At 65.1% G+C, this 54,333-nt stretch carries 59 protein-coding genes, 1 tRNA gene and 1 other RNA gene (1 of these 61 cut by a window edge); 30 read left to right on the forward strand and 31 right to left on the reverse strand.

Annotated elements, in window-relative coordinates; all coding sequences use genetic code 11:
- Positions 1–174 precede the first annotated feature (174 nt).
- The gene (locus AC0L3C_RS29675) at positions 175–1,539 is read left to right on the forward strand and encodes an AmpG family muropeptide MFS transporter (RefSeq protein ID WP_473264464.1); all 1,365 of its coding nucleotides are present in this window, start codon (positions 175–177) and stop codon (positions 1,537–1,539) included.
- A gap of 8 nt (positions 1,540–1,547) precedes the next feature.
- On the opposite strand, the gene AC0L3C_RS29680 is transcribed toward AC0L3C_RS29675, so the two are convergent.
- The 5 genes from AC0L3C_RS29680 to ffs form a co-directional block, all read right to left on the reverse strand.
- The gene (locus AC0L3C_RS29680; RefSeq protein ID WP_473264465.1) at positions 1,548–1,985 is read right to left on the reverse strand and encodes a hypothetical protein; all 438 of its coding nucleotides are present in this window, start codon (positions 1,983–1,985) and stop codon (positions 1,548–1,550) included.
- 26 nt (positions 1,986–2,011) lie between these two features.
- Positions 2,012–2,614 carry a recombination mediator RecR gene (recR, locus tag AC0L3C_RS29685; RefSeq protein ID WP_007604678.1) on the reverse strand — a complete coding sequence of 201 codons (603 nt, stop codon included), beginning with the start codon at positions 2,612–2,614 and terminating at the stop codon, positions 2,012–2,014.
- 1 nt (position 2,615) lies between these two features.
- On the reverse strand, positions 2,616–2,945 hold the full coding sequence (locus tag AC0L3C_RS29690) for a YbaB/EbfC family nucleoid-associated protein (protein WP_007597704.1): 330 nt from the start codon (positions 2,943–2,945) through the stop codon (positions 2,616–2,618).
- A gap of 26 nt (positions 2,946–2,971) precedes the next feature.
- Positions 2,972–4,789: a DNA polymerase III subunit gamma/tau gene (locus AC0L3C_RS29695; protein WP_473409709.1), complete on the reverse strand. Its 1,818-nt coding sequence runs from the start codon at positions 4,787–4,789 to the stop codon at positions 2,972–2,974.
- A gap of 94 nt (positions 4,790–4,883) precedes the next feature.
- An RNA gene (ffs, locus tag AC0L3C_RS29700) (signal recognition particle sRNA small type) lies at positions 4,884–4,980 on the reverse strand.
- A gap of 193 nt (positions 4,981–5,173) precedes the next feature.
- Between ffs and AC0L3C_RS29705 the strand changes: the two genes are divergently transcribed.
- The 9 genes from AC0L3C_RS29705 (at position 5,174) to AC0L3C_RS29745 (ending at position 12,665) form a co-directional block, all read left to right on the forward strand.
- Complete coding sequence (locus AC0L3C_RS29705) at positions 5,174–6,019, forward strand: transporter substrate-binding domain-containing protein (protein ID WP_473278865.1); 846 nt, start codon at positions 5,174–5,176, stop codon at positions 6,017–6,019.
- A 126-nt stretch (positions 6,020–6,145) separates the two neighbouring features.
- A complete protein-coding gene (locus tag AC0L3C_RS29710; protein WP_473409711.1) occupies positions 6,146–6,808 on the forward strand; it encodes an amino acid ABC transporter permease in 663 nt (220 codons plus the stop codon).
- Entirely contained in the window at positions 6,805–7,599 is a 795-nt protein-coding gene (locus tag AC0L3C_RS29715) for an amino acid ABC transporter ATP-binding protein (protein ID WP_473409712.1), read from the forward strand. The genes AC0L3C_RS29710 and AC0L3C_RS29715 overlap by 4 nt, the downstream gene beginning before the upstream one ends.
- Entirely contained in the window at positions 7,599–8,354 is a 756-nt protein-coding gene (locus AC0L3C_RS29720; protein WP_473264472.1) for an SDR family NAD(P)-dependent oxidoreductase, read from the forward strand. The genes AC0L3C_RS29715 and AC0L3C_RS29720 overlap by 1 nt, the downstream gene beginning before the upstream one ends.
- On the forward strand, positions 8,351–9,478 hold the full coding sequence (locus tag AC0L3C_RS29725; protein ID WP_473264473.1) for a muconate cycloisomerase family protein: 1,128 nt from the start codon (positions 8,351–8,353) through the stop codon (positions 9,476–9,478). Before AC0L3C_RS29720 ends, AC0L3C_RS29725 begins: the two co-directional genes overlap by 4 nt.
- A gap of 278 nt (positions 9,479–9,756) precedes the next feature.
- A complete protein-coding gene (locus AC0L3C_RS29730; protein ID WP_473264474.1) occupies positions 9,757–10,176 on the forward strand; it encodes an HIT domain-containing protein in 420 nt (139 codons plus the stop codon).
- Between the two features lie 11 nt (positions 10,177–10,187).
- Positions 10,188–11,126: an NAD(+) diphosphatase gene (nudC, locus tag AC0L3C_RS29735; RefSeq protein ID WP_473278870.1), complete on the forward strand. Its 939-nt coding sequence runs from the start codon at positions 10,188–10,190 to the stop codon at positions 11,124–11,126.
- A gap of 8 nt (positions 11,127–11,134) precedes the next feature.
- Entirely contained in the window at positions 11,135–12,088 is a 954-nt protein-coding gene (locus AC0L3C_RS29740; protein WP_473409713.1) for a sugar kinase, read from the forward strand.
- Positions 12,089–12,155: 67 nt separating this feature from the next.
- Positions 12,156–12,665 (forward strand): Lrp/AsnC family transcriptional regulator, encoded by a 510-nt coding sequence (locus tag AC0L3C_RS29745; RefSeq protein ID WP_473264477.1) that lies wholly within the window; start codon positions 12,156–12,158, stop codon positions 12,663–12,665.
- A 168-nt stretch (positions 12,666–12,833) separates the two neighbouring features.
- On the opposite strand, the gene AC0L3C_RS29750 is transcribed toward AC0L3C_RS29745, so the two are convergent.
- From AC0L3C_RS29750 to AC0L3C_RS29775, 6 genes are all read right to left on the reverse strand, one after another.
- Positions 12,834–14,333 (reverse strand): phosphomannomutase/phosphoglucomutase, encoded by a 1,500-nt coding sequence (locus AC0L3C_RS29750; RefSeq protein ID WP_473407953.1) that lies wholly within the window; start codon positions 14,331–14,333, stop codon positions 12,834–12,836.
- Between the two features lie 191 nt (positions 14,334–14,524).
- Complete coding sequence (locus AC0L3C_RS29755; protein WP_473264478.1) at positions 14,525–15,034, reverse strand: TIGR02281 family clan AA aspartic protease; 510 nt, start codon at positions 15,032–15,034, stop codon at positions 14,525–14,527.
- A gap of 261 nt (positions 15,035–15,295) precedes the next feature.
- Positions 15,296–16,231 carry a transporter substrate-binding domain-containing protein gene (locus AC0L3C_RS29760; RefSeq protein ID WP_473264479.1) on the reverse strand — a complete coding sequence of 312 codons (936 nt, stop codon included), beginning with the start codon at positions 16,229–16,231 and terminating at the stop codon, positions 15,296–15,298.
- A 241-nt stretch (positions 16,232–16,472) separates the two neighbouring features.
- The gene (locus AC0L3C_RS29765) at positions 16,473–17,060 is read right to left on the reverse strand and encodes an SCO family protein (protein ID WP_473264480.1); all 588 of its coding nucleotides are present in this window, start codon (positions 17,058–17,060) and stop codon (positions 16,473–16,475) included.
- 24 nt (positions 17,061–17,084) lie between these two features.
- Positions 17,085–17,279 (reverse strand): hypothetical protein, encoded by a 195-nt coding sequence (locus AC0L3C_RS29770; protein ID WP_473264481.1) that lies wholly within the window; start codon positions 17,277–17,279, stop codon positions 17,085–17,087.
- A gap of 262 nt (positions 17,280–17,541) precedes the next feature.
- Positions 17,542–18,012, reverse strand: coding sequence for a Clp protease/crotonase-like domain-containing protein (locus AC0L3C_RS29775; protein WP_018453000.1), 471 nt, complete (start codon positions 18,010–18,012; stop codon positions 17,542–17,544).
- 292 nt (positions 18,013–18,304) lie between these two features.
- Here AC0L3C_RS29775 and AC0L3C_RS29780 point away from each other — a divergent pair, with 292 nt between their 5' ends.
- The 4 genes from AC0L3C_RS29780 (at position 18,305) to AC0L3C_RS29795 (ending at position 21,860) form a co-directional block, all read left to right on the forward strand.
- Positions 18,305–19,963 (forward strand): FAD-binding dehydrogenase, encoded by a 1,659-nt coding sequence (locus AC0L3C_RS29780; RefSeq protein ID WP_473409748.1) that lies wholly within the window; start codon positions 18,305–18,307, stop codon positions 19,961–19,963.
- A complete protein-coding gene (locus AC0L3C_RS29785; RefSeq protein ID WP_473409714.1) occupies positions 19,964–20,884 on the forward strand; it encodes an extracellular catalytic domain type 1 short-chain-length polyhydroxyalkanoate depolymerase in 921 nt (306 codons plus the stop codon).
- Positions 20,885–21,034: 150 nt separating this feature from the next.
- Positions 21,035–21,385: a RidA family protein gene (locus AC0L3C_RS29790; RefSeq protein ID WP_247338655.1), complete on the forward strand. Its 351-nt coding sequence runs from the start codon at positions 21,035–21,037 to the stop codon at positions 21,383–21,385.
- Between the two features lie 109 nt (positions 21,386–21,494).
- On the forward strand, positions 21,495–21,860 hold the full coding sequence (locus tag AC0L3C_RS29795) for a nuclear transport factor 2 family protein (RefSeq protein WP_473409715.1): 366 nt from the start codon (positions 21,495–21,497) through the stop codon (positions 21,858–21,860).
- A gap of 67 nt (positions 21,861–21,927) precedes the next feature.
- On the opposite strand, the gene AC0L3C_RS29800 is transcribed toward AC0L3C_RS29795, so the two are convergent.
- Both AC0L3C_RS29800 and AC0L3C_RS29805 read right to left on the reverse strand, forming a co-directional pair.
- Positions 21,928–22,851, reverse strand: a complete 924-nt coding sequence (locus AC0L3C_RS29800) for an amino acid ABC transporter substrate-binding protein (protein ID WP_473409716.1) — start codon at positions 22,849–22,851, stop codon at positions 21,928–21,930.
- A gap of 12 nt (positions 22,852–22,863) precedes the next feature.
- On the reverse strand, positions 22,864–24,159 hold the full coding sequence (locus AC0L3C_RS29805) for a dicarboxylate/amino acid:cation symporter (protein WP_473264485.1): 1,296 nt from the start codon (positions 24,157–24,159) through the stop codon (positions 22,864–22,866).
- A 207-nt stretch (positions 24,160–24,366) separates the two neighbouring features.
- On the opposite strand from AC0L3C_RS29805, the gene AC0L3C_RS29810 reads away from it, so the two are divergent.
- The 4 genes from AC0L3C_RS29810 to AC0L3C_RS29825 all read left to right on the forward strand — a co-directional run bounded on the left by AC0L3C_RS29810 (position 24,367) and on the right by AC0L3C_RS29825 (position 29,365).
- On the forward strand, positions 24,367–25,368 hold the full coding sequence (locus tag AC0L3C_RS29810; protein WP_473409717.1) for an NADP-dependent oxidoreductase: 1,002 nt from the start codon (positions 24,367–24,369) through the stop codon (positions 25,366–25,368).
- Between the two features lie 153 nt (positions 25,369–25,521).
- Positions 25,522–26,358 carry a cysteine rich repeat-containing protein gene (locus AC0L3C_RS29815; RefSeq protein WP_473409718.1) on the forward strand — a complete coding sequence of 279 codons (837 nt, stop codon included), beginning with the start codon at positions 25,522–25,524 and terminating at the stop codon, positions 26,356–26,358.
- A gap of 257 nt (positions 26,359–26,615) precedes the next feature.
- Positions 26,616–27,755: an FAD-dependent monooxygenase gene (locus AC0L3C_RS29820; protein ID WP_007599353.1), complete on the forward strand. Its 1,140-nt coding sequence runs from the start codon at positions 26,616–26,618 to the stop codon at positions 27,753–27,755.
- Positions 27,752–29,365, forward strand: coding sequence for a benzoate-CoA ligase family protein (locus AC0L3C_RS29825; protein WP_473409719.1), 1,614 nt, complete (start codon positions 27,752–27,754; stop codon positions 29,363–29,365). The genes AC0L3C_RS29820 and AC0L3C_RS29825 overlap by 4 nt, the downstream gene beginning before the upstream one ends.
- 165 nt (positions 29,366–29,530) lie before the next feature.
- On the opposite strand, the gene AC0L3C_RS29830 is transcribed toward AC0L3C_RS29825, so the two are convergent.
- A complete protein-coding gene (locus AC0L3C_RS29830) occupies positions 29,531–30,040 on the reverse strand; it encodes a MarR family winged helix-turn-helix transcriptional regulator (RefSeq protein ID WP_247817983.1) in 510 nt (169 codons plus the stop codon).
- Positions 30,030–30,662, reverse strand: coding sequence for a maleylacetoacetate isomerase (gene maiA / locus AC0L3C_RS29835; RefSeq protein WP_473409720.1), 633 nt, complete (start codon positions 30,660–30,662; stop codon positions 30,030–30,032). The genes AC0L3C_RS29830 and maiA overlap by 11 nt, the downstream gene beginning before the upstream one ends.
- 90 nt (positions 30,663–30,752) lie before the next feature.
- Here maiA and gtdA point away from each other — a divergent pair, with 90 nt between their 5' ends.
- Positions 30,753–31,793: a gentisate 1,2-dioxygenase gene (gtdA, locus tag AC0L3C_RS29840; RefSeq protein ID WP_473267003.1), complete on the forward strand. Its 1,041-nt coding sequence runs from the start codon at positions 30,753–30,755 to the stop codon at positions 31,791–31,793.
- A 45-nt stretch (positions 31,794–31,838) separates the two neighbouring features.
- On the opposite strand, the gene AC0L3C_RS29845 is transcribed toward gtdA, so the two are convergent.
- From AC0L3C_RS29845 to AC0L3C_RS29860, 4 genes are read right to left on the reverse strand one after another with little or no spacing between them, the layout of a single operon-like run.
- Entirely contained in the window at positions 31,839–32,663 is an 825-nt protein-coding gene (locus tag AC0L3C_RS29845) for an ABC transporter permease (RefSeq protein ID WP_473409721.1), read from the reverse strand.
- The gene (locus AC0L3C_RS29850; protein ID WP_473409722.1) at positions 32,656–33,429 is read right to left on the reverse strand and encodes an ABC transporter ATP-binding protein; all 774 of its coding nucleotides are present in this window, start codon (positions 33,427–33,429) and stop codon (positions 32,656–32,658) included. Before AC0L3C_RS29850 ends, AC0L3C_RS29845 begins: the two co-directional genes overlap by 8 nt.
- Before the next feature lie 16 nt (positions 33,430–33,445).
- Positions 33,446–34,450, reverse strand: coding sequence for an ABC transporter substrate-binding protein (locus AC0L3C_RS29855; protein WP_247405897.1), 1,005 nt, complete (start codon positions 34,448–34,450; stop codon positions 33,446–33,448).
- A 34-nt stretch (positions 34,451–34,484) separates the two neighbouring features.
- Positions 34,485–35,849 (reverse strand): FAD-dependent oxidoreductase, encoded by a 1,365-nt coding sequence (locus AC0L3C_RS29860; RefSeq protein WP_473409723.1) that lies wholly within the window; start codon positions 35,847–35,849, stop codon positions 34,485–34,487.
- A gap of 114 nt (positions 35,850–35,963) precedes the next feature.
- Here AC0L3C_RS29860 and AC0L3C_RS29865 point away from each other — a divergent pair, with 114 nt between their 5' ends.
- Positions 35,964–36,848, forward strand: coding sequence for a LysR family transcriptional regulator (locus AC0L3C_RS29865; protein WP_473409724.1), 885 nt, complete (start codon positions 35,964–35,966; stop codon positions 36,846–36,848).
- Between the two features lie 116 nt (positions 36,849–36,964).
- On the opposite strand, the gene AC0L3C_RS29870 is transcribed toward AC0L3C_RS29865, so the two are convergent.
- The gene (locus AC0L3C_RS29870) at positions 36,965–37,768 is read right to left on the reverse strand and encodes an enoyl-CoA hydratase-related protein (RefSeq protein ID WP_473409725.1); all 804 of its coding nucleotides are present in this window, start codon (positions 37,766–37,768) and stop codon (positions 36,965–36,967) included.
- 154 nt (positions 37,769–37,922) lie between these two features.
- On the opposite strand from AC0L3C_RS29870, the gene AC0L3C_RS29875 reads away from it, so the two are divergent.
- On the forward strand, positions 37,923–38,897 hold the full coding sequence (locus AC0L3C_RS29875; protein ID WP_473266055.1) for a ketopantoate reductase family protein: 975 nt from the start codon (positions 37,923–37,925) through the stop codon (positions 38,895–38,897).
- 3 nt (positions 38,898–38,900) lie between these two features.
- Here AC0L3C_RS29875 and AC0L3C_RS29880 read toward each other — a convergent pair whose 3' ends face one another.
- A complete protein-coding gene (locus AC0L3C_RS29880) occupies positions 38,901–39,578 on the reverse strand; it encodes an alpha/beta hydrolase family protein (RefSeq protein WP_473266053.1) in 678 nt (225 codons plus the stop codon).
- A gap of 126 nt (positions 39,579–39,704) precedes the next feature.
- Here AC0L3C_RS29880 and AC0L3C_RS29885 point away from each other — a divergent pair, with 126 nt between their 5' ends.
- Positions 39,705–40,850 carry an acyl-CoA dehydrogenase family protein gene (locus AC0L3C_RS29885; RefSeq protein ID WP_473266050.1) on the forward strand — a complete coding sequence of 382 codons (1,146 nt, stop codon included), beginning with the start codon at positions 39,705–39,707 and terminating at the stop codon, positions 40,848–40,850.
- 18 nt (positions 40,851–40,868) lie between these two features.
- On the opposite strand, the gene AC0L3C_RS29890 is transcribed toward AC0L3C_RS29885, so the two are convergent.
- Positions 40,869–41,753, reverse strand: a complete 885-nt coding sequence (locus tag AC0L3C_RS29890; RefSeq protein ID WP_473409726.1) for a LysR family transcriptional regulator — start codon at positions 41,751–41,753, stop codon at positions 40,869–40,871.
- A gap of 70 nt (positions 41,754–41,823) precedes the next feature.
- On the opposite strand from AC0L3C_RS29890, the gene AC0L3C_RS29895 reads away from it, so the two are divergent.
- From AC0L3C_RS29895 to AC0L3C_RS29905, 3 genes are read left to right on the forward strand one after another with little or no spacing between them, the layout of a single operon-like run.
- The gene (locus tag AC0L3C_RS29895; protein ID WP_473266044.1) at positions 41,824–42,285 is read left to right on the forward strand and encodes a DoxX family protein; all 462 of its coding nucleotides are present in this window, start codon (positions 41,824–41,826) and stop codon (positions 42,283–42,285) included.
- Positions 42,286–42,304: 19 nt separating this feature from the next.
- Positions 42,305–42,763 carry a DsrE family protein gene (locus tag AC0L3C_RS29900; RefSeq protein ID WP_473409727.1) on the forward strand — a complete coding sequence of 153 codons (459 nt, stop codon included), beginning with the start codon at positions 42,305–42,307 and terminating at the stop codon, positions 42,761–42,763.
- 43 nt (positions 42,764–42,806) lie between these two features.
- Positions 42,807–43,352, forward strand: a complete 546-nt coding sequence (locus tag AC0L3C_RS29905; RefSeq protein ID WP_473266041.1) for a TlpA family protein disulfide reductase — start codon at positions 42,807–42,809, stop codon at positions 43,350–43,352.
- Positions 43,353–43,359: 7 nt separating this feature from the next.
- Here the strand turns inward: AC0L3C_RS29905 and AC0L3C_RS29910 are convergent, their stop codons facing one another.
- The 6 genes from AC0L3C_RS29910 to AC0L3C_RS29935 form a co-directional block, all read right to left on the reverse strand.
- Positions 43,360–44,499, reverse strand: coding sequence for an amidohydrolase/deacetylase family metallohydrolase (locus AC0L3C_RS29910; RefSeq protein WP_473409728.1), 1,140 nt, complete (start codon positions 44,497–44,499; stop codon positions 43,360–43,362).
- Between the two features lie 125 nt (positions 44,500–44,624).
- Positions 44,625–44,701 (reverse strand) — tRNA-Arg (locus AC0L3C_RS29915).
- Between the two features lie 98 nt (positions 44,702–44,799).
- Entirely contained in the window at positions 44,800–45,756 is a 957-nt protein-coding gene (locus AC0L3C_RS29920) for a tripartite tricarboxylate transporter substrate-binding protein (protein WP_106941608.1), read from the reverse strand.
- Positions 45,757–45,804: 48 nt separating this feature from the next.
- Positions 45,805–46,176 (reverse strand): cupin domain-containing protein, encoded by a 372-nt coding sequence (locus AC0L3C_RS29925; protein WP_473266035.1) that lies wholly within the window; start codon positions 46,174–46,176, stop codon positions 45,805–45,807.
- Positions 46,177–46,205: 29 nt separating this feature from the next.
- Positions 46,206–46,844, reverse strand: a complete 639-nt coding sequence (locus AC0L3C_RS29930) for an RraA family protein (RefSeq protein ID WP_007604635.1) — start codon at positions 46,842–46,844, stop codon at positions 46,206–46,208.
- Between the two features lie 26 nt (positions 46,845–46,870).
- Positions 46,871–48,388, reverse strand: coding sequence for an AMP-binding protein (locus tag AC0L3C_RS29935; RefSeq protein ID WP_473266033.1), 1,518 nt, complete (start codon positions 48,386–48,388; stop codon positions 46,871–46,873).
- A 208-nt stretch (positions 48,389–48,596) separates the two neighbouring features.
- On the opposite strand from AC0L3C_RS29935, the gene AC0L3C_RS29940 reads away from it, so the two are divergent.
- The gene (locus AC0L3C_RS29940; RefSeq protein ID WP_473266030.1) at positions 48,597–49,229 is read left to right on the forward strand and encodes a hypothetical protein; all 633 of its coding nucleotides are present in this window, start codon (positions 48,597–48,599) and stop codon (positions 49,227–49,229) included.
- A gap of 165 nt (positions 49,230–49,394) precedes the next feature.
- Here AC0L3C_RS29940 and AC0L3C_RS29945 read toward each other — a convergent pair whose 3' ends face one another.
- Together AC0L3C_RS29945 and AC0L3C_RS29950 are read right to left on the reverse strand one after the other, a co-directional pair.
- Positions 49,395–49,610 carry a hypothetical protein gene (locus tag AC0L3C_RS29945; RefSeq protein ID WP_473266062.1) on the reverse strand — a complete coding sequence of 72 codons (216 nt, stop codon included), beginning with the start codon at positions 49,608–49,610 and terminating at the stop codon, positions 49,395–49,397.
- A 36-nt stretch (positions 49,611–49,646) separates the two neighbouring features.
- A complete protein-coding gene (locus tag AC0L3C_RS29950) occupies positions 49,647–50,648 on the reverse strand; it encodes a 2-dehydropantoate 2-reductase (RefSeq protein WP_473409729.1) in 1,002 nt (333 codons plus the stop codon).
- A gap of 157 nt (positions 50,649–50,805) precedes the next feature.
- Here AC0L3C_RS29950 and AC0L3C_RS29955 point away from each other — a divergent pair, with 157 nt between their 5' ends.
- Both AC0L3C_RS29955 and AC0L3C_RS29960 read left to right on the forward strand, forming a co-directional pair.
- Positions 50,806–51,387, forward strand: coding sequence for a YidB family protein (locus tag AC0L3C_RS29955; protein WP_473266025.1), 582 nt, complete (start codon positions 50,806–50,808; stop codon positions 51,385–51,387).
- A gap of 32 nt (positions 51,388–51,419) precedes the next feature.
- The gene (locus tag AC0L3C_RS29960; RefSeq protein WP_196236584.1) at positions 51,420–51,692 is read left to right on the forward strand and encodes a GlsB/YeaQ/YmgE family stress response membrane protein; all 273 of its coding nucleotides are present in this window, start codon (positions 51,420–51,422) and stop codon (positions 51,690–51,692) included.
- Between the two features lie 269 nt (positions 51,693–51,961).
- Here AC0L3C_RS29960 and AC0L3C_RS29965 read toward each other — a convergent pair whose 3' ends face one another.
- A complete protein-coding gene (locus AC0L3C_RS29965) occupies positions 51,962–52,747 on the reverse strand; it encodes an SDR family NAD(P)-dependent oxidoreductase (RefSeq protein ID WP_473266021.1) in 786 nt (261 codons plus the stop codon).
- A gap of 249 nt (positions 52,748–52,996) precedes the next feature.
- On the opposite strand from AC0L3C_RS29965, the gene AC0L3C_RS29970 reads away from it, so the two are divergent.
- Together AC0L3C_RS29970 and AC0L3C_RS29975 are read left to right on the forward strand one after the other, a co-directional pair.
- Positions 52,997–54,061: an acyl-CoA dehydrogenase family protein gene (locus tag AC0L3C_RS29970; protein ID WP_473266019.1), complete on the forward strand. Its 1,065-nt coding sequence runs from the start codon at positions 52,997–52,999 to the stop codon at positions 54,059–54,061.
- Positions 54,062–54,078: 17 nt separating this feature from the next.
- Positions 54,079–54,333, forward strand: partial view of an acyl-CoA dehydrogenase family protein gene (locus AC0L3C_RS29975; protein WP_473409730.1) — the 5' end (the start) only. The gene runs 906 nt beyond the window's last position; 255 of the gene's 1,161 nt are visible here — the first part of the coding sequence; it begins with the start codon at positions 54,079–54,081; its stop codon lies off the right edge, out of view.

Consider the following 54,333-nt stretch of genomic DNA (forward strand, 5'->3'; position numbering starts at 1 on the left):
GTTGGGGGGCCCCCGGGTTTGGGGGGCCACATGGACCCCCTCGTCGCCGCGCCCCCCCCGCGCCCGCCGCGGTAAGCGGGGGCCCCCGGCCCCCGCCGGGCCACGACAACCTCCCTTCTGGCCGGCAGTAACGACACCTCCCTTGTGACCACCAGAATCTGCTAACACCCTGCCATGACCGCACCCGACGCGACCTCCCCTGCCGGCCCCGGCACGGCCCCCACCTCCTGGCGTGACAGCCTTGCCGTTTACCTGCAACCGCGGGTGCTGATCGTGCTGTTCCTCGGCTTCTCGTCCGGGCTGCCGCTGGCCTTGTCGGGCTCGACGCTGCTGGTGTGGATGCGGGAATCGGGCGTCGATCTCAAGACCATCGGGCTGTTTGCGCTGGTCGGCACGCCCTACACGCTGAAATTCCTGTGGGCGCCGCTGGTGGATGCGATGCATGTGCCGCTGTTCACGCGCGCGTTCGGGCGGCGGCGCGGCTGGCTGCTGTTCTCGCAATTGCTGCTGATCGCAGCGATCCTGCTGCTGGCGCTGACCGATCCCGCGCGCTCGCCGTTCTACGTCGCGCTCGGCGCATTGCTGGTGGCGACGGCCTCGTCGACGCAGGACATCGTGGTCGACGCCTTCCGCGTCGAGAGCCTGCCGGAAAGCGAGCAGGCCGCCGGCATGGCGTCCTATGTCGCGGCCTATCGCATCGGCATGCTGGTCTCGACCGCCGGCGCGCTGTTCATCGTGTCGGGCTTCGAGAGCACCGGCATCACCCGCACGTCCGCCTGGATGTGGGGTTATGTGGTGATGGCGGCGATGGTGCTGATCGGGACGATCACGGCGCTGGTCGCGACCGAGCCCGAGCAGTCGGTGCGGGCGGAAGCCGCGACGCAGACGCAGACCGCGTTGGCGCGCGTGCTGCACGCGGCGGTCGGCGCCTTCTCCGAATTCCTGACGCGCAAGGACGCGCTTGCGGCACTCGCCTTCGTCGTGCTGTTCAAGTTCACCGACGCCTTCTCCGGCACGATGACCGCGCCGTTCGTGATCGACCTCGGCTTCTCCCGCAACGACTATGCGGCGATCGTGAAAGGCGTCGGTCTCGCCGCGACGCTGATCGGCGGCTTTGCCGGCGGCTTCGTCGCGCGGCGCTATTCGCTTGCGACCAGCCTTTGGATCGGCGGCGTGGTGCAGGCGCTCGCGAACCTCTCCTTCTCCTGGCTGGCCTTCGTCGGCACCAGCCAATGGGCGCTCGCCTTCGCCATCACCTGTGAGAACTTCACCAGCGCCATCGGCACGGTGATCTTCGTCGCCTATCTTTCGGCGCTCTGCCAGAACCCGCTGCACACGGCAACGCAATATGCGCTGCTCACAGCGCTTGCCGCGGTGGGGCGGACCTATCTCTCGTCAGGCGCCGGCTTCGTGGCTGATACCACCGGCTGGCCGCTGTTCTTCGTGATTTGCATGCTGGTGGCGATCCCGAGCCTGGTGCTGCTGGCCTGGCTGCAGAAGCGCGGGCATTTTGATGCGCTGGGGCCGGTAAGGGTTTAGCGCCGCCCCTACTGCTTCTTGATCAAACTCCACTTCGTGATCACGGCCTCGCTCATCTGGCCGGGATCGTTGGCGCAGGCGATCTCGTCGACCTTGACCGAGATCTCCTTGCCGGCGAACGTTTTCAACTGTGCGGCCTGGGCGTCGCCGCTGGGAACGAGCTGGAAGGTTTCGGGGCCGGTCTCGAGATTGCACAGTCCGTTCGGCGGCGGCAGCCGGCGCGGCTCGGAGGTGATCTGGTACATCGCAATCCGCTTACCGACGTTCTTGACGTCGCGCACTTTCATCGTGTTCAGCTCGCCCGAGAGCACCTCGCCGGCATTGATCGGCTTGCCGGGCTTCGACGGCGGCGGAGCGCCGTCGTCCTGCTGCGCGGAGATGGCCGGCGTCGCCAGCATCGTCAGCGTCGCGAGCAAAGCCCATCGTGTGGCGAAAAGTTTCGTCATGTCGTCCGTTCCGTGAGTCTGGATGGCTAGAACAGGGTACGCTGCCGCATCGCGGCCGATAGCGTGCCTTCATCGAGATAATCAAGCTCGCCACCGACCGGGACACCATGGGCGAGCCGGGTTACTTTTACGTTGGCGTCCTGAAGCAGGTCGGTGATGTAATGTGCCGTGGTCTGGCCGTCGACGGTGGCATTCAGCGCCAGGATGACCTCATGCACCTGCGCCTCATGCGCGCGCGCCACCAGCGCCTCGATGGTGAGGTCCTGCGGGCCGACGCCGTCGAGCGGCGACAATGTCGCGCCAAGCACGTGATAGCGCCCTTGCGTGGCATTGGCGCGCTCCAGCGCCCAGAGATCGGCAACGTCGGCGACGACGACGATGATCGAGGGATCGCGCCTCGGATCGGTGCAGACCGTGCAGGGACTTTGCGTGTCGATGTTGCCGCAGGTCTTGCAGACCTGGACCTTCTCGAGCGCGACCTGCATCGCCGAGGACAGCGGCATCATCAGCGCTTCGCGCTTCTTGATCAGATGCAGCGCGGCGCGCCGCGCCGAGCGCGGGCCGAGGCCCGGCAGCCGCGCGAGAAGCTGGACCAGCCGCTCGATTTCAGGACCCGCAACAGCGCCCATATTACTGGCCGAACAGCCCCGACAGCCCCGGCGGCAGGCCGAGCCCGCCGGTGAGCGACTGCATCTTCTCCTGCATGGCGGCTTCCGCCTTGCGGCGGGCCTCGCCGAACGCGGTGACGAGCAGATCCTCGAGCACCTCGCGCTCTTCCGCCTTCATCAGCGAAGGATCGATCTTGACGCCCTTGACGTCCATCTTCGCGGTCATGCGCACGGCGACGAGACCGCCGCCGGAGATGCCCTCGACCTCGACGTTGGCGAGCTGGTCCTGCATCTCCTGCATCTTGGATTGCAGCTGCTGCGCCTGCTTCATCATGCCGAAAATATCGACCATCGGTGCTGTCCTTGGAAAATTTGGCTCTAGAGATCGTCGCCGTCGGAACCGTCGGGCGGATCGTCGCTGCCGTAGTCGGCATTAATATCGGATTCCGGCGCCTCGGGGGCAAGCCTGCGGACCTCGACGACCTTCGCACCCGGAAAACGCGACAGCACCTCGCGCACGCGCGGGTCGGCCTCGGCGGTGCGCGCATGTTCCTGCTTGGCCGCCTGGCTCACCGAGCGCAGCGTCGGCTGGCCTGGCTCGTTGGAGACGATCACGGTCCAGCGACGCCCGGTCCAAAGCTCGAATTTGCGCGCGAGATCGGAAATCATGGTCTTGGAGGCGTTGGGCTCGAGCGCGACTTCGAGCCGGCCCTCCTCGAAACGAACGAGGCGCATGTCGCCTTCGAGCGCGCCCTTGGTCAGGAGGTCGCGCTTCTGCCCGGCCAGCGCAACGAGCTGGGTGAAGCTCGTGACGCGCAACACGGGCGCGGCAGCTTGCGGATCCGGCGCAGGCGTTGCCATCTGCGGACGGGCACCGCCGCCGCCGAAGGAGGACGGTGAAGAATTCGGCATGCGAACTGGAGCTGCGGACGCTACCGGCCCGGCCGGCGCGTTGCGCGCGGCACTGCCGCCGCTCACGACCGGCGAACCGCCGCCGTTCTGCTCCAGCATCTTGATCGCTTCGTCAGGCGTCGGCAGGTCGGCGACATAGGCGATGCGCACCAGCACCATCTCGGCGGCTGCCGCGGGCCGCGTCGCGGCCTGCACTTCGGTGATGCCCTTGAGCAGCATCTGCCACATCCGCGACAGCACGCGCATCGAGATCTTCGAGGCGAAATCCCGAGCGCGCACGCGCTCAGTCTCGCCATAGGCGACATTGTCGGCGGTCGCCGGCACGATCTTCACGCGGGTGACGAAATTGACGAATTCGGCGAGATCCGAGAGCACGACGATCGGATCGGCGCCGACGTCGTATTGATCGCGGAACTCCCTGAATGCGGATGCGATGTCGCCACGCGCCAGAGAATCGAAAAGATCGATGACACGGGTGCGGTCGGCCAGCCCCAGCATCTGCCTGACGGCATCGGCCTTCACGGTGCCTGCCGCATGCGCGATCGCCTGATCGAGCAGCGAGAGCGAATCGCGCACGGAGCCTTCCGCGGCGCGCGCGATGATGCCGAGCGCTTCAGGCTCGATCTCGACGTTTTCCTTGGCCGCGATGTTGGCGAGATGCTTCATCAGCACGTCGGCCTCGACGCGGCGCAAGTCAAAACGCTGGCAGCGCGACAGCACGGTCACCGGAACCTTGCGGATCTCCGTCGTGGCGAACACGAATTTGGCGTGCTCCGGCGGTTCCTCCAGCGTCTTCAGGAAGGCGTTGAACGCCGCCGTCGACAGCATGTGGACTTCGTCGATGATGTAGACTTTGTAACGGGCGCTCGCCGGCGCGTATCGGACGCTGTCATTGATCTGACGAACGTCGTCGACGCCGGTATGCGAGGCCGCGTCCATCTCCAGCACGTCCATGTGCCGGCTTTCCATGATCGCCTGGCAATGCACGCCGAGCGTCGGCATCTGGACCGTCGGGCCCTTCACCGAGCCATCCGGCATCTCGTAGTTGAGCGCACGGGCAAGGATGCGCGCAGTGGTGGTCTTGCCGACCCCGCGGACGCCGGTGAGGATCCAGGCCTGCGGAATGCGGCCGGTCTCGAACGCATTGGAGACGGTGCGGACCACGGCCTCCTGGCCGATTAAATCGTCGAATGAGGAAGGACGGTATTTCCGCGCCAGCACCCGGTAGGGCGTGCTGGCCCGGCCGGCGCTGTCAGGATTGGGAGGGGCGCCAGCGTCGGTCATCGGTCGATCCGCAATGAAGTGTCTTTCGGCCGGCTTTGCGGAAAGGAGCGCGCTGGCGGCCCGAGCCGCCGGCGCAATTCGCTCGGAAAAACAGGTAGGAGACTGACGAGCGACCCGATCCGGACCTCGTTAGGGCTGCTTCCTTCCGGACCTGACCCGGTTGGCGAGTGGCTCGTCCACCGCCAATCTCCCGGTCCCTATTTGGGGCCAAAAGGACCGGAAAGCAAGCGGGTATCGGCTTGAACAGGCTGGGCTTCACGGTGGCTTGCCCAGCATCCGGGCAATTCCCGGTCTGCCCAGCCGATAGGCTGTGCTTTCACTGCCGGAGGCGCCTTGGTAAGAACGCTGCCGGAACTCCTTCCAACAGAAAAGCGATTGATCCCAATGGTTACACGTCGTGATGTTGCATCGATTGTCGGGCTTGGCGCGATGGCTGCGGCGACGCTGGCCTCCCCGGCCGTGGCGCAGACCGCCGATACCAACGAATCGACTTTCGCCCGCATCCGCCGCACCAAGAAGATGCGGATCGGCGCGGTCGGCGGCGGCGCGCCCTATTACATGAAGGATCTTTCGACGGGCCAGTGGAAGGGATTTTACGTCGACATCGCGAAAGCACTCGCGGACGACATGGAGGCCGAGCTCGAGATCACCGAGACCACCTGGGGCAATTCGGTGCTCGACCTGCAGTCCAACAAGATCGACATCTTCTTCGGCCTCAACCCGACTCCGAAGCGCGCGCTGGTGGTCGATTTCTCGGTGCCGGTCTTCAACAACGCCTTCGGCATTCTCTGCAAGAAGGATTTCAAGCCGAAGAGCTGGGCCGAGCTGAACTCGCCCGACGTCAAGATCGCGGTCGACCAGGGCTCCTCGCACGACCAGGTCGTGAGCCGCCTGACGCCGAAGGCGCAGATCTCGCGGCTGAAGACCGCCGACGACGCCACCGCCGCGCTGCAGACCGGCCGCGTCGACGCGCAGTGCCTGATCACCATGCTGTCGCTGACCGTGCTGAAGAAGAATCCGTCGCTCGGCCAGTTCGTGCTGCCGACGCCGATCTTCGCCACCACGTCGAACGCCGGCTTCCGCCGCGAGACCGACAAGACCTGGCGCGACTACGTCAACACCTGGATCGACTTCAACAAGGGCCTCGGCTTCATCCGCAACGCGATCATCACCAACATGGAACTGGTGGGCGTGACCGAGGCGGACATTCCGCCGGGCGTTTCGCTGTAGTCTTCCACTGTCATTCCGGGGCGCCCCGAAGGGCGAACCCGGAATCTCGAAGTTCCGGGTTCGATGCTTCGCATCGCCCCGGAACGACAATGCCGGCGGTCAAGGCGTACGACGAGTAATACACGCATGTATCAGTGGGACTTCGGCATCCTCTGGAGCTATCGCTGGCTCTTTCTCAACGGGCTCGGCGTCACCGTCGGCTTTACCGTTGTCATCGTGGTGCTCGGCCTCGTCTTCGGCCTGTTCGGCGCGTTCGGCATCCTGTCGCGCTTTCGCGCGGTGCGCCTTCTCGCGCTCACCTTCATCGAGGCGTTCCGCTGCACGCCGATCCTGGTGCAGCTGATCTGGTTCTATTACGCGCTGCCGATCCTGGCGGGTGTCGAGATGACGCCGATCACGGCGTCCGCACTGGCGCTGTCGCTCTATGGCGGCTCGTTCTATTCGGAGATCATCCGCGGCGGCATCATCTCGATCGATCGCGGCCAGTCCGAAGCCGGCGCCGCGCTCGGCATGACCCCGGGTCAGAGCATGCGACGCATCGTGCTGCCGCAGGCGATCAAGCGCATGATTCCCGCGCTGATGAACCAGTCGATCATCCAGTTCAAGAACACCTCGCTGGTCTCGGTGCTGGCGGTGCCTGATCTGGTCTATCAGAGCCAGGTCGCTGCTCATGACAGCTACCGCCCGCTGGAAACCTACACCGCCGTCGCGGTCGCGTATGCGGCCATCCTGATTCCCCTGACCATCATGGTCCGGCGCGGCGAGAAACGACTGGCAGTCGGCGAATGAGCGAGATGTCGAAAATCGAGATCCGTGGCCTGCGCAAGAGCTTTGGCAGCAACGAGGTTTTGAAGAGCATCAGCCTCGACGTCGCCAAGGGCGGTGTCGTGGCGCTGATCGGCCCGTCCGGCTCCGGCAAGTCGACGCTGCTCCGCTGCATCAATCTCCTGGTGACACCCGACGGCGGCAGCGTTCGCGTCGGAGACACGCGCTTTGCTTTCGGAGAAGGCACAAAGCTGCCTGACGTGAAGACGCAGGCCAAATTCCGCGCGACCACCGGCATGGTGTTCCAGCATTTTAATTTATTCCCGCACATGACGACGCTCCAGAACGTGATGGAGGGGCCGGTCACGGTGCGGCGCATGGCGAGGGCTGATGCCGAGAAGCTGGCGCGGGCCCAACTCGCGAAGGTGGGCCTTGCGGAGAAGGCGGATCAATATCCGGCAACGCTCTCCGGCGGACAGAAGCAGCGCGTCGCGATTGCGCGGGCGCTCGCGATGGAGCCGGACGTGATGCTGTTCGACGAGGCCACCTCCGCGCTTGATCCCGAGCTTGTCGGCGAGGTGCTCGCCGTGATCCAGCAGCTGGCGTCGGAGGGCATGACCATGGTCATCGTGACGCACGAGATCGCCTTTGCCCGCGAGGTCGCCGACCGACTCATCTTCATGCGCGACGGTGTCGTGGTCGAGGAAGGCCCGGCGCGGCAGGTGATCGACAACCCGCAGGAAGCCGCTACGCGCGCATTCCTCAGCCATTTCCACCGCACCGGCGCATTGCCGCCGGCCAACGCAGCACCGTGATGCCTGAAATCAACCGCGTCTATCTTGTCACCGGTGCCGCCAGCGGGATCGGCCGCGCCACTGCAAAACTGCTCGCGGGGCCCGGCACCGCGCTGCTGCTGCACACGCGCTCCAACGCAGCCGGCCTCGACGCCACCGCGGCGGAAGCCGAAGCGCAAGGCGCGATCGTTGCGAAATGCCTCGGCGACCTCGCCGAGGAGGCCGCGGTCACCGACGCCGTCGCCGCTACGCAAGGCGCCTTCGGCCGGCTCGATGGATTGATCCTGGTCGGCGGCCATGCCCGCCGCGGCAGCGCCATCGGTACGCCGGCGGATCAGTTCCGCAAGGCAATGGACGAATCTGCGCTGGCGTTCACACGGTTGGTGGACGCGGCGCTCCCGCTGCTACGCGCAGGGCAGGATTCGCGGATCGTGGCAGTGTCGTCGTTCGTCGCGCATGCGATCCGGCCGGAGTTCGCGCCCTTCGCAGCGACGGCCGCGAGCCGCTCCGCGCTCGAAGCGCTGGTGCGCCTCACCGCAGTCGAGCTCGCCAAGGAGAGCATCACCGTCAACGCGGTCGCGCCGGGCCTCATCGTCAAGGACAGGCCCAGCGAAAGCCGGCTGTCACCCGAACAGATCGCCGCAACCGAGGCGCTGATCCCGATGGGTCGCCGCGGGCGGCCGGAGGAAGTCGCCGAGATCATCGCCTTCCTGGCCTCCCCAAAAGCATCCTACGTCACAGGCCAGGTCTGGCACGTCAATGGAGGCCTGACATGACCGAAGCGACCGTCGAACGCATCAGGCTGTTCCTGATCGAAAGCCCGATCAAGATGGCGCGCCTCCAGGGCGTCGGCAACGTCAAGGGCACGGTGAAGCGCGTGCTGATCGAGCTGACGTCGAACGATGGCGTGATCGGCTGGGGCGAGGCGGCACCGTGGGAAGTGTTCACGGGAACGCCGGAAGCGGCCTTCTCCGCGCTCGACATCTATTTGCGGCCCATCGTGATGGGCAAGTCGGCGCGCCGCATCCGCGCGCTGATGGCCGAGCTCGATCGCGCGCTGGTCGGACATGCCGAAGCCAAGGTCGCGATCGAAATGGCGCTGCTCGATATCGTCGGCAAGTCGTCGGGACTTTCGGTCGCCGACCTGCTCGGCGGCCGCGTGCGCGACACGATCCCGCTGTCGTTCTCGATCGCCGATCCGGATTTCGCCGCCGATCTCGAACGCATGCGGAAAATGGTTCCGGACGGCAACGTCATCTACAAGGTCAAGACCGGCGTGAAGCCGCATCGCGAGGATCTCGATCATCTCGCGGCGATCCGGAAAGAATTCGGCGACAAGGTCGATCTACGCGTCGATTACAACCAGGCGCTGCCGCCGTTCGGTGCCATCAAGATCCTGCGCGACGTCGAGCAGTTTGCGCCGACCTTCATCGAGCAGCCGGTGCCGCGCAAATTTCTCGACGTGATGGCCCAGCTCACCGCGGCGCTTGAGACGCCCGTGCTCGCCGACGAAAGCTGCTTCGACCGCCGCGACATGATGGAGGTGGTGCGCCGCGAGGCGGCAGATGCCGTCTCGATCAAGCTGATGAAGGCCGGCGGCCTGTTCGAGGCGCAGGCGATCATGGCGATCGCCGACGTCGCCGGGCTGCCGGGCTATGGCGGCACGCTGTGGGAGGGCGGCATCGGGCTTGCCGCCGGGACGCAGCTGATCGCGGCGACGCCGGGCATCTCGCTCGGCTGCGAATTCTACATGCCGCATCATGTGCTGACCGAGGACGTGCTGGAAGAGCGCGTCGCCAATCGCGGCGGCCACGTCGTGGTGCCGGACGGCCCGGGCCTCGGCATCCGCGTCAGCGAAGCCTCGGTCCGCGCCAATGCGCGGGTGCTTGCGGAGGCGTAAAAGCACGCCCCCACCGTCGTCCTGGCGAAAGCCAGGACCCATTACCCCAAGGAGAAGTTTGTGGCACGAAGTCGGTAAACCCCGAAACTTCGCCAAGCCCAATCCTGTGGTAGTGGGTCCTGGATCTGCGCTGCGCTTGTCCAGGACGACGATCGCGTATGCGGCCCCTGCGGAGCGCCATCCTTCCCCTACCGGAATCGCTGTCGTATGGTCGGAGCAAATATTCAGGGGTTCCGCCCCGCCATGCCCGATACCCATCGGGCCATCCGGAAACCTTCATGTCCGAACCCGTCTGGTCGCTGCACTCCCGTCTGAAAGAGGACACTATCGACATCGGCGATTTGCCGTTGTCGAAGGTGCTGGTCATCAAGGACGCGCATTATCCATGGCTGCTGCTGGTGCCGCGGCGCGCCGATGCGGTCGAGATCATCGATCTCGACGAGGTGCAGCAGGCGCAATTGATGACGGAGATCTCCCGCGTCTCGCGCGCGCTGAAGGAGATCACCCAATGCGACAAGCTCAACATCGCGGCACTCGGCAACCTCGTGCCGCAGCTTCACGTCCACATCATCGCGCGCCGCACCGGTGACGCCGCCTGGCCGCGGCCGGTCTGGGGCGTGATGCAGCCCTTGGCGCACGATGCCACAGAGGTGCAGAATTTCATCAGCGCGCTTCGCCGCAAGATCTGGTTGGGTTGAAAGAACAAGACATGTCAGCATTCAACTCGTTTCCGCTGGGACAACCGGCCTTCGTCACCAACATTCTCGACCGCGCCGCGCACCTGCGCCGCGACGACGAAAAGCTGTTCGCGATGGAGCAGAAGCCGTCGTCGCGCGCCTATGTCGTCTACCGCGACTCGCTGCTGGTGAAGCGCGAGGGCGAAAAAGTGCGCGCGCTGCTCTCGATCGAGGAGGCGCTGAAATGCGGCGCCAATCCGGGCACGATCTTCCTAGGCTTGCGTGACGGCGCCGCGATGTTCGGGATGGGCCTGTCGCAGGCCGCGTCCGAGAAGCTGGTCGGGCGCGAAGACTACGCCCTCAGCGAGCTGCGCGGCATGGCGATGCAGGGCGCGGTGCCCCCGCAGGAGCTGTCGGCGATCGCGATGGCGAAGTCGATGGTGAGCTGGCATCAGCGCCACGGCTATTGCGCCAATTGCGGCACCCGTACCGCGATGAAGGAAGGCGGCTGGAAGCGGGAGTGCCCGAGTTGCAAGGCCGAGCATTTCCCGCGCACCGATCCCGTCGTGATCATGCACGTCGGCGCCGGCGAAAGATGCCTGCTCGGCCGCCAGAAGCAGTTTCCGCCGGGGATGTATTCGTGCCTCGCCGGCTTCGTCGAGGCCGCCGAAACCATCGAGGACGCGGTGCGCCGCGAGATCCTCGAAGAATCCGGGATCCGCTGCACCGACGTGGAATATTATATGACCCAGCCCTGGCCCTATCCGTCATCGCTGATGATCGGCTGCAGCGCGCGGGCCGTGAGCGAGGACATCGTCGTCGATCATTCCGAGCTGGAGGATGCGCGCTGGTTCACGCGCGAGGAGGCCGCCCTGATGCTGACGCGGACGCATCCCGACGGGCTCGCCGGCCCGCACCCGTTCGCCATCGCCCATCATTTGCTCGGCCGCTGGGTGCACGACAAGAGCTGAGACCGGAGATGGCGCACTCTGTGATCGCGCCGCGCATCCTCTGCATCGGCATTCCCGTTCGCGACCTGACCTTTCGCGTCGATGCCGTGCCTGCGCGCGGCAGCAAGGCGAATGCCAGCCATCTCGCGGAGATCTGCGGCGGCAACGCCCTCAACGCCGCGATCGCCATCACGCGGCTTGGCGGCCGCGTCTCCTTTGCCGGACCCATGGGCGATGCCGGGGAGACGTCGAGCCACTTCATCCTGGACCGGATGCAAGCTGAAGCTATCGAGACCACACACATCGTCCGCATGCCGGGGCTCACGACGCCGGTGTCGGCGATCATGATCGAGCCCTCGGGCGAACGAACGCTCACCATCTATCGCGATCCCGCGTTGTTCACCGTGCAGCTGCCCGACGCCGACAAGCTGCTCGCCGGTTGTCAGGCGGTGCTCGTCGAGAGCCGCTGCGCATCGTTCGGCACGGACCTCTGCGCTGAGGCACGCCGGCGCGGCATTGCCGTCATCGTCGGCGTCGATCGCGCGATGTCGTTGCAGGACGGCCTGCTCACGGCCGCCTCGCACCTGCTGTTCGCCAGCGAACAGGTGCAGGAGACCGCCGGCATCGCCGATGACGGCGAGGCGTTGCAGCGCCTGGCCGGGCTGACGCCAGCCTTCCTCGCCGCCACGCGCGGTCCGCATGGCACGATCTGGCTGAACGAGGCCGGCGCACTGGAGGAGACCCTGGCGTTCGCGGTTGAGGCGGTCGATACGCTCGGCGCCGGGGACGTCTTCCATGGCGCCTTCACGCTTTGCCTCGCCGAGGGCGATGGCGTGCGGCAGGCGCTGCGATTCGCCGCGGCCGCCGCAGCGCTGAAATGCACCCGCCTCGGCGGCGGCCTAGCCGCCCCGCAACGCGTTGAAGTTGAAGAGCTTTTGCGAAGCGGGCAGCAGAGGGATTCCACCGAGGCGGCGAGAATATAGGCTTGCCGTGGAAAGATTTTCTCTATATCAGGGAAATCAGCCCCTGAAATGGAACAAAGTTCTGCAAATGACCGATCTTGCTGTCCAGCTCCCCGAGACCAGCCGCCGCCTCGACGCCATCGACCGCAAGATTCTGATGGTGCTCCAGGACGATGCCTCCCTCTCCGTCGCCGAGATCGGTGACCGCGTCGGCCTGTCCTCGACCCCCTGCTGGAAGCGCATCCAGCGCCTGGAGGCCGACGGCGTGATCACCAAGCGGGTGGCGCTGGTCGACCAGAACAAGATCGGGCTCGGCATCTCCGTGTTCGTGTCGGTCGAGAGCTCCGACCACTCCGACGCATGGCTGAAGAAGTTCGCCGACGCCGTCAGCGCCATGCCCGAGGTGATGGAGTTCTATCGCATGGCCGGCGACGTCGACTACATGCTGCGCGTCGTCGTCGCGGACATGCAGGCCTATGACGTGTTCTACAAGAAACTGATCAGCGCCGTGCCGCTGAAGAACGTCACCTCGCGCTTTGCGATGGAGAAGATCAAGTCGGTCACCGCGCTGCCGATCCCGGCGGTGGTGGCGGCTTAAGGCTCACTACAAGTAAACTGTCATCGCCCGGCTTGACCGGGCGATCCAATGCGCCGTGACGACTGAAATCGATCGAGAAGCCTCGGCGTAGTGGATGCCCCGCCCCCCGTGCGCAATTGCGCACTAGGCGGGGCATGACAGCGGCGTGCGTGGCGACTTGCTTACACTTCAAATCTTCTGATTGTACTCGCCGACTTCGGGATGGGTGCGCAGCACGCTGTTCACCATCTCGAACATGTCGTGCATGCGCTGCTCGGAGACCGGGCTCTCGACCACGACAACGAGCTCGGGCTTGTTGGAGGAGGCACGCACCAGGCCCCAGCTGCCGTCCTCGACCGTGACGCGGACGCCGTTGACGGTGACGAGATCGCGGATCGACTGGTCGCCGATCTTGGCGCCCTTCGTCTGCAAGCCCTCGAAGTGCTTCACCACCTTGTCGATGACGCCGTACTTCACCTCGTCGGTGCAATGCGGCGACATGGTCGGCGACGACCAGGTCTTCGGCAGCGCGTTCTTGAGATCGGCCATCGACTTGCCGGGGGCGCGGTCGAGCATGTCGCAGATCGCGAGCGCCGAGACGAGACCGTCGTCGTAGCCGCGTCCATACGGCTTGTTGAAGAAGAAGTGGCCGGACTTCTCGAAGCCGGCGAGCGCACCCGTCTCATGGGTGCGGCGCTTCATGTAGGAATGCCCGGTCTTCCAATAGGTGGTTTTCGCGCCCTGCTTCTGCAGCACCGGATCGGTGATGAACAGGCCGGTCGACTTCACGTCGACGATGAACTGCGCGTCCTTGTGGATTGCCGACATGTCGCGCGCCAGCATCACGCCGACCTTGTCGGCGAAGATCTCCTCGCCGGTGTTGTCGACGACGCCGCAGCGATCGCCGTCACCGTCGAAACCGAGACCCACATCGGCCTTGTGCTGCAGCACCGCGTCGCGGATCGCGTGCAGCATCTCCATGTCCTCGGGGTTCGGATTGTATTTCGGGAAGGTGTGGTCGAGCTCGGTGTCGAGCGGGATCACCTCGCAGCCGATCGCCTCCAGCACCTGCGGCGCGAACGCGCCGGCGGTGCCGTTGCCGCAGGCCGCGACGACCTTGAGCTTGCGCTTGAGCTTCGGGCGGCTGGTGAGATCGGCGATGTAGCGCGCCGGATAATTCTCGTGGAATTGATAGGAGCCGCCGGCCTTGTTCTTGAACTCGGCGCCCAGCACGATCTCCTTCAGCCGCGTCATCTCGTCCGGGCCGAAGGTCAGCGGCCGATTCGCGCCCATCTTCACGCCGGTCCAGCCATTGTCGTTGTGCGAGGCCGTGACCATGGCGCAGCAGGGCACATCGAGATCGAACTGCGCGAAATAGGCCATCGGCGTCACCGCGAGCCCGATGTCGTGCACCTTGCAACCTGCCGCCATCAGGCCGGAGATCAGGGCATATTTGATCGAAGCCGAATAGCCGCGAAAATCATGACCGGTGACGATCTCTTGGCTGACGCCGAGCTCCGCGATCAGCGCGCCCAGCCCCATGCCGAGCGCCTGGATTCCCATCAGGTTGATTTCCTTTTGGAACAGCCAGCGCGCGTCGTATTCGCGAAAGCCCGTGGCCTTCACCATCGGCTCGGACTCGAAGGCATAGGTGTTGGGCAGCAACACGGATTTCGGCTTGGGGAACATTGAGACGGTCTCGTAAAAAAGAGCCAGATTTGATGCAGCCTTAGCGAATGCCGGGCTGCAGCGGAAGGCGGGAATGGCAGCTTATGGATGATAATTGCGGCAGTTTGGTAACGGGGAAACCTGTCCGCGAGAGCAATCGAAATAGAGATTTTCTTGAGAGTATGTGGTCGCCGGAGCCTTTGGGAGGACCTTTACTGCTCCAGCACCATCTGACCGTTGGCGTATTCGAACCGCCTGAGGCGGGAGAGGAAGGAGAGACCGAGCAGGTTCTCGGACAGCGCCTCGTCGGGCAGCACCATGGCATCGACGTCGCGTACGACGAGGCCGCCGACATCGAGCATGGCGATGCGGGTGCGCGCGGCCTTGATGGTGCCGTTGGCGGTGGAGACGGTAGCGTTGTAATCGCTGCGCGAGGGACGCAGGCCGAAGCGGGCGGCCGAGGTCTCGTTCAGCGCAACCACGGAGGCGCCGGTGTCGACCATGAAGCCGATGCGCTGGCCTTCAATCCGGCCCTCGGTCTGGAAGTGGCCGCGGCCGTCGCGGGGGATGTTGAGGCTACGGCCGCCGGCCGGCGCGGTAGACGCGACTGCTACCGTACGCGGCACCGACGTCGCCGAGGCGGAGCTCATCCTGTCCGCCATCTGCGCCATGAAGGTGCCGAGGCCGATCATGATCGCCGCGAAGATCATTATGTTACGCATCACACCACTCGAAGCCGAAGCTCGATTTCACCACGCGGCAGGCCGCTCCGCGAGCGACGCTGCGGCCAGAGCGGTGCTATTTTGACGAAAAGGATGAGCGGACGGTTAATGCGCCGGTGTCGCAGATACGACATATCCTCATCCTGAGGGGCCCCGCGAAGCGCACGTCTCGAACGGAGCGGCCAACAGCGGGGCCGTCATCCTTCGAGACGCTTGCTACGCAAGCTCCTCAGGATGAGGAATTGGTAACGGCGCGTGGGACTAGAACGGGCTCACCGAGAAATACCGCAGCCACAGATCGGTGTAGCGGCCCTTCTCCCAGACGCGGAACATCGCCCAGTTCAGGGCCTGACGCAGCACGTCGTTGCCCTTGCGCACGGCGATTCCGATGCCTTCGCCGAAGAAGCGGCTTTCGACGAAGGGACCGCCGGAGAAGGCGCAGCAATCGCCGGAATCGGTGCCGTTGATCCAGAACGCGAGCGCGATGGCGTCGCCGAAGATGAAGTCGACCTCGCCCTTGCGAAGCGCGGCGCGCATCGCGTCGTCGTTGGGATAGGGATGCAGCTCGGCGTCGGTGAACATCGCCTTGAGATAGGCTTCATGCGCGGAGCCGGCGATGACGCCGACCTTCTTGCCCTCGAGATATTCGGGCCGGATCTCCGGCATCACCGCGTCCTTGCGCGAGGCGAAGCGCGCTGGCACGCGATAGTAGGGATCGGTGAAGTCGACGCGGGCGCGGAGCTGCGGGCTCACCGCCATCGAGGCGATGATGGCGTCGCCCCGGTTGGAGGCGAGCGCATCAACCAGCGTCTCGAAGCGGCGCATCTGCACCGTGCAGGTGACCTTGATCTCCTCGCACAGCGCGCGGGCGAAATCGACGTTGAAGCCGGCCGGATTGCCGTCGGCGCCGGTATAGTTGAACGGCGGATAGTCAGTTTCGGTCAGGAAACGGATCACGGTCAGGCGCGACAGGTCCGGCCGTTCCGGCCGCCGCCGCGGGTCCCAGAAGCCCGGCACCGCCTGGGGAGCGGCTTGCGGCGCGACCTGAGGTGAGGCTTGCGGTGCCGTTGGGGGCTGCTTGGCCGGAGCCTGCGCCTGCACGCACGGCGCAGCAACGAGCACGCAGACGCCGACGACCAGCCCGGTCAGCAAGCCGCGGGCGGATTTGGACGATTTCGCCTGTTGCGATGGAGCCATCGGCTGAAATGAACGATTTTCGTTGGGATCGGAGGGCCTTATAGCCCATCCGGCCGGGAACGCGAGCGCGGATTGCGGCCACGGTGCGCTCCCTCCCCCGCTTGCGGGGAAGGGTCGGGGAGAGGGTGTGTCCGCAGGCGAGAGCCCCTGCGTGGAGAGAGCCCTCACCCGGCGCGTTGCGCCGACCTCTCCCGCAAGCGGGAGAGGTTACCGAGTACGCCGCGCGATCAGTCCGCCAAACTTACAAATACCGCTTCAAGTCCACCGCGGCTTCTTCCGGCGTGCGCTTCAGGTTGAACGGCGAGACGAAGCGGCCGTCGCGATCCATCAGATAGATCAGCGCGGTGTGGTCCATGGTGTAGTCGCCGTCCTTGGTCGGGACCTTCTTGGCGTAGACGCGGTAGGAGGTGATCACCTTGGCGGTCTCGGCAGGATCGCCGCTCAGGCCTTCGAGGTGCGGGTCGAAGCTCGACAGATAATCCTTCATCGCGGCCTGCGTATCGCGCTCGGGATCGACCGAGATGAAGACGGCATTGACCTTGTCAGCGTCCTTGCCCATCGCACGCAGCACTTCCGAAATCTCGAACAGCGAGGTCGGGCAGACGTCGGGGCAATGGGTGTAGCCGAAGAAGATCAGGGTCGGCTTGCCCTTGAGGCTCTTGTCGGTGACGGCCTTGCCGTTCTGGTCGGTGAGCTGGAACGGGCCGCCGATCGCGGCCGGCTGCGCCACCTTACTGACCCCGCCCATCGCCCAGAATACGATCAGGAGACCAAGGACGAGGCTTGCGGCGAAGGCGGTCGCGATCACCAGCGGACGGGTGGAGCTCATGGGCGGAAAACTTCCTGTCGCGGGTCAGAAGCAGGCGGCGAAACCGGTCCTGATCATTTCGAAGAACACTTGGCTGCCATAGTGGAACCAGAGTGCGAGCGCACCGAGCACAACCAAGCCTCCAACGCCAGCACCGGCCAACAGCAGCACGACCGGCGTCCGGCCGGCAGTGGGCGAATTGTCCGATACAGGATGGGCGGGGTGCAGTGGTTGAGCCATGACAACGATCGGGGTGAAGGGTTCCCTTGGCTCTCAAATAGGCGCTGGGGCGTGGCCGGGCAAGCTTACGTGAACGGCGACGTTCGGCCGTCGCCATCCTCGTCATGCCCTGGCTTGTCCCGCCTGCGCGGCCGAAGCCGCTTCGGCGAGGCAAAGACCCGGGCATCCACGTAATTCTCGCCCGGCCCAAGAACGTGGATGGCCGGGACAAGCCCGGCCATGACGAAGGATCAGGGTTGAACGGAAGCGACGACCGCCGGGCCTATCTTGACGATGGCTTGTTGGCCGAGGCCTGCGCGTCGAGGTAGCAGGGCTTGTACATGGCCTGGAGCTGCCTGCCCTTCAGGAAGAGCATATGCGGCGTGAGGCCGCCGCGCTGGTTGATCCAGCGCTTCACCTGCGAGGGATACATCGCATAGAGCATCTGGGTCGCTTCGGTATTGGTGACGGCGCGGCCGTTGCTGCCGAAATCCCACGCGGCGTGGAAGCCCAGTGTCGCGTGCGACGTCACGCAGATTCGGTCAGGCGGGATGGCGCCGAGGACGATGGTGCAGGCAGAGGCGCAGAGACCGTCGATGATGACGGTGTCGCCCGACTGTCGCAGGTCCTGGTATTTGTCGACGTAGGTTCCGATCCGGCCACCGCGGTCATCCGCGATCCGAACCACCGCGTGAGAAGCGCCCATGCTCGCGATCAGGAGAACCGCCGCAAGCAACCCCGTCAGAAACTTCATTGGCCCCCGCCCCAGTCGAATTCGAATCTGTGTGTCAGGTGGTGATGCCCTGCTAGGGTCCGTCGTAACCGCGGTTTTGTCTAGGCATGCCGGCTCGCTCAAAACAAATTCAAATCCAGTGTTGCGCCGGCGCTGCACTCAGCCTGTCTTTTTCCCGAAGTGGAACAAGTTAACGATGTCTTACGCGCCGTCCTCTTGATCTCAGTTGCAACCGCCGGCTTCAATCCGGGCAACTACAGGGGGGAACCTGTGGAGGGGGAGCACATGGAGGGGGAAACATATGGCCGAACAGATGGCTGAAGAGACTGACGTCATCGTTGTCGGCGCAGGACTGTCGGGCCTCGTGGCGGCAACCGAGATCGCGGACGCCGGCAAGCGCGTGATCGTGATCGACCAGGAGGGCGAGCAGTCGCTCGGCGGCCAGGCATTCTGGTCGTTCGGCGGATTGTTCCTGGTCGATTCGCCGGAGCAGCGCCGGCTCGGCATCAAGGACTCCTTCGACCTCGCGATGCAGGACTGGCTCGGCACCGCCGGCTTCGACCGCGACGAGGATTTCTGGCCGCGCCAATGGGCCGAGGCCTATGTGGCGTTCGCGGCCGGCGAGAAGCGTGCGTGGCTGCGCGCGATGGGCCATCGCATCTTCCCCGTGGTCGGATGGGCCGAGCGCGGCGGCTATGACGCGATGGGCCACGGCAATTCGGTGCCGCGCTTTCATGTCACCTGGGGCACCGGGCCCGGCATCGTCGAGCCGTTCGAGCGCCGCGCGCGCGAGGCCGTCAAAAGCGGCCGGCTGAGCTTTCGGTTCCGCCATCGCGTCGATGCGCTCTCGATCACCAACGGCACGGTGGATGGCGTCGGCGGTGCCATTCTCGCCCCGGATAATGTCGAGCGCGGCAAGAGCTCATCGCGCAACGTCGTCGGCCAGTTTGCGTTGAAGGCGCAAGCCGTGATCGTCGCCTCGGGCGGCATCGGCGGCAATCACGAGCTGGTGCGGCAGAACTGGCCGAAGCGGCTCGGCGCGCCGCCGAAATTCATGATCTCCGGCGTGCCCGAGCATGTCGACGGCCGCATGATCGGCATCACCGAGAAAGCAGGCGCGCGGCTGATCAACCGCGATCGCATGTGGCATTATGTGGAAGGCATCCAGAACTGGTCACCGATCTGGCCGCGCCACGGCATCCGCATCCTGCCCGGCCCCTCCTCGATGTGGTTCGACGCCACCGGCACGCGCTTGCCGGCGCCGTTGTTTCCCGGCTCCGACACGCTCGGCCAGCTCCACTACATCATGTCCACCGGCTACGATTATTCCTGGTTCATCCTGACCCAGAGCATCATCAAGAAGGAGTTTGCGCTGTCGGGCTCGGAGCAGAACCCCGACCTCACCGGCAAGAGCTGGCGCATGACAATCAAGCGCGCCACCAACAAGGGCGCACCGGCGCCGGTGGAAGCGTTCAAAAGCCATGGTGTCGACTTCATCGTGCGCGACAAGATCGAGGATCTCGTTGCGGCCATGAACAAGCTGGCCGGCAGCGACCTCCTCAAGCTCGAGCACATCAGGATGCAGATCGAGGCGCGCGACCGTGAGATCGCCAACCCTTACGTCAAGGATGCGCAGGTAATGAACATTCACAATGCGCGGCGCTATATCGGCGACAGGCTGATCCGCACCGCCTCCCCGCACCGCATCCTCGATCCCGCGCAAGGGCCGCTGATCGCAGTCAAGCTCAACATCCTCACGCGCAAGACGCTGGGCGGGTTCGAGACCGACCTCTCTTCGCGCGTGTTCGGCGAGGAGGGCAGCGTCATTCCCGGCCTCTATGCAGCGGGCGAAGCCGCCGGGTTCGGCGGCGGCGGCGTGCACGGCTATCGTTCGCTGGAAGGCACGTTCCTCGGCGGCTGCCTGTTCTCGGGCCGCAATGCGGGCCGGGCCGCGGCGAAGGCCGTGGGCTAGATGATGCGGCGGCGGATGCGCATCGCGGCGGTTGTTGCGGCATTGGCCGCCGCCTCGGCTGCGTCCGCCGATACGATCGACATCGACGGCGTGAAGCGGTCCTACACCGTGCAACTGCCGGCGAAGCGGCCGGTGCCGCTCGTGGTCGTGCTGCACGGCAAGACCCAGCGCGGCGCCGACATGATGACGCGCACGGCATGGCCGCAGGCCGCAAAGCGCGAAGGGTTTGCCGTGGTCTTTCCTGATGGCCTCAACCACGCCTGGGCCGATGCGAGGACCAAGGCGGGACCGGCGCTCCGTGGCCCGCCCGCGGGCACCGACGACGTCGCCTTCATCGCAAAGCTGGTCGAGAAGCTGGTGGCGAGCGGCACCGCCGACCCTCGCCGCGTCTATGTCACCGGCATCTCCAATGGCGGCGCCATGGCAATGACGCTGGTCTGCGCCCGGGCCGATCTGTTTGCTGCCGCCGCGAGCGTGAGCATGAACCTTACCGATGAGGCCGCAGTGACGTGCCATCCGTCGCGGCCGCTGCCAATGCTGCTGATGAACGGCACGGCCGATCCGCTGGTCCCCTACGAGGGCGGTCGCGGATCGAGCTATTATGCCGCAGACGGGTTCTGGTCCACCGACGAGACGCTTGCGTTCTGGCGCAAGCTCAACGGTTGCGAGACCGACAATGCCGACACGACCGATTTGCCCGACAGGGCGCCTGCAGATCAGTCCACGGTGACACGGATCTCCTCGCGCTGTCCTGAGGGGCACGACGTCGTGCTTTATCGCATCAATCAAGGGGGGCACCGCATGCCCGGATTTTCTCCGGATGCGCGCTTCCCGAAGGTCGCCGCCAGCTTGCTGGGATCGCAGAACGGCGACATCGACGCCGCCGAGACGATCTGGACGTTCTTCGGCCAGTTTCCTTGAAGTGCGACGCATGCATAGCCAGCGACGGATGCGTGCCCGGCAACGCATGCGTGCCCGGCAACGCATGCGTGCCCGGCAACGCATGCGTGCCCGGGGTGGCACAGGGCAGGCCGCTGCGCTAGACAGGGCCGCCATTCAAAGGAGACCCCAATGAGCATTCAGCGTCTTGAAGCCGGCCCGCGCATGAGCCAGGTCGTCGTGCACGGCAACACCGTCTATCTCGCCGGTGTCGTCGCCAACAACGCCGCCGGCGAAAGCGTGACGAAGCAGACCCAGGACATCCTGGCGACCATCGACAGCCATCTCGCCAAGGCCGGCACCGACAAGTCGAAGCTGCTCTCGGCCACGATCTACATCACCGACATGAAAACGTTCGGCGAGATGAACGCGGTGTGGGACGCCTGGGTCTCGCCCGGCAACACGCCGGCGCGCGCCACCGTCGAAGCCAAGCTCGCGGCAGCACAATACACCGTCGAAATCATGGTCACGGCGGCGAAGTAAGTACGGAAAATTCACGTGCGCTGACGACCTCAGAGGTAATCGATCAGCGCGCGTGAACCTTCGATAGTCGGGTCAGCCGAACAACACGGCGCCATCGAAGGAGACGACAATGACCGACCCCATCACCATCGCCCGCCGCTATATCGACCTCTGGAACGAACGTGCAGCCGATCGCCGGCGCGAACTGCTGAGCCAGAACTGGACGGCGGATGCGAGCTATGTCGACCCCCTGATGAAGGGCGACGGCCATGACGGCGTCGATGCGCTGATCGCAGGCGTGCAGCAGCGCTTTCCCGACTTCAAGTTCAAGCTGATCGGCGAGCCCAACGGATACGGCGACCATGTCCGCTTCAGCTGGGGCCTTGGTCCCGATGGCATCGACAGCCCGATCAAGGGTACGGATTTCGCCGTGCTGAAGGACGGCCGCATCAGGAGCATCGCGGGATTTCTGGACCAGGTCCCCGCGGGCGCGTGAGCGCGCGCTGATCGTTGCTGCGCCCTCTCTCCTTGTAGGGGCAGGGCGCAGCGGCTCGCCGCAAGCGCTAGTTATTCGCGCTCGCGGAATCGTCCATCGCCTTGAAGGCTTCCTCCAGCTGCAGCGAGATCGGCACGTTCAGCCGTTCGCCGGTCGGAAGTCTTGCAGTGAACCATTTATTATAGAGCGGGACGAGGTCGTGGTTGGAGCCGAGCTTGCGGAAGGTGCGATCGACCACCGCCGCCAGTTGCGGTTCGCCCTTGCGGAACATGATGCCGTAGGGATCATAGGACAGGTAATCGCCGGTGACGCGGAACTTGTCCTGCGCCTTGTGGCGCACGATCAGGCTGGACAGCAGGATGTCGTCGGTCGCGAACGCATCAGCCTTGCCGTCGACGAGCATCTGGTACGACTGTTCGTGATCGGCACCGACAACGATGGTCAGTCCCCACGAGGACTTCTTGTCGGCCGCCTGGATCGCCTGCTCGTTGGTGGTGCCCTTCGTCACCACGATGATCTTTCCCTTCAGATCAGTCAGTGACTGGACGCTGGACGCCTTCGGCACCATCAGCTTGGTGCCGGCGACAAACATCAGCGGCGAGAAGGCGACGCGCTTGGCGCGCTCGGCATTGGCCGTGGTCGAGCCGCATTCCAGGTCGATCTTGTTCTGGAGCACGGAGTCGATGCGGTCATCCGAGGTGACCTTGACGTAGGCGATCTTCAGATTGGGATCGTCGACCTCGACGCCGATCTCCTCGACGATGGCCTCGCAGAGCTCGAGGCTGTAGCCGATCGGCCGGTTGGCTTGGTCGAGGAAGGAGAACGGCGGCGAGCTCTCGCGATACCCGAGCCGCACGGTGTGCGCGGTCTTGATCGCTGACAGCGTGGGGCTAAGCCCTTCGCTGCCGCCGGTCGTCTGGGCGGAGGCACCCGTGGCCAGCTGGCACGCTGCCAGCAACAGGCCGCCCGATATCGCCATTAAAAGGTGCATGATGCACTCCGATCAATGGCCGGCCATCGCAGGCACTTCGCCGGGGATCATGTCCCCCGGCACGGCATCGCCCGCTCCAAGCTCGTGCTCGGGCCCGAGCTCGCCCTCCCATTTGGCCACGACCGAGGTCGCGAGTGTGTTGCCGATCACGTTGGTGGCGCTGCGGCCCATGTCGAGGAAGGTGTCGATGCCCATGATCATCAACAGCCCGGCCTCGGGGATGCCGAATTGCGACAGCGTCGAGGCGATCACGACGAGGGAGGCGCGCGGCACGCCGGCGACGCCCTTCGAGGTGATCATCAGGGTCGCCAGCATCGCGAGCTGGGTGCCGAGCGGCATGTCGATGTGGTAGCTCTGCGCGATGAAGATGCTCGCGAAGGTGCAGTACATCATCGTGCCGTCGAGATTGAAGGAATAGCCGAGCGGCAGCACGAAGCTCGATATCCGCGACGAAGCACCGAACTTGTTCAGCCCCTCCAGCGTCTTCGGATAGGCCGCTTCGGAACTCGCCGTGGAGAATGCGATCATCAGCGGCTCGCGGATCAGCTTCAGCAGATGGGCGTAGCGCGGCCCGATCACGATGAAGCCCACGACCACCAGGATGCCCCACAGCAGCGCGAGCGAGAGATAGAAGCCACCCATGAAGACGATGAGCTTCCAGAGCACCAGCAGGCCGTTCTTGGCAACCGTCGCGGTGATGGCGGCCCAGACGGCGAACGGCGCGAACATCATCACATAGCCCGTCACCTTGAGCATGATGTGGCCGATATCGTCGATCAGCGCCAGGATCGGCTTGGAACGCTCAGGCATCGAGCCCATCGCCACCGAGAAGAACACGGCGAAGATCACGATCTGCAGGATCTCGTTCTGCGCCATCGCATCCGCGATCGAGGTCGGGATCAGATGGGTCAGGAATTTTTCGATCGAGAAGGCGGAAACCGGCAGGCCGGTCGACTGCGCCTTGTCAGGCAGCGTCCCGGGGAAATTCGCGCCGGGCTGGAGCAGATTGACCATCACGAGGCCGAGCATCAGCGAGACGAAAGAGGCGCTGACGAACCAGCCCATGGTCTTGGCGAAGATGCGGCCGAGCTTGGAGCCCGAGCCCATATGAGCAATGCCGCCGACCAGCGTCGCAAACACCAGCGGCGCGATGATCATCTTGATCAGGCGCAGGAAAATCACGGCGATCAGGTTGATGGACGAGGCCCAATCGCCCCGCGTGTCGGGCAGGAAATTGTAGATCGCCGCGCCCATGATGATGCCGAGCACCATCGCCACCAGAATGAATTGCGTAAACCTGTTCGACATTGAACACCCCCGCTACATCGACCGCTTCATGATGTCGCAGATATGACGGCCGCGCAACACGCTTGGCGTGCGACCGTCGGGGCGGATGTTCCCGTTGCGAAACTGGCGGCCGCGATCTAGCTTCATGCAGCGCACAACGAATGCGGCTTGCACTTTTTTCTTGCGGCAGCTGCATCAATAATCGTCAAACGACCGAGGGGAAACATCATGAGCGGCGGCGTCAATCGTCAGATTCTTCTGGTGGAAAAGCCCAGCGGCAAGCTCGGCCCCGAGCACTTCAAGATGGTCGAAGGTGCGGTGCCTGAGCCGAAGGACGGCGAGGCCTTGCTGCGCGTGCGTTACATCTCGCTCGACGCCGCCAACCGCGCCTGGATGCACGGCGCAACCTATCGCTCAGCAGTCGAAGCCAACAGCGTGATGGCCGGCGGCGCCATCGCCGAGGTCGTCAGCTCGAAGGCGCCGGGGCTTGCGCCGGGCGACATCGTGTTTGGTGACACCGGCTGGCAGGAGTTGGCGGCAGTGCCCGCCAAGCATCTCACCAAGATGCCGAAGCTCGAGCCGATGACGCATCTGCTCAGCGTGTTCGGCATCGCCGGCCTCACCGCCTATTTCGGCCTGCTGGAGATCGGCAAACCCAAGGAAGGCGAGACCGTCGTGGTCTCCGCGGCTGCAGGCTCGGTCGGCTCGATCGTCGGGCAGATCGCGAAGATCAAGGGATGTCGCGTCATCGGGATCGCCGGCGGTGCCGAGAAATGCAGCTGGCTGACCTCCGAGCTCGGCTTCGATGCGGCCGTGGACTACAAGGACGGCGCGGTGTTCAAGGCGTTGCGCGCGGCGGCGCCGAAGGGCATCGACGTCTATTTCGACAATGTTGGCGGCGACATTCTCGAAGCGTGCCTGCCGCAGATGAACAATTACGGCCGCATCGCCTGCTGCGGCGCGATCTCGCAATATGACGGCGCGCCCTCGGCACACGGCCCGCGCGGCGTGCCCGGCCTGATCGTGGTGAAGCGGCTCGTCATGCAGGGCTTCATCGTGATGGACTACATGAAGGAAAGCCAGCGAGCGCTCGCCGACCTCCAGGCCTGGGTCAGATCCGGCAAGCTGAAGGTGCAGGAGGACATCATCGACGGCCTCGAGAACACGCCGAAGGCGCTGATCGGATTGCTGGCGGGCGAGAACCGCGGCAAGCGCATGGTCAAGCTCTGACGACCTAGTTACGTCGCAATTGCAAAGTCAATATCTACTTGCGGTAGAGGTCGCGGCGGCCAATGATGCCGCGCGCGGCGTCACCCGCGACGATTGTTTGCATCACATTTGAAAAAATTGTCGGCGTTACCGACAGGGCAGGAATTCACTCAGATGTTCAACACGTTGAAACATGCGTCGGCACGCGGGGCGTTGCTGGCGGCGGTTCTCTTCGCAACTGCAGCAGGCGCATTTGCACAAGCACCGACCGAGGCGCAGAAGAGCGCCATCCGCTCCGCGTGCCGCTCGGACTTCATGGCACACTGTTCGAGCGTCACGCCGGGCGGTGTGGAAGCGTATCAATGTTTGCAGAAGAACATGTCGGGCCTGTCCTCCGGATGCCAAACCGCGGTTCGCGCCGTCGAGCCAGCTGCGGCGCCGAAGACCGAGGCTGCACCCAAAGAGGCTCCACCCAAGGCGGAGGCCGCGCCTGCCGCTCCGAAGGCTGAAACCGCTCCCGCCGCAAAGCCGGCTGCCGCGGCCGCGCCCAAGGCCGCTGCAGCTGCCGCTGCGCCCAAACAGCCGAGCAGCGCGCAGGTCGCCGCCGTCAAGAGCGCGTGCCGCGCCGATTATCCCAAGGTGTGCGCCAGCGTGCCGCCGGGCGGCGCGCCTGCGCTGGAATGCCTGGAGAAGAACAAGGCAAAGGTTTCGCCGGCCTGCGAGAAGGCCGTGAGCGCCGCGGCCGGCGGTGGCGCGGCAGCCACGGCGGCACCTACGGGCGCAGCTCCTGCGGCAGCTGCACCGGCAGCCGCGCCTGCCGTTATCGTGCTGCGCCCGCTGCGGCCGCGCGAAGAGCTGTTCATCGTCAAGTCCGCATGTCGCGAGGATGTCCGCACGCTGTGCGGCAGCGTGGCGCCAGGTGGCGGTCGGATCATCCAATGCGTTGCCAACAATGCCGCTTCGCTGTCGCCCGCCTGCAAGGACGTGCTGGCGCCGTTTGCCGCACGCTAGAGAAGCGAGCCGTCCGGCAGCTGCACCACCGTGGTGAACGGCGGCTGGTAAAGTGCTGCGTCTGACGTGCGGATGGCCAAGCCGGCGCGGTTTGGCTATGCTTCGCACTCACTGCTTCGGACCCGCCGCCAAACGCGCGTCCGGGCAGGAGCTTCGGCGCGCCCGCGCTTTGCCGATAATTCCGCTGGCGCGGAAAGCCGGAGCACATTAGTCTACCCCTAGATAGTAAGTATACTGTCAATCAGGGAGGACAGACGTTGCGGATCGCCGTGATTGGCGGGGGGCCCGGTGGGCTCTACTTCGCCTATCTCTGGAAGAAGCGTCACCCCGAGGATCAAGTCGACCTGTTCGAACAGAACCCGGCCGACGCGACCTGGGGCTTTGGCGTCGTGTTCTCGGACCAGGCCCTGGAATTCTTGCGTGCCGACGACCCCGAGACGGTCGACGCGATCGCGCCGCACATGGAGAGCTGGGAGAACATCACGCTGAACCTGAGCGGCGACAGCGTCGCCATCGACGGCGTCGGCTTCTCCTCGATCGGCCGGCTCGAGCTCTTGCGATTCCTGCAGCAGCGCGCGCTCGATGTCGGCGTCACCCCGCGCTTCGATACGCCGATTCATGCGATCGACCAGCTCAACGGCCATGATCTGATCGTCGCCGCCGACGGGCTGAACTCGCTGGTACGCCGCGCCTTCGAGGGCGATTTCGGCACCTCGCTGTCCTACTCCTCCAACAAGTTCGTCTGGTACGGCACCTCGAAGCGCTTCGACACGCTGTCGCAGACCTTCGTAAAGACCGACCGCGGCGCCTTCAACGCCCACCACTACCGCTACTCTCCAACCATGAGCACGTTCCTGGTCGAATGCGATCATGCGACGTGGCAGGCCTACGGTTTCGCCTATAAGGACGTGGAGCAGTCCAAAGGTGTCTGCGAGGAGGTGTTCGCCGACACGCTCGGCGGCCGCTCGCTGGTTTCCAACAAATCGGTCTGGCGCAACTTCCCCTGGGTCTGGAACGAGCACTGGTCGTTCAAGAACATGGTGCTGCTCGGCGACGCGCTGCACTCGGCGCATTTCTCGATCGGCTCGGGCACGCGGCTCGCGATCGAGGACGCCATTGCGCTGGTCAAGGCGCTGGAGTCGGATGCGCATCTCTCCACCGCCCTGCATCGCTACCAGGCCGCCCGAAAGCCGGTGGTGCAGAAGCTCGTCAACGCCGCGCGGACCAGCGCTTTCTGGTACGAGCACTTTGCTCAGCACATGCAGCAGGGCCTGATGGACTTTGCCTACAGCTACATCACCCGCTCAGGCCGCATCGACGACTCCCGCCTGCGCGCGATGTCGCCGGCCTTCATGGCGCGCTACGAAGCCGCCAAGAACGGTGGGGACGAGGCATGAGCGAGCAGATTCACGACCAGGTGCCCGCCGACTGCGCGGGCGCACGCGAGATCGGCTTTTCCGTTCCGCAGGTCTACAATGCCAGCCGCGTGCTATTCGGCAATCTCGCGAGAGGATGCGGCGACAAGCTCGCGCTCATTGGCCCCCCGGGCATGCGCACCTACGCCGAGCTCTGCGCGGAAGCCTGCCGCTGGGGCAACGGCCTTGCCTCGCTCGGCCTCAAGCGCGGCGATCGCGTGCTGCTGTTCCTCGACGACACCCCGGCCTATCCGGCCGCGTTCTTCGGTGCGGTGCGCGCCGGCTTCGTGCCGTTGCTGATCAACACGCTGACGCCGCCGGATCTGCTGCAATTCTATCTCGCCGATTCCGGCGCTTCTGTCGCGGTGGCGGACGCCGAGTTCTGTGCACGTTTCAACGCCGAGGCCTGCAAGGACACGAGCCTGCACACCTTGGTCGTTGTCAATGGCGCCGTGGGCGATCACGCCGCGCCGAACGCCGTTTCCGCCGCCAATTGGCTGTCGCAATTTCCGTCCGAACTTGCGGAAGCCGACACGCATCGCAACGAGATGGCGTTCTGGATGTACTCGTCCGGATCCACTGGCCGGCCCAAGGGCATCGTGCATCTCCAGCACGACATGGCCTATAGCGAGGTCGCTTTTGCGCAGAACGTCTTGAAGCTGACGCCGGATGACATCTGCTTCTCGGTGCCAAAAATCTTCTTCGCCTATGGCTTTGGCAACGCGATCACCTTCCCGTTCTCGGCGGGCGCGACGACGCTGCTGTTGCCGGGCCAGCCGAAGCCCGCGGCGATCTTTTCGGCGATCGAGCAGTACAAGCCGACGGTCTTCTTCGGCCTGCCGACGCTCTATACATCGCTGACCAAGGCCGAGAGTGCCGACAGGACCGACTTCTCGTCGCTGCGCATGGCGCTCTCGGCCGCCGAGGTGCTCTCGGCCGACGTCTTCAACGGCTGGAAGACGCTCACCGGTCTCGAGATCGTGGAAGGCCTCGGTTCGACCGAGGTGCTGCACATCTATCTCTCCAACCGCCCCGAGCGGAAGAAGCTCGGCGCGGCCGGCCTGCGTGTGCCCGGCTACGAGGTCGCGCTACGCGACAAGGACGGCCGCGATGTCGCCGACGACGAGGAAGGCATCTTGTGGGTGCGCGGCGATTCCAACACGCCGCTTTACTGGAACCGGCCGGACAAATCCGCCGAAACGATCCGGCAGGGCGGGTGGATCTACACCGGCGACCGCTTCGTCCGCGATGCCGATGGCTTTCACTTCTTCCGCGGCCGCGCCGACGATCTCATCAAGATCTCCGGCCAGTGGGTCTACCCGCTCGAGGTCGAGCTGTGCCTCGCCGACCATCCGGACATCCGCGAATGCGCGGTGTTCGCCGCCGAGCTGCCGGACCGGCGCATGACGCTGAAGGCGGTCGTGGTGATGAACAGCCGCGCGGCTGATCAAAGCGAAGCGACACGACGGCTGCAGGATTACGTGAAGGGCAAGCTGCTTCCCTACAAATATCCCCGCGAAGTGATCTTCATCGACGAGCTGCCGAAGACGGGCACGGGGAAGATCGACCGGCAGGCGCTGTTGCGGATGTGAGCGGCGGTGTTGCTCACTCTCGCTGTCGTCCGGCGAAGGCCGGGACCCATACGCCGAGTGGGAGTTATTAGCGCGAGCTGGTCACCACCTGTCTTCGCCAAACCGAACTCGGTGGTTATGGGTCCCGGCCTTCGCCGGGACGACACCGGAATGTCAGGCGCCACCTCACCCCGCCTTCCCCAGATGCTCCAGCGCGTCCTCCGCTCGTAGCGGCACCCGCGACGCCTCGTTGTTGAGATCGACGAGCTGCACCAGGAGCCCCATCAGCGCCTTGCGGTCCGCCGGCTTGAGCGGCTCCAGCATCCGCGCCTGGGCGCGTTCGACGGCGGGGATGATGTCGCGCAGGATCGCCGCGCCTGACTTGGTCAAATAGAGCAGCTTGATCCGCTTGTCTTCCGGCGCCGGCCTGCGCTCGACGAAATCCTTGGCCTGAAGCCGCTCGATGACGCTGCCGAGCGTGGAGCGGTCGAAGGCGATCACCGCCGACAGCCGCGTCGCATCGATGCCGGGGTGGGTGTGGATCGCGATCAGCGCCGCGTATTGCACCGGCGTGAGGTCGAACGCCTTGCATTCCTCCATGAAGATCGAGACCGCGATCTGCTGCATGCGCCGGAACAGATAGCCCGGCGCGGCATAGACCGCGTCAATCGTGATCGGAGGCGGCTTACTCGGCATCGGGCTGCTTCTCCGGCGCGGCGTTGACGAACGCCGGCAGCGCCTTGGCGGCAGCTTCCGCCTTAAGCAGACGCGGATAGGCGGAGACGTCGACGCCAAAGCGGCGCGCATTGGCGAGCTGCGGCACCAGGCAGAGATCGGCGAGCGTCGGCGCATCGCCGAAGCAGAACGGGCCCGGCTCGGTCCTGATCAGGGTTTCACAGGCCGCGAGGCCCTCGCGGTTGACCCACGCCGCCCAGTCCTGAACCTTCTCCTCGGCAAGGCCAAGCTCGCGCAGCCGCGCCAGCACCTTCAAGTTCTGTACGGGGTGAGTGTCGCAGGCGATCGCCAACGCGAACGCCCTGACCTTGGCGCGCTGCAGCGTATCCCTCGGCAGCAGCGGTGGGTTGGGGTGGGTTTCGTCGAGCCATTCGATGATGGCGACGGACTGGGTCAGCACTGCGCCCGCATCGTTCTCCAGCGCGGGCACCAGGCCCTGCGGATTGATGGCGAGATAGGCGGGCGCGCATTGCTCGCCCTTGCGAAGGTGATGCGGCAGGTGCTCGGCACCGAGACCCTTGAGGTTCAGCGCGATCCGTACCCGGTAGGCGGCGCTGGAGCGGAAATAGCCGTGCAGCTTCATCGGAACCCTCCCGTTTCGTTCTTGTTCGCACGTTGACGCTACCTAGATCGTAAGTATACTGTCAATCAACAAAACGACGGGAGCCGCACCATGGAAGCCGTGACGAAGACGCCGGAACGCGAGGCGTTCTACAAGAAGATCGACGGCGAGAATCTCACCGCGCTCTGGACCGTCATGAGCGATTTGATCACACCGGAGCCGAAGAGCGCCTGCCGGCCGCATCTGTGGAAGTTCGACATCATCCGCGACTACATGACCGAAGCCGGCAAACTGATCACGGCGAAAGAAGCCGAGCGGCGCGTGCTGGTGCTGGAAAATCCCGGCCTGCGCGGGCAGTCGAAAATCACCACGTCGCTCTATGCCGGCGTGCAGATGGTGGTGCCGGGCGACATCGCACCCGCCCACCGGCACAGCCAATCGGCGCTGCGCTTCGTGCTCGAAGGCAGGGGCGCCCACACCGCGGTCGACGGCGAGCGTACCGCGATGGAGCCCGGCGACTTCATCATCACGCCGTCGATGACCTGGCACGATCATTCCAACGAGACCGACCAGCCGATGTTCTGGCTCGACGGTCTCGACATTCCGCTGGTGCAGTTCTTCGACTGCTCCTTCGCGGAAGGCTCCAACGAGGACCAGCAGAAGATCACGAGACCGGCCGGCGACAGCTTCGCGCGCTACGGCCACAATCTGCTGCCGGTCGACGTGAAGCGGAGCTCGAAGACCTCGCCGATCTTCAGCTATCCCTATGCCTACACGCGCGAAGCACTGGAGAAAGCCCGCACGAGCCAGGAGTGGGACGCCTGTCACGGGCTGAAGCTGAAGTTCAGCAACCCCGAGACCGGCGACTTCGCGATGCCGACCATCGGCACTTTCATCCAGTTGCTGCCGAAGGGCTTCAAGACCGCGCGCTATCGTTCGACGGACGCAACGGTGTTCTGTCCGATCGAAGGCCACGGCCGCACCCGCATCGGGGAATCGACCTTCGAATGGGGCCCGCGCGATTTGTTCGTGGTGCCGAGCTGGCAATGGGTCACGCACGAGGCGGACATGGATGCGGTGCTGTTCAGCTTCTCGGATCGCCCCGTGCAGCAGAAGCTGGATCTGTTCCGGGAGGATCGCGGGAACGCGTGAGGCTGATGCTTGTCGTTCCGGCGAAGGCCGGGACGACAGTGGCGGCTACCGCCAGTGCAACAGCCGCGTCTCCAGCCAGTTGATCACCCTGCCCACCATCAACCCGAACGCCGACAGGATCACCACGCCCGCGAGCAGCTGATCGGTCTGCATCAAATTACCGGCCTGCAGCACGAACGCGCCGATGCCGTATTGCGCGCCGATCATCTCGGCGCTGACGACGAGCAGCAGCGCCACCGACGACGTGATGCGGAAGCCGGCGAGGATCGCGGGCAGCGCGCCCGGCCAGACCACCTTGCGCACGATGGTGGCGAACGGCACGTTGAAGCTCTGCGCCATGCGGATGAGATTGCGCGGCACCGCGTCGACGCCGCTATAGACCGAGATTGCGGTCGAGAAGAACACGCCAAGCGCAATGGTTGCGATCTTCGGCTCTTCGCCGATGCCGAGCCAGAGGATCAACAGCGGCAGCAGCGCGATCTTCGGGATCGGAAACAGCGCCGAGATGAAGGTGATGCCGACGCTGCGCGCCAGCCGCGACAGGCCGATGGCAAAGCCAACCGCGACACCGGCCGCCGTGCCGAGCAGCCAACCGACACCGATGCGCAGGAGCGACGCGGAAAGGTGCTGCCACAGCGCGCCAGAGATCGCGAGCTGGTAGATCGCACGCGCGATCGCCGATGGCGGCGGCAGGAACAGCGGATTGACGAGGCCGCTGCTGCCCGCCGCCTGCCAGATCGCAATGACCAGCGCGAGCGCGATCCAGCCGCCGAAACGGCTGCTCGCCGGCACGAAGCCGGCGCCGCGAAAGCGGACGCGCCGGACCATTTCATCCTTCGCAGATGTTCCCACTGGCGCGCGATCAAGCATGCTGAACCTCGCGCTCGGCATCGATCGCCTCGTTGCGGATCAATGACCAGATCTGGTTCTGAAGCGCGAGCAGCTTTTCACGGGCTGCAATGTCACCGCGCTCAGTGCGCGTCATCGGCACCGCCACGACCTCGCGAATGCGGCCAGGACGCCGTGACAGCACCACGATGCGATCGGCAAGTCGCGCCGCCTCTTCGAGATTGTGCGTGACATAGACCGCGCCCATGCCGCCGTCGGCGAGCAGCCGGACGAAATCCTCCATCAGCAGTTCGCGGGTCTGCGAATCCAGCGCCGAGAGCGGCTCGTCCATCAAGAGAATGGCCGGCCGGACCGCGAGCGCGCGCGAAATGCCGACGCGCTGGCGCATGCCGCCGGACAGCTGCTTTGGATAGGTTTTGCGAAAATCCGTCAGGCCGGTGCGGCGCAAGGCATCGTCGACCAGCGCGCGGCGCTGCACGGCCGAGAGCTGGGTGTGCAGCAGCGGGAATTCGACGTTCTCCTCCACATTGGCCCAGGGCAGCAGCGCGAAGTCCTGGAACACGAAGGTGAGCGGATTGAGACTGTCCGCCGGCGGCGCGCCGCGCAGCTCGGGCGCGCCGGAGGTCGGCAGCAACAGGCCGCCGAGGATCGACAGCAGCGTGCTCTTGCCGCAGCCCGAGGGCCCCACGATCGCCACCACCTCGCCCGCGCTGACGGTGAACGAGACGTCGTCGAGCACGGCGAGATCGCCGAAGCGATGGGTGATGTGGTTGGCGGTCAGGTCCATGCGTGGCGTTCTAATCTCAATCCGCCTTCACGAATTCCTTGGCGATGATCGCGTTCGCGTCGAAGCCCTTGTCGGCAAAACCCTGCTCCTGGAGCCATTTGATCTGGTTGTCGACGTTCTTCACATCCAGCTTGCCGTCGGGATCGATATAGGCGCAATTGCCGACCACCTGCTCGACCGGGAGGTTCGTATACTTGGCGATGATCTCCAGCAGCGGCTTTGTCTTGTCATTGATCGGCGCGACGCCGTCCTTCATCGCGGCAAGGATGACGTCGTGATATTCGCGGTCGGCCTTTGCCAAAGCGCCGAGCAGCTTCGTCACCAGCACCTTGTTGGTCAGCGTCTTCGGTGAAGCGAACACCGCGCCCAATTGCCAGGGTGTCTCGTCGCCGACCCAGCCGAGGAACTTCGCACCGCCGTCGTCCATCAGCTTTCGCGCGGTGGAGATCGGCAGCAGCGCCGCATCCACCGTCTCGCCCTTCAGCGCGGCCGCCGCATTCGACAGCGATTGCAGCGGCACGATCTTCACGTCGGCGAGCTTGAAACCGTATTTGTCGGCAAGCAGGCCGAGCGAATAGTGAAAGGAGGAGCCGACCTGCGTCATCGCCACGCGCTTGCCCGCGAGGTCCTTCGGCGTCTTCAGACCGCTCGCATAGGCGTTGTTGCTGGCGAAATAGCCGATCAGGGGATAGCCGGCCTTCTCGCGGCTCATGCCGCCGATCACCTTCAGCACGCCCTTGCCGGCGAGATTGTAAAGGCCGGCGGTAAAAGCGGTGACGCCGAAATCGATGTCGCCGGAGGTGGTGGCCACCGCGATCGGCTGCGCCGCATCGAAGAATTTCAGCTCGACGTCGAGGCCGGCCTCTCGGAAATAGCCCTTGTCCTGCGCGATGAAGACGGGCGCGGAGGAGGATAGCCTGAGCACGCCGATCCTGGCTTTCAGCGCGTCCTCGGCTCGGGCGGTGCCCATCGCTGTGATCGCCATCAGGCCAGCTAGCGCGAGCCGCACAATCCCGGTCATTTCGTTTCCTCCGCCGTCGATATCTTGCAGTCGGTTACAGGCCTTCGGGCACGGGCTGGTCCCGTCCGATAAAGGCGCCCTGTTGTTTCAACGTTTCCTGCAGCTTTTCAACGGGGATGTCACGCGGGATCCGGTTTCCGGAGAGCGCCAGCGCGGCGGCGGAACCGGCCGCCTCCCCCATCACGAAACAGGCACCGGAGACCCGGGCCGCCGACTGGCCCTCATGGGTCATCGAGGCGCAGCGGCCGGCGACCAGCAGATTGTCGACGCCTTCGGGCACCAGCATGCGGTAGGGCAGCTCGTTATAGCCACGCGATTCCGGGATCGGCGGGAAGGTGAAGACGACGTCGCCGGGGACATGGGCCTCGATCGGCCAGCCATTGACCCCGATGGAATCCTCGAACGACGCGCAGCCGAGCACGTCCTCGCCGCTGAGCTGATAGCCGCCATTGATGCGGCGGGTTTCGCGGATGCCGAGCTGCGGCGGCAGGTCGACGATGTAGGATTTTTCAAAGCCCGGCACGGTGCGCAGGAATTCGAACGCGGCGAGCGCCTGCTTGCGGCCCTCGATCTCGCCGCGGGTGAGATCGTCAGGCTCGATGCCGTTGATGGCATGGCCGTCCTCGCGCGCGACTTGCGTAAAGTTCACCCGCCATTCGGTGCCGGATTTCTGCGGCCGCACGATCGCGCTCTTGCGCGGGAATGTGTGGGTACCGGCGGCGGTGGCCTGCTCCATCAATTGCGGGATGGTGCGCCAGGCATCGCCCGCCTTCGCCGGATCGATGCCGTTGAGGCGGAGCATCATCGAGGGATACATCGGATGGCCGTGCTCGTCGCCGAATTCGAACGGCGCGCCGGCCCAGACCGCGAGATCGCCGTCGCCGGAGCAATCGATGAAGATCTCCGATCGCACCGCCTGTCGGCCCGCCTTGGTCTCGACCATCAGGGCATCGATGCGGCTGTTATCGCCCATCACGACGCCTGCACCGAGCGCATGGAAAAGGATGTGCACCTTGTGACTGGCGAGCAGTTGGTCGGCCGCGATCTTGTAGGCGGCGGTGTCGTAGGCCTGGGCAAAGACCTTGCCGAGGATCAGATGCGGCGCGTTGAGCCCGTTCAAGCGGTCGATCCGAGCCAGCAGCTCGGACGCCATGCCCTGCACCAGCCGATGGGCCTCGCCGTAGACGTTGCCGTGCAGGCCGCAGAAATTGGTGACGCCGGCAGCGGTCCCCATGCCGCCGAGGAAGCCGTAGCGCTCGATCAAGAGCGTCCTCCGTCCCGCGCGCGCCGCTGATGCTGCCGCCACGATGCCGGCCGGACCGCCCCCGAGCACGACGACTTCATATTCGCCATAAAGCGGCACCTGGCGTGCCGGTTCTTCGATCGTGGTGGCCTGCATGGCGCGTCCTGTCCCTGAAACTCTCTTGCTTGGGCCCGACTATGAATTAGCGCGGACCGAGCTACAATCCGCCAAAATAGACGATCAGCTTTCGCGAATCGAGAAAGGTGGAAAATGGACGTCCTCGTCAACTTGCAGGCGTTCCTCGCCACCGCCGACGCCGCCGGCTTCTCCGCGGCTGCGCGAAAACTCGACGTCTCGACGTCGGTGGTGGCCAAGCGCGTCACGCAGCTCGAGGCGCGGATCGGCACGCCGCTTTTTCAGCGCTCGACCCGGCAGTTGCGGCTGACCGAGGCCGGCCAGCGCTACGTGCATCGCGCCCGCGCCGTCGTCACCGACGCCACCGACCTGCTCTCGCGCATGGGCGAGAAGGGCCATGATCTCGTCGATCACCTACGCATCAAGGCGCCGACCTCGCTGACGGTCGCGCGGCTTGCGGACGTCTTCACCGCTTTCCAGACCCAGAACCCGCGGCTCAAGCTCGATATCGTGCTGTTCGACCGTCCGGTCGATCCCGTCACCGAAGGCTTTGACATCGCCATCGGCGCCTTCCCGCATTCCTTTGGCGGTGTCGTCGACGAGCCCCTGTGCCCGCTGAAGCGGCTGCTCTGCGCCTCGCCTGCCTATTTGAAGAAACACGGCGCGCCGAAACATCCGCGTGATCTGGTCGAGCATCGCTGTCTCAGCTTTCTGCCGACGGGGCCGGAGTGGATCTTTGACGGGCCGCGCGGCCGCATCAGCGTCCAAGTCAGCCCGCTGCTGTCCTGCAACGAGGGCCAAGTGCTGGCGCGCAGCGCCATCGCCGGCAACGGCATCGTGCTGATATCGGACTATCTCGTCGCGGACGCCTTGCGCAACGGCGCACTCAAGCCGGTTCTGCGCGAGTTTCCGATTCCGGAATTGTGGGTGAAGGCTGCGATCCCTGAACGGCGGCGCAATGCCGCCGCGGTGCAGGCGCTGCTCACACTGCTGAAAAGGTCACTGGCGGTGTCGCTGTGAAAGCCCGTAGCCCGGATGGAGCGCATGCGTAATCCGGGTTCGTGCCACGCGGGACAGCCGGGAGATTCGGTTGGTCCGCCCCGGATTGCGCTTCGCTCCATCCGGGCTACTCACGTTCAGCTTTTAGCACCTGCCCAATTCGCCGCGCGCTTTTCCGCAAACGACGCCAGCCCCTCCGCGGCTTCTGCACTCTGGCGCTTGACCGAATGCAGCTGCACGAGCCGATTGTAAGCCGCATCGTCCACCGCCATTCCGCCGAACGAGCTCTCCAGCGCGAGGCGCTTGGTCTCGGCCATCGCTTCAGGTCCGTTGGCTAGCAACTGCTCGACCACCTTGGCGCCGGCGGCTTCGAGATCGGCGAGCGGCACCACCTCGTGGACGAGGCCGATGCGGCGAGCGTCGTCGGCGCCGAAACGTTCACCTGTGAGCGCGTAGCGGCGGACTTGCCGTACACCAATGGCATCGCAGAGCTGCGGGATGATGATGGCTGCCGTCAGGCCCCAGCGCACTTCGGTGATCGAGAACAGGGCGTTGTCGGCCGCGATCACGACGTCGCAGGCCGCGATCACGCCGGTGCCGCCGCCAAAGCAGCCGCCCTGTACCAGCGCGACCGTCGGGATCGGCAGCGTGTTGAGCCGCTGCACAGCCTCGAAAGTCGCACGCGACGCGGCCTCGTTCGCATCAGTCGATTGCGGCCGCACGCCGTTGATCCATTTGAGGTCGGCGCCGGCCTGGAAATGCTTGCCGTTGCCCCGGAGCACGACGACGCGCAGGTTCGGCTTCTTGCCGAGATCGTCCATGGCCGCGAGCACGCCGGCGATCAGCGCGCCGTCATAGGCATTGTTCACTTCGGGCCGGTTCAACGTGACGGTCGCAACCCCACGCGCATCCAGAGTCCACAGGACGGGGCTGTCAGTCATCGGCGATCCCTCCGGTCGTTTGTTTGCCCTGCACTATGACCGAGGCCGCTCGTTCCGATCCATATCTTTCCGGCGTAGGGCGGCCGCGTCCATCGCATGGCGGCTTGTGTCATGCTGCTGCCGGGCGGCATCAAGGGATCAGGGACGGATATATATGCGCATCTGCATTTTCGGCGCGGGCGCCGTCGGCAGTCATCTCGCGGTCAGGCTGGCCCGCGCCGGCCATGAGGTCTCGTGCGTGATGCGCGGCGCGCACCTGGAGGCGGTCCGGGCCAACGGCCTGAAGCTGCGCGTCGGCGATTCCGAGGTCAGCGCCAAGGTGAACGCGTCAGGCGATCCGGCCCAGCTCGGCCCGCAGGACGTCGTGATCAGCACCTTGAAGGCGACCGCGCTGACCGGGCTGGTCTCCAGTCTCAAGCCGCTGCTGCAGGACGACACCGCCATCGTGTTCGCGCAGAACGGCATTCCCTGGTGGTACGGGATCGGCCTGCCGCCGCGACACCCGACCCCGCCCGACATCTCCTTCCTCGACCCGGGCGGGCGCCTGCGCGCCTGCATCCCGAAGGAGCGGATCGTCGGCGGGGTGGTCTTCTCCTCCAATGAGGTGATCGCGCCTGGCGTGGTGCAGAACCTGACGCCGGACCGCAACCGCCTGCTGATCGGCGAATGCGACGATCGCAATTGCGAGCGCATCACAACGCTCCGCAGTGTCTTCACCGACGCGCGGCTGGAATCGCCGCCGGTCGCCGAGATCCGCGAGGCGATCTGGTCAAAGCTGCTGACCAACATGTCGCTGTCGGTGCTGTGCCTGCTCACCGGCCAGACGGCGCGCGGCGTGCGCGATGACCCCGCCTTTGCGGACGTCATTCCGCGGATGCTGAACGAGGCAAACGAGATCGCTCAGCACTTCATCCCGGAGGTCAAGCGCGTATCACGCAGCGGTCCCGCCCCCAACCACAAGCCGTCGCTGCTGCAGGATTACGAGCTCGGCCGCGCCATGGAGATCGACGTCCTGGTGAAAGCGCCCCAAGCCTTTGCGCGCGCCGCAGGCCTGTCGACGCCGACCCTCGATCTCATCGCCGCGCTCGCGATCCAGAAGGCGCGCGACAAGGGACTTTATTCCGCCTGAAATTCAAGCGAGCCCGTCGATCCAGGCCGCGAGCGCATCAAGCACCTCCGCAAGCGCCTCTTCATTGCTGCGGCCGGACTTTTTCAGCACCGCAAAGGAGTGATCGCCGCCTTCGATCTCATGTAGCGTCGCCTTCGGGGCAAGAGCGGCGATGACCGGCCTGAGGAGGCCGAGATCGGCGAGCCCGTCGCGGGTGCCTTGCAGGAACAACATCGGGATCTCGACACTGGCCAAATGCTCGGCACGCTCGGTCGACGGCTTCTTGTCGGCGTGCAGGGGAAAACCGAGGAAGGCGAGCCCTTTGACATCAGGCAGTGCGGCCTTCGACTGCGCCTGCGACGTCATGCGCCCGCCGAAGGATTTTCCGCCCGCAACGAGCATCACACCGGGGCAGAGCCGCGCGGCTTCCTCGACTGCCGCGCGGATCGTGGCGTGGGCGACCGCCGGCTGGTCCGGACGGCCCTGCTTGTTTTCCATGTAGGGAAAATTGAAGCGGAACGTCGCGATGCCCCGACTTGCGAGCCCCTCCGCAATCTTGTCCATCGATGCGTGCCGCATCCCTGCACCGGCACCATGCGCCAGAACGTAGCAGGCGCGCGCATTGTCCGGCTGCATCAGGATCGCGGAGACCGTGCCGATACGCGCGATGTCGAGCTTGAGCTCTTGAATTTTGACAGCCACAATCAACCATTCCGACAGACGCTACTCCGGCCGCCTTGGTAGCGTCACCGGCGCAGCCTGAAAACACAATAATTGCCGCCGAAGGCTAGCCTACCAAGCCGGCTAGCTGCATTGACCGAGGTGACCATGTCCTACCGCTCCTCCTGGATGACCGAAGAGCTCGAAATCTTCCGCGACCAGTTCCGGAAATACCTGGTCAAGGACCTGGCCCCGCATGCCGAAAAATGGCGCGAGCAGAAAATGGTCGACCGCTTTGCCTGGCGCGGGCTCGGCGAGATGGGCGCGCTGCTGGCAAGCGTGCCGGAGGAATATGGCGGGCTCGGTGCAACCTTCGCCTATGACGCCGCCGTGCTCGACGACCTCGAAAGCACGGTGCCGGAGCTGACGACCGGTGTCTCCGTGCACAGCGCCATCGTCGCGCACTACATCCTCAATTACGGCTCCGAGGAGCAGAAGAAGCGCTGGCTGCCGAAGATGGCTTCGGGCGAGATGGTCGGCGCCATTGCCATGACCGAGCCCGGCACCGGCTCGGATTTGCAGGCCGTCAAGACCACGGCCAGGAAGCAGGGCAATTCCTACGTCATCAACGGACAGAAGACTTTCATCACCAACGGCCAGGCCGCCGATCTCGTCATCGTGGTCGCACGCACCGGCGATGTCGGCGCCAAGGGCATTTCGCTGATCGTGGTCGAAACCGCGGGCGCCGACGGCTACAAGCGCGGGCGCAACCTCGACAAGATCGGCTTGCATGCCTCCGACACCTCCGAACTGTTCTTCGACAACGTCGCGGTCCCGCCGGACAATTTGCTCGGCGGCGAGGAAGGCCAGGGTTTTGTGCAGCTGATGCAGCAATTGCCGCAGGAGCGCCTAGCGCTCGCGGTCGGCGCGGTCGCCGCGATGGAGCGCGCGATAAAACTCACCGTCGACTACACCAAGGAACGGAAAGCGTTCGGCAAACCGCTGATGGATTTCCAGAACACCGCCTTCAAGCTCGCCGAGCGCAAGACCGAAGCGATGATCGCGCGCGTCTTCGTCGACTGGTGCATCGAGCGGCTGGTCGCCAAGGACCTCGACACCGTCACGGCCTCGATGGCGAAATACTGGTGTTCGGAGAAGCAGGTCGAGACCGCCGACGAATGCCTCCAGCTGTTCGGCGGCTACGGCTACATGCAGGAATACCCGATCTCGCGCATCTTCATCGATTCCCGCATCCAGAAGATCTATGGCGGCACGAACGAGATCATGAAGCTGTTGATCGCGAGGTCGCTCTAATCAGGCAGCTGTGAGCGGCTACTTCATCCGCGGGTCGGCCACGAGAAAGTCGATGAAGGTCCGCACCTTCGCAGAGAGATATTTGCGGCTCGGATAGACCGCGAATAGCTTGCCCTCGAAGATGACTTGCCCGGGCACGACGTGCTCGAGGCGGCCGGCGGCGAGATCCTCCGCGACCAGCCATTTCGGCAGGAAGGCGAGGCCCATGCCTTCGAGCGCTGCCACGTGCAGCAGCGTTTCATTGCCACTGCGCAGCACCGGATTGAGCTTGACGGTCTCGGTGCCGTGCTCGCCCTCGAAGGAGAAACTTTCACCCGGGTACAGCGCGTAGTGCAGCATCGCCTGGCCGGCGAGATCGGCAAGTTTGGTCGGGCGCCCCGCGCGATCGAGATAAGCGGGCGCGCCGACCATATGGAACGCGACCTTGGTGATGGGCCGCGCGATCAGCGCCTCGTCGGGCGCTGCGGTCGCGCGAAGTGCGAGATCGAATCCCTCCTCGACCAGATTGACCATCCGGCCGCTGAGATCGACGTCGAGGCGCACTTCGGGATAGCGGCTTTGATAGTCGGCCAAAATTCCCGCGAACATCGCATTCGCCATCCACACCGGCGCGGTCAGCCGCAGCGTGCCGCGCGGAACGACCGTCGTATTGCTGACGGCGGCTTCAACCTCGTCGAGCGAGTCGAGCATCTGCCGCGCCTGCTCGAAATAAAGCGCTCCGCTTTCGCTCAGGCTGACGCGCCGACTGGTGCGGTTGAGCAGTCGCGTACCCAGCCGCTTTTCGAGCTGCATCACGTGTTTGCTCGCCATCGCGGGCGAGATGCGCAGGCGCTGCGCCGCGGTCGCGAAGCTCTTCAGCTCGGCGACCAGGCAGAACACCCTCATGCTGACCAGAGAATCCATGAAATCATCAACACCCGGGAAATGAACCAATCCCAAGACGTATAATGATCAAATATGAGGAAACTATCAAATGGTGGCGACCGTCACCTTTTGGAGAACCACCGTGTCCACCACCGCCTTCGAGACTGCCTCCCCCGGCCGCGCCATTCGTATCGGCCTTTGGATCGCACAGGGCCTGCTCTTTTTCGTTTTCACCGCAGCCGGGCTAGTCAAGCTGCTGACGCCGATTCCAGAGCTTGCCGCGATGATGCCCTGGGCCGGTCAGTATTCCGCAACGTTCGTCCGGTTCATCGGGCTCGTCGATCTCGCCGGCGGAATCGGCATCCTGCTGCCGGCGCTGACGCGAGTCCTGCCCCGGCTGACTGTGCTGGCCGCGGTGGGCTGCTCCATGTTGCAGGTGTTGGCGCTCGTCTTCCACATCTCGCGCGGCGAGGCGCCGGTCACGCCGCTCAACGTCGTTTTGCTCGCGCTCAGCCTGTTTGTGCTGTGGGGGCGCGACCGCAAAGCGCCGATCGCGCCGCGTCAGTTCTGAACAACCGAAGGCGGCAGCCATGATCTCCGCCAACGGATGGTCCCGCAGGGGCCTGCTCGCCGGCACCGCGATCCTCACGGCCGGCGGCACCGCCGCCAAGGAGGATCGTCTCGCCGACGGCGTCGTGATCCTGATCGACAGCAACGAGCCCTATGTCATGGGACACGCGATCAGCTACTCGGCTAACCTCTCGAAGCACTTTACGGACAGGGGCGCACGATTGCTGATCGAGGTCGTCGCCAACGGCAAGGGCATCGACGTCTTCCGGGCGGACAGGACCCCGCTGGTCGAACCGCTCGCGACGCTGCGGCAGTCGGTACCCAACCTCGCCTACAGCATGTGCGCGTCGTCAAAAGCGATCGCCGAAGCCAAGGAGCAGGTCTTGATTCCGCTGATAGCAGGTGCCAGCCTCGTGCCGTTCGGCATCGGCCGCGTGGTCGATCTGCAACTCAAGGGCTGGGCCTATATCCATGCTTGAGACCGCGCGCGAAAGCGGTCCATTGCCGTCGCGGCGATCGATCATGATGGCCGTGCCGGCGCTTCTTGCCTCCTTGCGCGCGGCCCATGCGCAGGAAAGCTGGCCACCGGTGTTCGAGGCCGGCCGCGGCCAGTTCACGCTGGTGCGGCCGCGCGCGCCGATGCCAACGCTCAGGCTTCAAGACATTGGCGGGAAGGACGTCGCGTTGAGCGCGAAGCCGGGCCGCATCACCCTCGTCAATTTCTGGGCGACCTGGTGCGCGGCCTGCCGGCTCGACCTGCCCGCGCTCGCAAGTCTCGCGGGATCGCGGCCGGACCGGCTCGACGTTGTCGCGATCTGCACCGATACGAAAGACCTGCGCAAGATCCGCACGTTTCTCGGCGGCCTCGCCGTGCAGAGCCTCGCTTGCTATGTCGACGCCTATGGCGCGGCGGCCGAAGCGTCGACCGCGATATTCTCCCTGGTCGGCATGCCCATCACCTATCTCGTTGGAACGAGCGGTCAGGTCGAGGGCTACATCGCCGGTGCGCCCGACTGGCTTTCTCCGGCAGGCGCGCGGCTGCTGCAATTTTATCGCGAGCGGGGCTAGCGCCGCTCTATTTCGGATGCCACCAGCGGCCGCCAATCACGACACCTTCGGAGACGATCTTGCGGTCTCCGATCAGGTGCTCGCCGACCACGTCCTCATAGTCGAACTGGCCTTGCTTGATCGAGATCAGCGTGGCATCGCCGGCGCTGCCCGGCTTGAGGCTGCCGAGTTCGGGCCGCCGCAGCGCCATCGCGGCGTTGACAGTGGAGGTTGCGATGACGTCGGACAGCGGCATGCCCATGCACAGGAATTTCGACAGGGTCGTCACCTGGTCGAAGGCCGGGCCGTCGATGCAGAGCTGATGAATGTCGGACGAGATGGTGTCCGGATAGAAGCCGTTGGCGAGCATGGCACGTGCGGTCTTGAACGCGAACGAGCCCTTGCCGTGGCCGATGTCGAACAGCACGCCGCGCTCTCGCGCGTCGAGCACCGCCCGCTTCACCGTGCCCTGCGCGGTCGCGGGCGTGTTGGGGAAGGGCCGGAACGCGTGGGTGAGCACGTCGCCGGGGCGCAGGCGCGCCAGCACCTCCTCGTAGCTCGGCGGCGGATGATCGATATGCGCCATCAGGGGCATGCCGACCGCATTCGCGACCTCGAGCGCGATGTCGAGCGGCACGACGCCCGACGTGCCCGAGGAGTGCAGCCCCACGCGCACCTTGATGCCGACGATGAGATCGCGGTTGGCGTCGGCCACCTTGGCCGCCTCGATCGGATTCATCAGCCGCAGCTCCTCGCTCTCGCCGACCATGATCCGGTGCGAGAAGCCAAAGATGCCGGCGTGCGAGACGTGAAGATAAGCGAGGATGCGGACCTGGCTCGGCTCGATCACATGCTTGCGAAATCCGGCGAAATTGCCCGGCCCCGCGCTGCCGGTGTCGACCGCGGTCGTGACGCCGGAGAGACGGCAAAACTCTTCGGCGTCGATGCCAAGCGACGTGCCGCCCCAATAGACGTGGGTGTGGAGATCGATCAGCCCCGGGGTCACGATGTAGCGTGACACGTCGCGCACGTCGGTGCCCGGATCGGCCTTGAGCCCGCTGCCGACCGCCGCGACCTTGCCGCCGGCAAAGGCGACATCCGTCACGGCATCGAGCTTCTGGGACGGGTCGACCACATGGCCGCCGCGCAGGATCAAGTCGAAGGGCATTGTCGTCTCCGGATATGGCAGCGAGGCGGGGCGAGAGTCAGCCCGGGCCAGGAAGGAAGCTTCGCGCTTCTAGCAATTTTTGCGCCGACGAGCGTAGCAAACGCGACGATTGCTCACTGAAAATCTGGCGATCCCGGGAAGACTCGAACTTCCGACCTACGGTTTAGGAAACCGTCGCTCTATCCGGCTGAGCTACGGGACCGCGGAACCCGCAGAGCGGGTTACCGGGGGCTTCATATCAAAGCGGAGGCGGGATCGGAAGCCCTCCGCGTTGCTCAATGCGGAGGGCTGCCGGCCATCTCATGCCCGGATATTGTTGTCCTTGACCACCTTGCCCCAAATGGCGACCTGCTTGTCGAAGAAGGTCTTGAAGGCGGGACCGTCCTCGAGCAGCAGCGTCATCTGCTGCGTCTCCTTGAGCTGGGCGGCGGTGGCGGGCTCGCTCAGGATCTCCTTGGACGCGGTCGCCAGGCCTGCGACGATGTCCGGCGGCGTCCCCGTCGGCGCGAAGATGCCCCACCAGGCCAGCGTCTCGAAATCCGGAAAGCCTGCCTCGATCGCGGTCGGCGTATCCGGCAGGCCGGGCAGCCGCTCGCGGCCGAGCTGCAGGATCGGACGCAGCATGTTGGTGCCGAGCTGGGCTGCAACCAGCGCCGCCGATCCCGCGATCAGGTCGACATGGCCGCCGAGCACGTCGTTCATCGCGGGGCCGCCGCCGCGATAGGGCACGTGCATGATCTCGACGCCGGCCTTGTTGCCGAGCACGGTCATGGCGAGATGGCCGAGCGTGCCGATGCCGACGGAGGCATATTTCACCGCGCCGGGCGTCGCCTTGCAGGCCGCCACCACGTCGGCGAAGCTCTTGTAGGGACGGCCCGCACCGGCGGCGATCACGTAAGGCGCGGTGCCGACCAGCAACACCGGCATCAGCTCGCGCTCGACATCGACGGGCGGCTTGTCGAGGATGGAGGGGATCACCGCGTGGGAATCGAAGGTGACCAGGAACGTCGAGCCATCAGGCGGGCTCTTGGCGACCTGCGCCGCGCCGAGCGCGCCGGCGGCGCCCGACTTGTTCTCGACAATGACGATGCGGTTGAGCTTGGTTTGCAGATGGCTCTGGAGCAGCCGCGCCATCGCATCGGTCGATCCGCCCGGCGGAAACGGCACCACCAGCGTGATCTTTGAAGCCTGCGCCAACGCCGGCGTCATCGCGAGAATAGCCGGCGCTGCGAGCAGCGTCCGTCGTGTGATCGTCATGGTATCCCCTCCCCTGTTTTCTCGCGCCCGGCTTTTGCTCTTGGCGCTTTAAGTGGTCCCGAAACCGGATCCCGCTTTTCTGTATTCTGGCCGTGGCGGACTGAAGATGTCCAGCACGCGGGCTCCGTCCGGGCCGGCGCGCATGGTGTGCGGCACATTACCCGGCGTGCGCCAGAAGTCGCCCTTCTTCACGGCAATCTCCTCATCACCCTGGACGCGGATGGCGGAGCCGTCGAGCAGCACGCCCCATTGCTCCTCGGGATGATGGTGCAGCGTGCCTTGCGCATGCGGCGCCAGCGTCACCACCGACAGCATCGCCTGCTCGCCGGAGAAGATGCGCGTGGTCACGCCTGCCGCGAGCTCGCGAAACAATCCGTCGCCGGCGTCGTCGAGATTGTGGAATTCGTCCTTCTGGCTCACGCCATCCTCCCCTTCTTTTTTTTCGCTGATCAGGATTTCCCATACGAGCCCTGATAACGGCCCTCGCGGATCGCCTTCAGCGTCTCCTCTTCGCGCGCGACCTGGGCGCGCACGGCGTCCAGCAGCGCCGCAGCACCTGCGGCGGCAAACGACACAACGCCGTCCTCGTCACCGACGACGATGTCGCCGGGCGAGATCACGCTGCCGCCGATCGAAACAGGCACATTGATCTCGCCGGGGCCGTTCTTGTAAGGGCCGCGGTGGATCACGGCGCGGGCGTAGCAGGGAAAGTCATCGGCCGCGAACGCCGCGACGTCGCGGATCGCGCCGTCGATGACATAGCCTTCGGCTTTGCGCCATTGCGCGATGTTCTTCATGATCTCGCCGACCAGCGCGCGGGTCTCATCGCCGCCGCCATCGACCACGATGACGTCGCCGGGGCCCACCAGCTCGAGCGCGCGGTGGATGGCGAGATTATCGCCGGGACGGGTGCGGACCGTGAAGGCTGTGCCCACCAGCTTGGCGCCGCGATGATAGGGTTTTAGCCCCACTGCGCCCGGCAGCCGGCCGAGATTGTCCGAAATGACCGAGGTCGGCGCGCCGCGAAAACCCTCGATGATCTCGGCCGGCGGCTTCGGCACAGCGTTCGCGGCGATGGTGATGGTCATAATCTCAGTCCTTCCCGTGAATTCTCTTAATCGGCGTGCGCCCGCGCCTTCGCCGGCCAAATCCGGAAGGCGCGCCCCTCCTTCATCCACGCCGCGCGCTCGTCGCGCAACAGGGTGCGGCGAACTTTTCCGGAATCGTCGCGCGGCGGGGCGGTGACGATCTCGAAGCTCTCGGGGTGCTTGTAGCGGCTGAGCCGGTCCCTCAAAAAACCCGCCATGCCGTCGGCGATCGCCTGACCGTCCGCATCGCCCTGCGGCTCGATGATAGCGTGCACGCGCTGCCCCAATTCCGGATCGGGCAATCCCACCACCACGCAAGAACGCACGCCGGGGCACTCGGAGACGGCAGCTTCGACCTCGGCGGGATAGATGTTGGCGCCGCCGCGCAGCACCATGTCGGCGAGGCGGTCACCGAGATACAGATAGCCTTCCGCATCCAGCCTGCCGATATCGCCGAGCGATTCCCAGCCGTCCGCGCGGCGCTTCGGCTCGGCACCGAGATAGTGATAGGTGGCATCCTTGCCGTCATTGTTGAGGAAATAGATCTCACCGCTCTCGCCCGGCGCAACGTCGTTGCCGTCCTCGCCGATGATGCGCAAGCGCGCCATTTCGCCAATCTTGCCGACCGAGCCCTTGTGCGTCAGCCATTCCGTGCCGGAGATGATGCAGGAGCCCTGTCGCTCGGTGCCGCCATAGAGCTCCCAGATCCGCTCAGGCCCAAGCCAGGCGATCCAGTTCTCCTTCAGCCAGGGTGGCATCGGAGCGGCCATGTGGAAGACGGTCTGCAGGCTCGACACATCATAGGCGTTGCGCACGTGCTCCGGCAGCGCCCAGATCCGGTGCATCATGGTCGGCACGAAATTGACCCATTGCACGCGTTCGCGCGCGATCTGGCGCAGCGCCTCCTCGGCGTCGAACTTGACGAGGCCGGTGAGCTGGCCACCGGTGAACAGCGCGTAGTGCGACACGATGAACGGCGCATTGTGATAGAGCGGGCCGGGATTGAGCAGCGAGACCCCAAAGGGAATATTGAGCGGCGGCGCGGCGACCGTGTCGATCACCGCCGGCTGGTGATCGAGGATCACCTTCGGGCGGCCGGTCGATCCGCCGCTGGTCATGGCTTTCCAATAGCGCGCCACCGGTGCGGTGAGCGGATCGTCCGAAAACCCTTCCGGCACGAAATCCGCGGGCAGACGGTTCGGCGCGTTCCAGTCGGCTTCGCCGCCGACCACCAGCGCCGGCTTCAGGATGTTGAGCACCGCCGCGGCTTCGCCGCGTGGCAGCCGCCATGACAGCGAGGTCGGCGTCGCTCCGCATTTCCACACCGCAAACGAGGTCTCGAAGAACGCATTGCCATTGGGCAAACCGATGGCGACGAAGTCGCCGGGCTTGACGCCCTTGGCCATAAACGCGCGCGCGCGCCGGTTGGCGCCGCGTTCGAGCGCGTCCCATGTCAGCGTGTCCTGCCCGTGACGGACGGCGATCGTGCCTTGCGGTTTGCGCTCGGCGTACCAGCGTGGCACATCGGACAGGGGCAGCAGCATCAGGCGTTTCCACTTCGTTTTCTTGGCGTCGCCAATGAGGCGACCGCAGGATGAAGTGACGCTGTGACTCCTGCGCCACGTCAAGCAAAAAATGTCAGCATCGCAGCCATGAAATTCCCGGGTTCCATGGGTGACAAGCCGGCCATAAAGGGGCAAAAATCAGTCCGACTCAGTTCGGGTTGAGTTTTGCAAGGAATGCTCTCGTAGAATGTCGGACGTAGTTGCATCGCGTCGTGCGGCGCTTGTGGTTGCCGCAGCAGGATTTTTTCTGCTGGCGCCGTCGCATGCCCAGGCACAATGGTGGAAGCGCGCGCCTGTTGACTTCGAGACCTGCGCCGACGCCGCCGAGAAAGCCACGACCAAATCCGAGAAGACGGCTGCGCTTGCAGACTGCAACGCCAAATTCGCCGGCCGGCGCAAGGCGGGCGGCGGCTATTCCTATTACGATTTCCTCCAGGACCGCACCTTCGACATCGCCGGCCCCAATCCGACGCCGGAGGAGCAGAAGAAGATCGACGAATCCTACACTGCCTATCTCGCCAATCAGCGCCGCAGCAATGAAGCCGCTCGAGCCACCGCGCGCCAGCAGCGCGAGCAGCAGGAACAACAGGTGCAGCAGCTCCAGCGGGTCGCGTTGCGAACCGAGGTCGAGCGCGTTCCGGTGCCGGTCGAGCGGCCCAAGGTCCAGCAGGCCGCCATCGGCGACGCGCGGCCGCGGCCGAAGGGCGCACCCTGCACCAAGGGCTCGTTCTCCTGCGAATGGCCGCGGCTGTCGGATGGATTGAACGACATCAAGAAGCTGTTCAGCCCGACGCCGAGCAAACCCGCGAAGAAGGGCTGAGCTGCGCCCACAAGCTCAGCCGTCGTCCTGGCGAAAGCCAGGACCCATTACCCCAGGAAGCAGTTGGGCGGCAGACTCGTAGTTCGGTACTCCGACCGTTCACTATCGATAGATTCCGCGGTATGGGTCCTGGCTTTCGCCAGGACGACGGCTGAGGATGCGGCCTCAGTTCGTGTGCTTCTTCTTGCCGCGCTTGGGAGTTGCAACCGGCGCATTCACCGGTGCCGTTGTCGTCGGTGAACTGCCCAATTGCGACCTGCTCTCCTGCAATCGCCTGTCGTAGCCGGGAGAGTTCATGACCGTCGGCGGCCGGGCCTCCGCGACCGAGGACGCGGCGCAGAGCACGGCCAGCGCGAATCCGATCGTCAGACGAAGCTTCATCATTGCTCCTCCCGTCGCGCAGCGTGCACTCATGCGTTACCCGCGAATCTGCTGCGGTCTCAGCCGCGGCGAGCCCTTGCCCGCGGCTTCAGCCTCCTTGATCAGCGCAACAATGCGGCGCGACAGCGGCACGTCGACACTGTTCTGCTCGGCGAGCGCGATGATCGCGCCCTGGAGATAGTCGATCTCGGTCTTGCGGCCGTGCTTCAGATCCTGCCACATCGAGGAACGCGCCTCGGGATCGATCTTCATGGTCCGTCCCAGGATCAGGTTGAAAATCGGATCAGGCAGTCTCAGCAAGGTCGGCGTCCAGGACGACGGGATCGGCGTCGTCGAGACCGGGGTGATGCCGGCGGCCCTCATCGCAGCCAGTCCCTCCGCCATCTGATCGGCGAAGAGTTTTCGCCAGTCACGGTTCGCCAATTGCGCCGCGAGCGGCATATCGGACAAGGCGCTGAGCGCGTTGTTCAAATTGATGATCAGCTTGCCCCATTGTACGCCGGTGATGTCGCGGCTTGCGCGCATGGCGAGCCCCGGCACCGACAGCGCTGCGGCCGTGTTCGCATCATCTTGGCCAACATGAATGTCGCCGGAGGTCGAGCGGTGGAAGCGGCCCTCGCCCATCCCGACCACGTTGAAAGGCACCATGCCGGCGAGCACGCGGCGGTCGCCGAGGCGCTCGCGCAACACCGCGACATTGCCGACGCCGTTTTGCAGCGACACGATGACGGCGTCCTGCGGCGCATGCTGCGCGATCTGGTCGGCGACACCTGCCGTGTCGGCGCTCTTCACCGTGACCAGCACGATGCCGGCGCTGTGGAAGATCGCGGGATCTTCCGACAGCGCGAGGCGGCCCGGGTCGAGCTTCGTCTTGGAGCCGTCGAAATCGGTCAGAAGCAGGCCGAACCGCTCGATCTCGGTCTTCACCCGCGGCCGCACCAGGAACGCGACGCGGCGGCCGGCAGCCGCCAGGGTGCCGCCGACGAAACATCCGATGGCGCCCGCGCCGGCCACCACGATCGGTCGATCCGTAACCACCTTGGCTGCCCCCTTAACGATCTGCTCTCGATAGCAGAGGCTGCGGCTGCTGCCCATTCCCGCAGTTACGGCGCAATCGCCTTGTAACCGTCATGACAGCCTCATATGTTTTCGAACGGGGCTTGTTACCGGCAAGAAAGCGCCAAAGGAGAACGCCATGGGTTTGCTCGACGTCCTCAACGGCATGCAGAACGGCCCGCGCGGGCCAAGCACGCCGAGTTCACAATCCTCATCCAGCGGTGGCATGTCGCCCATGACCATGGCGCTCCTTGGCCTGCTCGCCTGGAAGGCATTCAAGCATTTGAGCGGCAATCAGAGCGGCAGCGCGCCGCAGCCGTCTCCGGCACCGACGCCGACGCATCTCCCCCCGTCGGTGAATGCGGGCGCTGGCGGCGGCCTCGGTGATCTGTTGAAGGGTGGCCTTGGCGGCCTGCTCGCGGGCGGCGCGGCCGGCAGCGTGCTCAGCGGCGGTCTCGGCGATCTCCTCAACCAGCTCCAGCAGAGCGGCCATGGCGACGCCGCCAATACCTGGGTCGGCAAGGGCGAGAACAAGGCGATCGCACCGGGCGATCTCGCCAATGCGCTCGGCGCCGACCAGATCGAGAGCCTGTCGGCCCAGAGCGGCCTGTCGCGTGACGAACTGCTCTCCGGCCTCAGCCAATATCTGCCGCAGGTGGTCGATCATCTGACGCCGGACGGACGGCTGCCGACCGAGCAAGAGATCGCGGGCAGAGTCTGATTTTAATTTAGTCAAAGCGAGGAAGCACTGTCATGAGCATGGGCGGCTTGTTGTGGATCATCGTCGTCGGCTTTGTCGCCGGCCTCATCGCGCGTTGGCTGGCGCCGGGACCGAATAATCCGAGCGGCTTCATCCTCACCACCATCCTCGGCATCGCCGGCGCGTTTCTCGCGACCTTCATCGGCCAGGCCATCGGGCACTACAGTCCCGACCAGGGCGCGGGATTCATCATGGCCACGATCGGCGCCGTGGTGGTGCTGTTCATCTGGCACCGGCTGGTAGCGAGCGGCGTGATCAAGGGATAGCCTACGATCGATGGCGCGGCCTATCCACAATTCGGCGTGGGGGGGGGGGGGGGGGGGGGGGCCGCCGGGGGGGGGGGGGGGGGGGGCCCCCCCCGCCCCCCCCCCCCCACCCCCCCCCCCCCCCCCCCCCCCCCCCCCCCCCCCGGGGGGCCCGGGGGCGTGGTCAGCAGCGATCCCCACACACGGGGGGGCGCCCCAACCCCCCGGGGGGGGGGCGCCCCCCCCCCGCCCCCCCCCACGATTGCGTTTGCCGCGCTAGCCGCGCGCCCTCACGTCACCAAATGCATCCCCGCATCCATGCGCACGACCTCGCCGGTCATGTTGCTGGAGGCCGGCATCGCCAGGAAGCAGACAAGCTGCGCGATGTCTTCCGCTGATGATGCGACCTTCAGCGGCACCTTGGCCACGACGCTGTCGCGCACCTGCTTGGCGCCCGCCTCGCCACGGCCCTTGGTGAACCAGGGTGTGTCGATATAGCCCGGGCATACCGTGTTGACGCGGATCAGCGGTGCCAGCGCCCGCGACAGCGACAGCGTCATGGTGTTGAGCGCGCCCTTGCTTGCCGCATAGGCAATCGACGATCCGACGCCGCTGATGCCGGCCACCGAGGAGATGTTGACCACGGCGGACGGTCGCCCCGAGGCCTTGGCGCCGGCCTCGAGCAGGCTGCGCGCTGCGCGCACCATCTGGAACGGGCCGATGGTGTTGACGCCGTACAGGCGCTGGAAATCTTCCGCCGACAATCCATCGAGATCGGCATGGGCGACATGCTTGGTGGTGCCGGCATTGTTGACGAGCATGTCGAGCCGGCCCCAGCCGCTGGCCGCGGCGACGATCTTGCGGCAATCGTCATCCTTCGAGACGTCGCCCTGCGCGACCAGAACTTCCGGTGAGCCCGCCTTCCGGCAAAGCTCCGCGGTCGCCTCGGCTTCCCTCTGGCTCGAGGAATAGTTGATGACGAGCCGCGCCCCACTCCGTGCGAGAATTTCCGCGGTCGCGGCACCCAGGCCGGAGGCGGACCCCGTCACGATCGCGCACAAACTGTCCTTTGCCATCCGGATTTCCTTCCCCTTGATTGAATATCGACGTTCTGTTTAGCGAGTTTGCCGCGCCCTGCAAATCGAGCAAACTTCCGCTAAGCGGAATTAGCCTTCTATAGTCCCTTGCGTCCATGCCCGCGCTGCAGGTTGACCTGCGATCAGCGCTTGTCAGGGCCATGGCTTTTTCGGATCATCGGGCGCAAGAAGAACCTGCGCGTTCGCCCACGGGGCGGGAAGCGCCAATGGCAAAACACGGGGAACGCTGTGGCGGAGAGTGACAATATCGTCGTCGAGACCGCGGAGAAAATCTTCGCCGATCTCGCCGATCCGCAGACCGTCAACAATGACAAAAAGGATTCATGGCAGGCGCCGCTGTGGCAGGCGCTGAGCGAAGCCGGCCTCCCGTTGGCCTGGGTGCCGGACGATCTCGGCGGCTCCGGCGCGAGCCTTGCCGACGGCTTTGCGCTGCTGAACGCCGCCGGCCGTTTCGCGGTCGCGGTTCCCCTGGCCGAGACCATGGTGGCAGGCTGGCTGCTGGCGCAGGCGAAGATCGCATCCCCCGAGGGAGAGATGACGGTGCTGCCGGCGTCGCCGAAGGATCGTATCACCCTCGATGCCGATGGTGCGCTCTCTGGCCGCGCCCGAGGCGTGCCCTTTGCAAAGGCGGCAAAGCACTTCGCAGTGCTGGCCCACGGCAAGGACGGCGCCTCGATCGCGCTGGTCGACGCGAGCAAGGGTCGGATCGAGACCGGACTCAATGTCGGCTACGACCACAGCGACACCGTCACGCTCGACAAGGTCCAGCCCGTCACCATCAAGCCCGCCCCGAGCGGCTTTGACCAGACCACAATGATGCTGATGGGCGGCGTCGCGCGCAGCCTTCAGATCGCGGGCGCGCTGGAATCGATGCTCGACATCTCCGTGCGCTATTCCAACGAGCGCGTCGCCTTCGAGAAGAAGATCTCCAAATTCCAGGCGGTGCAGCACAACCTCGCGCGCCTCGCCGGCGAGTCGGCTGCTGCGCTTGCCGCGGCGACCTCGGCCGCGGACGCCATCGCCAATGCAAAGTCGTTCGACGACGCGGTCTACCTCGAAGCCGCCTCGGCAAAAATCCGCTGCGCGGAAGCCGCGGAAAAGGGCGGCGCCATTGCGCATCAGGTCCATGGCGCGATCGGCTTCACACTGGAGCACATCCTGCACCGCTATTCGCTGCGGGCATTGGCCTGGCGCGACGATTTCGGTTCAGAAAGCCACTGGGCCGTCGAGCTCGGCAAACTCATTGCCAACCGCGGCGCCGACGAATTGTGGCCGCTCGTGGCTTCGCGCTGATCAGGGACGAGACAACAATGACTGCTGCCCTCCGTTTCGATCCGATCCGCCTGCCCGAAAAATGCGAGCAATTGCGCAAGGAAGTGCGCGCGTTCCTCGCAGAAGAGATCGCCGCCGGCACCTTCGATCCGCACAAGCCCAACCGCGAAGACACCGACGCGCCGGAATTTTCCCGCCGGGTCGGCGCCAAGGGTTGGCTCGGCATGACATGGCCGAAGAAATATGGCGGCCAGGAACGCTCGTTCCTCGAACGTTACGTGGTGACGGAGGAG

It is taken from the genome of Bradyrhizobium sp. WSM4872 (assembly GCF_055811715.1).

Coding starts and splice junctions, on each gene's coding strand:
- AC0L3C_RS29910 (WP_473409728.1), bottom strand. CDS start 44,499: ATGCCCTTCGACTTGATCCTGCGCGGCGGCCATGTGGTCGACCCGTCC.
- AC0L3C_RS29805 (WP_473264485.1), bottom strand. CDS start 24,159: ATGTCGAACAGGTTTACGCAATTCATTCTGGTGGCGATGGTGCTCGGC.
- AC0L3C_RS29790 (WP_247338655.1), top strand. CDS start 21,035: ATGAGCATTCAGCGTCTTGAAGCCGGCCCGCGCATGAGCCAGGTCGTC.
- AC0L3C_RS29680 (WP_473264465.1), bottom strand. CDS start 1,985: ATGACGAAACTTTTCGCCACACGATGGGCTTTGCTCGCGACGCTGACG.
- AC0L3C_RS29745 (WP_473264477.1), top strand. CDS start 12,156: ATGACCGATCTTGCTGTCCAGCTCCCCGAGACCAGCCGCCGCCTCGAC.
- AC0L3C_RS29750 (WP_473407953.1), bottom strand. CDS start 14,333: ATGTTCCCCAAGCCGAAATCCGTGTTGCTGCCCAACACCTATGCCTTC.
- AC0L3C_RS29725 (WP_473264473.1), top strand. CDS start 8,351: ATGACCGAAGCGACCGTCGAACGCATCAGGCTGTTCCTGATCGAAAGC.
- AC0L3C_RS29695 (WP_473409709.1), bottom strand. CDS start 4,789: ATGACCGACGCTGGCGCCCCTCCCAATCCTGACAGCGCCGGCCGGGCC.
- AC0L3C_RS29870 (WP_473409725.1), bottom strand. CDS start 37,768: ATGACTGACAGCCCCGTCCTGTGGACTCTGGATGCGCGTGGGGTTGCG.
- AC0L3C_RS29690 (WP_007597704.1), bottom strand. CDS start 2,945: ATGGTCGATATTTTCGGCATGATGAAGCAGGCGCAGCAGCTGCAATCC.
- recR (WP_007604678.1), bottom strand. CDS start 2,614: ATGGGCGCTGTTGCGGGTCCTGAAATCGAGCGGCTGGTCCAGCTTCTC.
- AC0L3C_RS29955 (WP_473266025.1), top strand. CDS start 50,806: ATGGGTTTGCTCGACGTCCTCAACGGCATGCAGAACGGCCCGCGCGGG.
- AC0L3C_RS29965 (WP_473266021.1), bottom strand. CDS start 52,747: ATGGCAAAGGACAGTTTGTGCGCGATCGTGACGGGGTCCGCCTCCGGC.
- AC0L3C_RS29895 (WP_473266044.1), top strand. CDS start 41,824: ATGGTGGCGACCGTCACCTTTTGGAGAACCACCGTGTCCACCACCGCC.
- AC0L3C_RS29930 (WP_007604635.1), bottom strand. CDS start 46,844: ATGACCATCACCATCGCCGCGAACGCTGTGCCGAAGCCGCCGGCCGAG.
- AC0L3C_RS29850 (WP_473409722.1), bottom strand. CDS start 33,429: ATGGACCTGACCGCCAACCACATCACCCATCGCTTCGGCGATCTCGCC.
- AC0L3C_RS29920 (WP_106941608.1), bottom strand. CDS start 45,756: ATGACGATCACACGACGGACGCTGCTCGCAGCGCCGGCTATTCTCGCG.
- AC0L3C_RS29785 (WP_473409714.1), top strand. CDS start 19,964: ATGATGCGGCGGCGGATGCGCATCGCGGCGGTTGTTGCGGCATTGGCC.
- AC0L3C_RS29900 (WP_473409727.1), top strand. CDS start 42,305: ATGATCTCCGCCAACGGATGGTCCCGCAGGGGCCTGCTCGCCGGCACC.
- AC0L3C_RS29935 (WP_473266033.1), bottom strand. CDS start 48,388: ATGCTGCTGCCCCTGTCCGATGTGCCACGCTGGTACGCCGAGCGCAAA.
- AC0L3C_RS29770 (WP_473264481.1), bottom strand. CDS start 17,279: ATGGCTCAACCACTGCACCCCGCCCATCCTGTATCGGACAATTCGCCC.
- AC0L3C_RS29825 (WP_473409719.1), top strand. CDS start 27,752: ATGAGCGAGCAGATTCACGACCAGGTGCCCGCCGACTGCGCGGGCGCA.
- AC0L3C_RS29890 (WP_473409726.1), bottom strand. CDS start 41,753: ATGGATTCTCTGGTCAGCATGAGGGTGTTCTGCCTGGTCGCCGAGCTG.
- AC0L3C_RS29845 (WP_473409721.1), bottom strand. CDS start 32,663: ATGCTTGATCGCGCGCCAGTGGGAACATCTGCGAAGGATGAAATGGTC.
- AC0L3C_RS29905 (WP_473266041.1), top strand. CDS start 42,807: ATGATGGCCGTGCCGGCGCTTCTTGCCTCCTTGCGCGCGGCCCATGCG.
- AC0L3C_RS29710 (WP_473409711.1), top strand. CDS start 6,146: ATGTATCAGTGGGACTTCGGCATCCTCTGGAGCTATCGCTGGCTCTTT.
- AC0L3C_RS29755 (WP_473264478.1), bottom strand. CDS start 15,034: ATGCGTAACATAATGATCTTCGCGGCGATCATGATCGGCCTCGGCACC.
- AC0L3C_RS29830 (WP_247817983.1), bottom strand. CDS start 30,040: ATGCCGAGTAAGCCGCCTCCGATCACGATTGACGCGGTCTATGCCGCG.
- AC0L3C_RS29815 (WP_473409718.1), top strand. CDS start 25,522: ATGTTCAACACGTTGAAACATGCGTCGGCACGCGGGGCGTTGCTGGCG.
- AC0L3C_RS29715 (WP_473409712.1), top strand. CDS start 6,805: ATGAGCGAGATGTCGAAAATCGAGATCCGTGGCCTGCGCAAGAGCTTT.
- maiA (WP_473409720.1), bottom strand. CDS start 30,662: ATGAAGCTGCACGGCTATTTCCGCTCCAGCGCCGCCTACCGGGTACGG.
- nudC (WP_473278870.1), top strand. CDS start 10,188: ATGTCAGCATTCAACTCGTTTCCGCTGGGACAACCGGCCTTCGTCACC.
- AC0L3C_RS29675 (WP_473264464.1), top strand. CDS start 175: ATGACCGCACCCGACGCGACCTCCCCTGCCGGCCCCGGCACGGCCCCC.
- AC0L3C_RS29945 (WP_473266062.1), bottom strand. CDS start 49,610: ATGAAGCTTCGTCTGACGATCGGATTCGCGCTGGCCGTGCTCTGCGCC.
- AC0L3C_RS29810 (WP_473409717.1), top strand. CDS start 24,367: ATGAGCGGCGGCGTCAATCGTCAGATTCTTCTGGTGGAAAAGCCCAGC.
- AC0L3C_RS29720 (WP_473264472.1), top strand. CDS start 7,599: ATGCCTGAAATCAACCGCGTCTATCTTGTCACCGGTGCCGCCAGCGGG.
- AC0L3C_RS29795 (WP_473409715.1), top strand. CDS start 21,495: ATGACCGACCCCATCACCATCGCCCGCCGCTATATCGACCTCTGGAAC.
- AC0L3C_RS29730 (WP_473264474.1), top strand. CDS start 9,757: ATGTCCGAACCCGTCTGGTCGCTGCACTCCCGTCTGAAAGAGGACACT.
- AC0L3C_RS29760 (WP_473264479.1), bottom strand. CDS start 16,231: ATGGCTCCATCGCAACAGGCGAAATCGTCCAAATCCGCCCGCGGCTTG.
- AC0L3C_RS29860 (WP_473409723.1), bottom strand. CDS start 35,849: ATGCAGGCCACCACGATCGAAGAACCGGCACGCCAGGTGCCGCTTTAT.
- AC0L3C_RS29780 (WP_473409748.1), top strand. CDS start 18,305: ATGGCTGAAGAGACTGACGTCATCGTTGTCGGCGCAGGACTGTCGGGC.
- AC0L3C_RS29740 (WP_473409713.1), top strand. CDS start 11,135: ATGGCGCACTCTGTGATCGCGCCGCGCATCCTCTGCATCGGCATTCCC.
- AC0L3C_RS29705 (WP_473278865.1), top strand. CDS start 5,174: ATGGTTACACGTCGTGATGTTGCATCGATTGTCGGGCTTGGCGCGATG.
- AC0L3C_RS29875 (WP_473266055.1), top strand. CDS start 37,923: ATGCGCATCTGCATTTTCGGCGCGGGCGCCGTCGGCAGTCATCTCGCG.
- AC0L3C_RS29940 (WP_473266030.1), top strand. CDS start 48,597: ATGTCGGACGTAGTTGCATCGCGTCGTGCGGCGCTTGTGGTTGCCGCA.
- AC0L3C_RS29960 (WP_196236584.1), top strand. CDS start 51,420: ATGAGCATGGGCGGCTTGTTGTGGATCATCGTCGTCGGCTTTGTCGCC.
- AC0L3C_RS29885 (WP_473266050.1), top strand. CDS start 39,705: ATGTCCTACCGCTCCTCCTGGATGACCGAAGAGCTCGAAATCTTCCGC.
- AC0L3C_RS29865 (WP_473409724.1), top strand. CDS start 35,964: ATGGACGTCCTCGTCAACTTGCAGGCGTTCCTCGCCACCGCCGACGCC.
- AC0L3C_RS29765 (WP_473264480.1), bottom strand. CDS start 17,060: ATGAGCTCCACCCGTCCGCTGGTGATCGCGACCGCCTTCGCCGCAAGC.
- AC0L3C_RS29775 (WP_018453000.1), bottom strand. CDS start 18,012: ATGAAGTTTCTGACGGGGTTGCTTGCGGCGGTTCTCCTGATCGCGAGC.
- AC0L3C_RS29800 (WP_473409716.1), bottom strand. CDS start 22,851: ATGCACCTTTTAATGGCGATATCGGGCGGCCTGTTGCTGGCAGCGTGC.
- gtdA (WP_473267003.1), top strand. CDS start 30,753: ATGGAAGCCGTGACGAAGACGCCGGAACGCGAGGCGTTCTACAAGAAG.
- AC0L3C_RS29855 (WP_247405897.1), bottom strand. CDS start 34,450: ATGACCGGGATTGTGCGGCTCGCGCTAGCTGGCCTGATGGCGATCACA.